Genomic DNA, 57671 nt, shown 5'->3' with positions numbered 1-57671 from the left:
CGTGCGGATCGATCCGGGCGACGCGTCGGGCGACCCGTACGCCGACCTGTCCGCGCAGGACGCGGGCGGCACCGGCAGCTCGTCGACCGCGAGTTACCCCGGCTACCAGCGGGTCCGCCTCGACTCCACGACGTTCCGCGGAAACCCGGCGGTGCTCTGGGAGTTCACCTGGTCCGACGGCGGGACGCAGCGCCGGTCGATCAACATGCGCTACACCGCGGGCGGTCACACGTACGACTTCTGGGTCTCCGGCCCGGACGGCGCGTCGACCGCCCTGCGCGCGGCCTTCGACGAAGCGAAGTCGACCTTCACCACCAGCCGTTGAGTCTGTCCCTGTTCCGTCACGGTGCGGTCCTCAAGCGGTTCTGAACGGATTTCCCGGCTATCGAACCAACGGCGTTCTCTCTACGTTGTCCCCAGGGGGTAGCAGCCACGGTCCAATGGGGAGGGACCCGTGACGGAGGGCAGCGGCGAAAGCCGCCTCGTCAGCGGCAGGTACCGGCTCGGCGAAGCGCTGGGCCGGGGCGGAATGGGCACGGTGTGGCGGGCGGTCGACGAACTGCTGCGCCGCGAGGTCGCGGTCAAGGAAGTCCGTATCCCGGACGACCTGGACGCGAGCGAGCAGGAAGTCCGGCGGGAACGCGCGATGCGCGAAGCCCGCGCGGCGGCCCGGGTGACCCACCCGAACGTCGTCACCATTTACGACGTCGTCGAGGACGACGGGCGTCCGTGGATCGTCATGGAACTGGTCCGCGCCCGCTCCCTCGACGAAGTGATCGAGCACGAAGGGCGGCTCGGCCCGAGCGAAGCCGCCGAGGTGGGCCTGAAGGTGCTCGCCGCGCTGCGCGCCGCGCGCGCCGCGGACGTGCTGCACCGCGACGTCAAGCCGAGCAACATCCTGCTCGGCGCGGACGGCCGGGTCATCCTCACCGACTTCGGCATCGCGACGGTCCTCGGCTCGGCGACGCTCACCGCGACCGGCATGCTCATCGGCTCGCCGGAGTACCTGGCGCCGGAGCGCGTCCTGGGACGGCGGCCGGGACCGGCCTCGGACCTGTGGTCGCTGGGCGTGACGCTGTATCAGGCGATGGAAGGGCGTTCGCCGTTCCAGCGGACGTCGGCGATCGAAACGCTCACCGCGGTGCTCCAGGACGAGGCCGCGGCGCCGCGGTACGCAGGAGCGCTCGGCCCCGCGCTGGACGCGCTGCTGCGCAAGGACCCGGACGAGCGGCCGGACGAGGACGCCGTCGAAGGGCTGCTCACCGCGGCACTCAAGGGCAAGTCGGAGCACGGCACCGGCGCGGTCGCGGGGGCCGCCGCTGTGGCGGCGGGTGCGACGGCCGGGGCGACGGCGGTTCCGCCGCCGATTCCGGCACCGCCGCGGCCGTCCGACGCGTTCGCGTCGGCCGCGACGGTCGAGGACCCGCACGGGCCGCTCGGCGCGACCCTCGGCCCTGGCCCCGGGGCGCGGTCGGGGCCGGGTTCCGGTTCGGGTTCCGGACCGGGTTCCGGTTCGGGCAGGGGCGCGGCGGTCCTCGGCGGCGCGGGGGTGGGCGCGGCGGCCGGTGCGGCCGCGGTCGGGGGTACGGCCTATCCGCCCGACGGGTGGCCGACCGGGCAGCAGGCACCGGCCGGCGGTCACGGCGGATCGGACGCGTGGCCGACGGCGGCGCACGGGCAGGCGGCGGACTCCGGACCCGGCGGGGTCGGGCATCCGCGGTCGGGGGACACGCCCCAGCCGTTCCCGATCGGCGGGTTCCACGGGACGACGCGGCCGATCGAGGAGGACGGCCGGCCGGGCGGCGCGTATCCGCAGCGGCGACGGCCGCGCGGGGCGTACGCGGTGCTCGCCGGGGTGGCCGCGGCGCTCGTCGCGGCGGCGTTCTGGATCGTGCCGAGTGCGCTGGGCAGCAACGACAAGGGCGGCGACGGGCGCCCGGGGATGGGGCCGTCCGCCGGTGCGGGCACGGTGTCGTCGCCGGCCGCGCCGTCCGACAACGCGGTCGCCGGCGGCGTCACCGTGACGCCGACGACCGAGCAGGCCACCTACGAGCCGACCGGTGGCCAGGCCGACTCGGACTACACCGAACCGACGAAGTCGGCGCCGAAGACGACCAAGCCGAAGCCGACCACCAGCAGGCCGACAACCTCGACCACGTGGCCGACCACCAGCAAGTCGCCGACCACGACACCGACGGGCAGCACGACGTCGGCCGGCTCCGGCAGCTCGTCCGGTTCCGGCGGGGCCACGAAGTCCGGTGCGGGAAGCGGTTCCACGGCGGGCGCGGGGGCGGGAACGAAGGCCGACGCGACCGGGTGAGAGGCCGGGGGCGAGGACCGGAGCCGGGACGTCGGGAGCGCGTGATGGCGCGCCCCTGACGCTCACCGGGACCGGGGCATCCGCCGCTGTTCAGACCTGTGGTCGCCGGGTCCGACCGGGCCGCCCGACGGGTCTGGTGCCGTCCCTCTCCCCTCGGCGGGGGCTCGAAGGCGGTCCGGTGGCGCGGGTGCGCCGCTCAGGCCCCCGCGGTCGGGCGCGTGCCCACGACGACCGTGGCGTACAAGTCCTCGTCCTCGACCACGCGCGCGGTCAGGCCGCTCGTGGTGAACACCGCGACGGCCTCGGCCGCTTGTTCCTCGCTGGTTTCCACCAGCAGATGGCCGCCGGGGGCGAGCCACGCGGCGGCCTCGGCGGCGATCCGGCGCTGCAGGTCCAGGCCGTCCGAGCCGCCGTCGAGGGCGACGAGCGGCTCGTGGTCGCGGGCTTCGGACGGCAGCAGGCCGATCTCGGCGGTCGGCACATATGGCGTGTTCGCGGTCAGCACCGCCACCCGGCCGCGCACGTCCGCGGGCAGCGGCGCGAACAGATCGCCCTCGAACACCCGGGCGCCGTACGCGGCGAGGTTGCCGCGGGCACAGCGAACCGCGGCAGGGTGGATGTCGGCCGCGTACAACTCGACGCCCGGCACCGCGGATGCCACCGCGGCGCCGATCGCGCCGGCGCCGCAGCACAGGTCGACGACGACCGCGCCGGGCGCGGCAAGCGCCGCCGCGTGCCGGGCCAAGAACTGGGTGCGCCGCCGCGGGACGAACACGTCTTCGTCCACCGCGATCCGCAGCCCGCAGAACTCCGCCCAGCCGACCACGTGTTCGAGCGGAAGCCCGGCGGCCCGGCGGGCGGTGAGGGTGTCGAGATGCACGGTGTCGTGCGCGGCTTCGGCGAGCAACGCGGCTTCGTCCTCGGCGAACACGCAGCCGGCGGCGCGAAGCCGGGTCACGGTCGCGGCCACGATCGCGGCGGAAAAACCGGGGTCCGGGCGGGGTACGGACGTGGCGTCCGGTGGCGGGAGCGTCATGAGCGGCACCGAGCGTACCGGCGATTTCCCGGTGCCGGATCGGCGGGTTGCCGGGGTCGGTGCGGGCCCGGGCGAGGGCCGCCACGCAACCGGAGTGGTGCGTAGGCCGTAGTCTGACCGGGCGACACAGGGAACCCGGTGGCGCCGTTCGGGGGAGGTCGGCCCACCGAGGAGCGGGGAGGAACGATGGCGGACGTTGCGTCGCCCGGTCAGGCGCGCATCGTGGCGGGGCGGTACCGGCTGACGAGCGTGGTCGGACGCGGCGGCATGGGCACGGTCTGGCGGGCGGTCGACGAGATGCTGCACCGCGAGGTCGCGGTGAAGGAACTCCGGCTGCCCGACCACCTCGACGACGAAGAGCGCGACATCCAGCAGCAGCGCACGCTGCGCGAGGCGCGCACCGCGGCCCGGATCGGCCACGAGAACGTCATCACGATCTACGACGTCGTCGAGGACGGCGGCATCCCGTGGATCGTCATGGAGCTCGTCGAGGCGGAGTCCCTCGCGGACATCCTCAAGACCCGCGGCACGCTCTCCCCGGCCGAAGCCGCCGAAGTCGGCCTCAAGGTCCTCAACGCGCTGCTCGCCGCCGAGGCCAAGGGCGTGCTGCACCGCGACGTGAAGCCCGCGAACATCCTGGTCACGGTGTCCGGCCGGGTGGTGCTGACCGACTTCGGCATCGCCACCGAGGCCGGTTCGGCGACGCTGACCGCGACCGGCATGCTCGTCGGGTCCCCGAACTTCCTCGCCCCGGAACGCGCGCAGGGGCTGCGGCCCAACCTGTCCGCCGACCTGTGGTCGCTCGGTGTCGTGCTCTACATGGCAGTCGAAGGACGCAACCCGTTCGACCGGCCGACGATGATCAGCACGCTCAACTCGATCCTGACCGAGGAGCCCGACCCGCCGCGCCGCGCGGGCCTGCTGCTGCCGGTCATCGAGGGACTGCTGCAGAAGGACCCGGACCGGCGGCTGCCGGCCAAGGACGTGGACCGGATGCTGTCCGGCGTCGTCCGCGGCGACCTCACGCAGTCCCACCCCCGTGCGGTGCCGTCGGGTGTGCCGAACATCGGGCTGGGCGCGGTCGCGGGGCTGGGTGCCGAGGCCGGGCCGGACTCCGACCCGGCGTCGGCGCAGTCCGGTCGGCAGTCGGCTCCGCAGTCCGGTCCGCCGTCGGGCGCGCCGTCCGGGCCCCACTCGGGCCCGCATTCGGGTCCCCACTCGGGTCACCCCGGTCCGTACTCGGGTCCGCCGTCGGGTCCGCCGTCGGGGTCGCCTTCGGGGCCGCAGGGCTACGCCGGGTCGCCGACGCTGACCGCCGGGGCCATGGGCATGCCGCCCGCGTCGGGCGGATACGGGCCGCCGCACGGCACGTACCCGGGGGCCGGCAGCGGCTACCCGGGCGTGCCGCAGCAGCCGACCGGGTCGTACGGCGCCGGACCGTACGGTGCCGGCGGGCCGCACCCGGACAGCGGGCCCGGCGTCGCCTGGCCGTCCGCCGAGTACGTGTCCGGGAACAGCGCGCCCGACACCCGGGCGAACCCGTCCGGCCCGCCCGCGCGGCCGTCCCGCAAGCCGCTCGTGCTGGGCGTCACCGCCCTGGTCATCGCCGTCATCGCGGCGGGCGTCGTGGCGGTCGTCGTATTCAAGGGCAAGGACGACAAGTCGGACAACGCGAGCGGCCCCGGCGTGTCCACCGCGCCCCCCACCGCAACGGCGTCGCCCGGCGCGCAGCCGGGCCCCGGCGGCCAGACCGGACCGACCGCGAGCACGCAGCCGACGCTCACGCCGCCGTCGGGCGCGAGCCGCCCGCCGATCGTGCCGCCCACCGGGGCGAGCCAGGGCGCCGGCAACGACCCCGCGCCGATCGCCGGCTACACCTGGACGCACGACCCGGCCGGTTTCTCGCTGTTCGTCCCCAACGGATGGACGCGCAGCGCCAACGGCAACCAGATCGACTACACCGACCCGAACAAGCGCACCCTGCTGCGGATCGGCACCGACACGGTCGGCAAGGCGCCGCTGGACAACTTCAACGAGATCGACGCCAACTTCGCGAAGATCAAGCAGAACTACCAGCGGCTCCAGCTCGGCCCGCACCCGATCGGCGTCCCCGGCTGGGACGCCGCGGTGTGGGAGTTCACCTGGAAGGGCAATCCCTTCAACCCGCAGAGCGGCGACCTGCGGCCGAGCCACGCGATGGACCTCGGGATCCGCACCGACCGCGGTTCGGACTACGCCATCTACGTCGCCTCGTTCGAGGACAACTGGGCGCCGTCGCAGAAGGTCTTCAACAACGTGGTGGCGAACTTCCGGCAGGACTGAGCGCGACCGGCGCGGGCTCGGACCACGGGCCCGCGCCGGACGCGACTCCCTGCCCCGGGCTCTTGTTACCGGAAAGTAGCCCCGCTTAGGCTTGATCGCATGACGGACACTGCCCGCGACGCGGCCTCTGCGATCCACCCCGTGCTCCCGGTCGACCGCCTCGTGCGGCGCGTCGTCACCGGCCCGATGCCGACCCGCGTCACCACGCGCGCCCCGTTCACCGGCGCGCCGATCGCGGAACTCCCGGAGTCCACCGACGAGGACGTGGTGACCGCCTACGAGCGGGCCCGCGCCGCGCAGGCCCGTTGGGCGGAACGCCCGGTCGCCGACCGCGCCGCCGTGTTCCTCCGCTTCCACGACCGGCTCCTCGCCCGCCAGGACGAGATCCTCGACATCATCCAGACGGAGACCGGCAAGGTCCGCAAGCACGCGTTCGAGGAAGTCCTGGACGTCGCGCTCACCTGCCGCCACTACGGCCGCCGGGCCCGCGGCTACCTGCGCTCCCGGCGCCGCGCGGGCGCGCTGCCGGTGCTCACCAAGGCCGTCGAGGTACGCCATCCCAAGGGCGTCGTCGGCCTCGTCTCGCCGTGGAACTACCCGCTGTCGCTGTCCATCGGCGACGCCATCCCGGCGATGATCGCGGGCAACGCCGTCGTCATGAAGCCCGACACGCAGACCGCGCTCACCGCGCTGTGGGCGCTCGACGTCCTCACCGAATGCGGGCTCCCCGAAGACCTGTGGCAGATCGTCGTCGGCGACGGCCCGGTCATCGGCCCCGCCGTCATCGGCCGCGCCGACTACGTGTGCTTCACCGGCTCGACCCGCACCGGGCGCCAGGTCGCCCAGCAGGCCGCCGCCCGCCTGGTCGGCGCGTCCCTCGAACTCGGCGGCAAGAACGCCATGGTCGTGCTGCCCGACGCGGACCTCGAACGCGCCGCCGAAGGCGCCGTCCGCGCGTGCTTCTCGTCCGCCGGGCAGCTGTGCGTGTCGATCGAGCGCATGTACGTGCACGCCGACATCCGCGACCCGTTCCTCGAACGCTTCCTCGCCCGCGTCGAAGGCATGCGCCTCGCCGCCGGCTACGGCTGGGACGCCGACATGGGCTCGCTCGTCTCCCGCCGCCAGCTCGACACCGTCACGCGGCACGTCGACCAGGCCCGCGAACTCGGCGCTACCGTCCTCACCGGTGGCCGCGCCCGGCCCGACCTCGGACCGCTGTTCTACGAGCCGACCGTGCTGGACGGGGTCGACCCGGACATGGCGGTGTGCGCCGAGGAGACGTTCGGGCCGGTGGTGTCCGTCTACACGTTCACCGATACGGACGACGCGGTCGCCCGCGCGAACGGGACCGCGTACGGCCTGAACGCCAGCGTGTGGACCCGCAACACCCGCCGCGGCGAGGAGGTCGCGCGCCGCCTGCACGCCGGAACCGTCAACGTCAACGAGGGCTACGCGGCCGCCTACGGCAGCGCGGGCGCCCCGATGGGCGGCATGGGCGACTCCGGACTCGGCCGCCGGCACGGCGTCGACGGGATCATGAAGTTCACCGAAGCGCAGACCGTCGCCACCCAGCGGCTCATCCCGATCGCGGCCCCGTTCGGCATGACCGACGAGCAGTGGTCGCGTTCGCTGACGCTGTCGCTGCGGATCATGAAAACGCTCGGCGTGCGCTGATCCGGCGCTGATCCGGCGCTGATCCGGGAGGTCCGGGATGCCGCGCCGCGGGCGCGGTGTCCCGGAATGTGCGCCGTCTCTCCCACGGCCGCCCCAACTACAGATAGTGTGGAGGCTCTCGGCGGAGCGTCACGTATGTGGTGGCTTCCGCCTGGGCTCGGCGGCCGATGTCGGGCGTCCCCGACACCGGCCGCCGGCGGGGTCGTGACCGGATTGCTGTCCCCTGCGTCCCGGTCACGGCGCCGACGCGAGGTCCCACGGCAGCCTCCTCGGGCATGCCTCATCGCGCCGACGGTCTTGCACCAGGGCCGCCTGCAGGCGGGCTGGCTCAGCAGGCACAACGACCGGCGGCGCGGGGAGGTTACGCGGTCGGGTCAGCGGACGTCCTCTTTCAGGTGACGTCCGCTCCGTATCCCGGCAGTTCCCCGGCCTGAACGGATGTCAGATCCCGGGGTTGCGGGCGGAACCTGTCGGTCCCGCCGCGGAAAATCGGCAGATCGGGTGGTGCCCGCTCCGGGTCAGATCCGGCCGCGGCACAGTTCGAGCAGCGCCATCGCGACCTCGGTGCCCGGCTTGTCGAGCGCCTCGCGGTAGCGCGCGATGACCTCCATCTCGCGCGACAGCTGCACGCGGCGGCCGCCCGCGGCGATCCGGGTGCGCTGCACTTCCTGCGAGGCGGCGACGCGCTCGGCGATCAGGTCGATGATGCGGCGGTCGAGTCCGTCGATGCGGGTCCGGGCGTCGGCGATGACCTGGTCGGGCGTCCGGTCGTCCGCCTTGGTCCCGGTGGTGTCGGCCGGGCCGGCGGCGTCGGCGGTCGGTGTGGGGGTCTGCGGCGCGGTCATGGGCGTTCTCCTGTCGGTGGTGCCCGGTCCCGGTACCCGACGGCGCACGCGAAAACGCCCCGGGTTCCAGGAACCCGGGGCGTCGTCGAAGCCTGTTGCTCAGGCGGCAGCGATGGCGCCGGGGTGCCCGGAACCATAGGTAAAGATGTGCGCGGCCGTGAACATGCCCGCCAGTATGCCGTGCCGTCACGCAGCGCTGCCAGCGCCATCCGGATACCGAGACCGGAACGGTTGGCGCGGGCCCGCGGCGGCCGGTTCCCGGGTGGGCCCGGGGGCCTCCCGGGCGGGCCGTAGAATTGGGGTCGACCCCCCGCACCATCGCCGGAAGGCCCTTCGTGACCTCGACCAGTCCGGACGCGAGCGGAACGGAAACCGTTCTCGTCGTCGACTTCGGTGCCCAGTACGCGCAGCTCATCGCCCGCCGCGTGCGCGAGGCCCGGGTGTACAGCGAGATCGTCCCGCACACCATGCCGGTTGACGAGATCCTCGCGAAGAAGCCCGCCGCCATCATCCTGTCCGGCGGCCCGTCGTCGGTGTACGCGGACGGCGCCCCGAGCGTCGACCGCGCGCTGTTCGAGGCCGGCGTCCCGGTCCTGGGCATCTGCTACGGCTTCCAGGCGATGGCCCGCGCGCTCGGCGGCGACGTCGCCAAGACCGGCCTCGCCGAGTTCGGCGCGACCGACCTGACCGTCACCGACACCGCGTCCACGCTCTTCGACGGCCAGCCGGCCGCGCAGTCCGTGTGGATGTCGCACGGCGACTCGGTCGCCGCCGCCCCGGCCGGCTTCGCGGTCACCGCGACCACCGACGGCGCGCCCGTCGCGGCGTTCGAGGACGACGAGCGCAAGCTCTACGGCGTCCAGTACCACCCCGAGGTGCTGCACTCGAAGTACGGCCAGCAGGTCATGGAGCGCTTCCTGCACGTCGGCGCCGGACTGCACGCCGACTGGACGATGAGCAACGTCATCGACGAGCAGGTCGACGAGATCCAGGCCCGGGTCGGCGACAAGCACGTCATCTGCGGCCTGTCCGGCGGCGTCGACTCCGCGGTCGCCGCAGCCCTCGTGCAGCGCGCCGTCGGCGACAAGCTCACCTGCGTGTTCGTCGACCACGGCCTGCTCCGCAAGGGCGAGGCCGACCAGGTCGAGCGCGACTACGTGGCGTCCACCGGCGTCTCGCTCAAGGTCGTCGACGCCCGCGAACGGTTCCTCGACGCGCTCGCCGGGGTCACCGACCCCGAGGAGAAGCGCAAGATCATCGGCCGCGAGTTCATCCGGGTCTTCGAGCAGGCCGCGGCCGAGGTCGTCGCCGAGGCGGGCGCGCACGGCGAGCAGGTCGAGTTCCTGGTGCAGGGCACCCTCTACCCGGACGTCGTCGAGTCCGGCGGCGGCACCGGCACCGCGAACATCAAGTCGCACCACAACGTCGGCGGGCTGCCGGAAGACCTGCAGTTCCAGCTCATCGAGCCGCTGCGCAAGCTGTTCAAGGACGAGGTCCGCGCGGTCGGCGAGGCCCTCGGCCTGCCGAGCGAGATCGTGTGGCGCCAGCCGTTCCCCGGCCCCGGCCTCGGCATCCGCATCATCGGCGAGGTGACCGCCGACCGCCTGGAAACCCTCCGCGACGCCGACGCGATCGCCCGCGAGGAACTGTCGAAGGCGGGCCTGGACCGCGACATTTGGCAGTGCCCGGTGGTGCTGCTGGCCGATGTCCGCTCGGTGGGCGTGCAGGGCGACGGCCGGACCTACGGTCACCCGATCGTGCTGCGCCCGGTGTCCTCCGAGGACGCCATGACCGCGGACTGGTCGCGCCTGCCCTACGACCTGCTGGCCCGCATCTCGAACCGGATCACCAACGAGGTCCGGGAGATCAACCGCGTGGTCCTCGACGTGACGAGCAAGCCGCCGGGGACGATCGAGTGGGAGTGACCCCTGCGCCCGCATAAGACGTGAAAACGGCCTGCCGTACCCGGAAGTTCCGGGGACGGCGGGCCGTTTCGGCTTATTGCCAGGTGGTGCTGTCGAGGGTCGGGTAGCCGTCGGGCATCGGGACCGGGTCGCCGAACTTGACGGTGTGCTTGGTGCCGTAGGCGGGCACGTCCACGTCGCCGGTGGGGTCGGAGTAGAGGGTGACGGTGTGCTCGGTGCGGTCGATGAGGAGGTAGTGGGGGATGGACATGCGGGAGTAGGCGGTGAGTTTGTCGCGGGTGTCGGCGCGGCGGTGGGTGCTGGTGACCTCGCCGACGAGGTCGAGAGCATCGGCGGAGATCCAGTTCCTGTGGAGTTCGGAAGCCGTGATCTCCTGCTCGGTAAAGTCGCGCCGGGCCGCCCAGAAATCGGGGATGACGTGGTTGCCTTTGGCGGTATCCCCGCAGTTGGCCGTTTTGCAGAACCCCCGCGCGCCGATCCCGGAATTCATCATGTTGGCCTGCCACAGCTGCCACAGCACGTTGTGCGTGATGTGTTCGTGGTAATGCGCCGGCGACGGCGTCACCGTGATCCTCCCCTCGACGTACTCGACGCGGAAGAACTCCGTGTCGAAGTCATCGAGGAGATCGGGGATGTGGTTGTCCGGTTTTGCTTCGACCATGACGGTCATGTGCCCTCCTCCATCGAGACATACCCATCACAGGGCGTACTGGCGCCGTTGCGCAGGGAATCACCCATGGATCACTCGTTCGAATGAGTCGGTTGGTTGGATGGATGGGTGGAGTGTGTGAGCAAAGTGACGAAGGCCGGAGGAGCTGGTGGCGTGGATGACGCGCGGCGGATCCGTCGCGCGCGGTGGGCGATTGCTGCCGTGTTCTGTGTGCACGGAGCCGTGACCGGCAACTTCGCCACGCGCGTGCCGTGGATCCAGGACCACGTCGGGGTCGGGGCCGGGCTGTTGGGCTTGGCGCTGGTGTTTCCGGCGCTGGGGGCCTCGCTGGCCATGCCGTTGGCGGGGACGGTCAGCCACCGGTTCGGGGGGAGGGCCGCGCTGCGGGGGCTGTTGTCGCTGTGGTGCCTGGCGCTCGTGCTGCCGTCGCTGGCGCCGAATCTCGTGGTGCTGTGCGCCGCGCTGTTCGTGTACGGGGCGGCGGCCGGGATGCCGGATGTCGCGATGAACGCGATCGGGGTGGAGACCGAGAGCCGGCTCGGCCGGTCGATCATGTCGAGTCTGCACGGCATGTGGAGTGTCGGGGTGCTGGTGGGCTCCGGCGTCGGGACGCTGGCGGCGCACCTCGGTGTCGATGCGCGGCTGCACCATGTGCTGGCGGCGCTCGTGCTGACCGGCCTGGGGCTGATCGCCTGTCAGGGCGTGCTCGACGTGCGGGCGGAGCCCGAGGAGGACCCGCCGCCGCGGTTCGCGCTGCCGCCGAAGTCGGCGCTGCTGATCGGCGGGGTCGCGTTCTGCGCGGTGTTCGCGGAGGGCGCGAGTCTGGACTGGTCGGCGGTGTACCTGCGGGACGTCCTGGACTCGTCGGCGGGATTGGCGGCCGCGTCGACCACGGGGTTCGCGTTCACGATGGCCGTAGCGCGGCTGGTCGGGGACCGGGTGGTGGACCGGTTCGGAGCGGTGCGGACCGTGCGGGCGAGCGGGTTGCTCGCCGCCGTGGGCGGGCTGCTGGTGGTGGCGGCGCCGCATCCGGCCGTGGCGATGACCGGGTTCGCCTTCCTGGGGCTGGGGGTCGCCGTGGTGGTGCCGCTGGCTTTCGCGGCGGCCGGGCGCAGTGGGCCGAACACCAGCCAGGCGATCGCGGGTGTCGCGACGGTGACGTACACGTCGGGTCTGGTGGCGCCGTCGCTGATCGGCGGTATCGCGCACGCGACGTCGCTGGCCGTGTCGTTCGGTGTCGTGACGGCGCTGACCGTGGGCTTTGCCGCGGGGGCGGGCGTGATGCGGACGGGGACGCGGCCGGTCGCGGGCGGGGGTGAGCCCGCGGTGCCGGCCGCGGCGTCCGAGTCGGCGTAGCGGCCGCTACACGTTCCGCCGGTACTGGCCTCCGACCTCGAAGAACGCGTTGGTGATCTGCTCCAGCGTGCACACCCGCGCGGCGTCCATCAGGACCGCGAAGACGTTCTCGTCGTGCGTGGCCGCGTGCTTGAGCGCGGCCAGGGCGCGGGCCGCGTCGGACTGGTGGGCGGCGCGGAAGTCGCGGACCCGGGTGAGCTGGGACTCCTTCTCGGCTTCGGTGGCCCGGGCGAGTTCGAGGGGGCCGTGCGGGGCGTCGTCGGCGTCGGGCTTGCGGAAGGTGTTGACGCCGACGATCGGCAGGGTGCCGTCGTGCTTGCGCTGCTCGTACAGCATCGACTCGTCCTGGATGCGGCCGCGCTGGTAGCCGGTCTCCATCGCGCCGAGGACGCCGCCGCGTTCGCTGATGCGGTCGAACTCGGCGAGGACGGCGGCTTCGACGAGGTCGGTGAGTTCGTCGATGATGTAGGCGCCCTGCAGGGGGTTCTCGTTCATCGCGAGGCCCCACTCGCGGTTGATGATCAGCTGGATGGCCAGCGCGCGGCGGACCGAGTCCTCGGTGGGGGTGGTGACCGCTTCGTCGAACGCGTTGGTGTGCAGCGAGTTGCAGTTGTCGTAGATGGCGATCAGGGCCTGCAGCGTGGTGCGGATGTCGTTGAAGTCCATTTCCTGCGCGTGCAGCGACCGGCCGGACGTCTGGACGTGGTACTTCAGCTTCTGCGAGCGCTCGTTGGCGCCGTAGCGGTCCCGCATGGCGATGGCCCAGATCCGGCGGGCGACCCGGCCGAGGACCGAGTACTCCGGGTCCATGCCGTTGCTGAAGAAGAACGACAGGTTCGGCGCGAAGTCGTCGATGTCCATGCCGCGCGCCAGGTACGACTCGACGTAGGTGAAGCCGTTGGCGAGGGTGAACGCGAGCTGCGAGATCGGGTTCGCGCCCGCTTCGGCGATGTGGTAGCCGGAGATCGAGACGGAGTAGAAGTTCCGCACCTTGTTGCGGATGAACCACTCCTGGATGTCGGCCATCATGCGCAGGCTGAACTCGGTGGAGAACAGGCAGGTGTTCTGGCCCTGGTCCTCCTTGAGGATGTCCGCCTGCACGGTGCCGCGGACCGTGGCCAGCGCGGTCGCGCGGATCGACTCGGCCTCGGGGACGGTGGGTTCGCGGCCCTCGGACGCGCGGAACTTGTCGAGTTCGGCGTCGACGACGGTGTTGAGGAAGAACGCCAGGATCGTCGGGGCCGGACCGTTGATGGTCATCGACACCGAGGTGGACGGCGCGGTCAGGTCGAAGCCGTCGTACAGCGCCTTCATGTCGTCGAGGGTGGCCACCGAGACGCCCGAGGTGCCGACCTTGCCGTAGATGTCCGGGCGCTCGTCGGGGTCGCGGCCGTACAGGGTGACCGAGTCGAACGCCGTCGACAGGCGCGTGGCCTCGTTCCCGTGCGACAGCAGCTTGAAGCGGCGGTTGGTGCGGAACGGGTCGCCCTCGCCGGCGAACATGCGCGCCGGGTCCTCGCCGTCCCGTTTGAACGGGAAGACCCCGGCGGTGAACGGGAAGTAGCCCGGCAGGTTCTCTTCGCGCAGGAAGCGCAGCAGCGCGCCGTGGTCGGTGTGCCGGGGCAGCGCCACCCGGCGGATCTTGCTGCCGGACAGCGACTCGCGGGTCAGCGCGGTGTGCAGTTCGCGGTCGCGGATACGCACCACCTGCTCGTCGCCCGAGTACGCCTCGACGGTGGCCGGCCAGGCGTCCAGCAGCGCCTGGTCCGCGGGGGAGAGGGCGGCTTCGGCGTCCTTGTGCAGGGCCTCGACGGACGGGACGGCTTCGGGGAGTTCGGCGCGCACCAAGGACACCCGCTGGAGGCGGGCGGCGGCCTCGGACTGCGTCGCGGTGTCGGCGTGGTAGGTGCGGACGGTGTCGGCGACCTCGGCCAGGTAGCGGACCCGCGAGCCGGGCACGATGTGCGCGGCGCCGGTCGAGGTGCGGCCTTCGACGTGCGGCAGGACGCCCGGCACGAGCGGGAGGCCGTGGTCGGTGAGCCGGCCGGCCAGGTGCTGGTACAGCGCGGTCACGCCGTCGTCGTTGAACGTCGCCGCGCTCGTCCCGAACACCGGCATGTCCTCCGGGCGGGAGCCGAAGGCCTCGCGGTTGCGGACGAGTTGGCGGGACACGTCGCGCAGCGCGTCCTCCGCGCCGCGGCGTTCGAACTTGTTGATCGCGACCACGTCGGCGAAGTCGAGCATGTCGATCTTCTCGAGCTGCGAGGCGGCGCCGAACTCGGGCGTCATCACGTACAGCGAGGTGTCGGCGTGCTGGGTGACCGCGGCGTCGCCCTGGCCGATGCCGGGGGTCTCCAGGATCACCAGGTCGTAGCCGGCCGCCTTGCAGGCGAGCAGCAGGTCGTCGATGCGCTCGGGGAGTTCGGCGCCGGCCTTGCGGGTGGCGAGGGAGCGGAAGAACGTGCGTTCGCCGTCCAGCGCGTTCATCCGGATGCGGTCGCCGAGCAGGGCGCCGCCGCCGCGCCGCCGGGTCGGGTCGACGGCCAGTACCGCGATGCGGAGCTTGTCCTGCTGGTCGGTGCGGAACCGGCGGACGAGTTCGTCGGTGAGCGACGATTTGCCGGAGCCGCCGGTGCCGGTGATGCCGAGCACCGGGACGGGGCGGGCGCCCGCGGCCTCGGCGACGGCCTGCCGGGTGGCGTTGTCCAGCCCGCGGTTCTCGACGACGGTCAGGGTGCGGGCGAGGGCCGCGCGGTCGCCGGCGAGCAGCGCGTCGAGCGGGGCCGGCCGCTCGGCGAGGTCGACGTCGCACGCCTCGATCAGCGTGTTGATCATGCCGGCGAGGCCGAGCCGCTGGCCGTCCTCGGGGGAGAACACGGTGACGCCGGACGCCTTGAGCCGGGTGATCTCCTCGGGGATGATGACGCCGCCCCCGCCGCCGAACACCTTGACGTGCCCGGCGCCGCGCTCGCGCAGGCGCTCCACGAGGTACTCGAAGTACTCCACGTGGCCGCCCTGGTACGAGCTGATGGCGACGCCCTGCACGTCCTCTTCGAGGGCCGCGTCGACGACCTCGCTCACCGATCTGTTGTGGCCCAGATGGATCACCTCGGCGCCCTGCGCCTGGAGGATCCGCCGCATGATGTTGATCGCCGCGTCGTGCCCGTCGAAGAGCGCGGACGCGGTGACGAACCGCACGGGCCGAACCGGGACGTACAGGGGCACCTGAGCCTCCGAGGACACACGTAATGGCGCGGAAAGGAGCCGTAGGGCTCTCCCCTCAAGATACTAGGAAGTCCAACTATTTCCCACGGTAAGAAAGCTGTGGCGAGAGTGAATTCCTGGGGCTGATGAATACGGCAGAATGCCCCCTGGCAGGTGCGATTCCCGTACGTCCGGCGCCCTCCGGCAGCACGACGCCCACGTGCGCGTCCGGTGCGCGGCGGCGTGCATCCGACGGCCGCGCCGCCGTTCCCAGGGGAGGGTTCCTGATGGCGCACGGCCTGAGCGTGCACGGACCGGACTGCCACTGCGTGGTCCGCGAGGAGTACCGGCGCGCCCAAGAGGGCTTCGACGAGCACCGGCGTGCCCTCGCCCGCGGCGAAGGCGTCCCCGCCGTGGTCGCGCCCTCGGAGTTCGCCACCCGGCAGTGGATCGACGACGAACTGCGCGGCCTCTCCCAGGATGTCGCCGCCCGGCGCCGCGCCCACGGACGCGCCGCGCTGCGCCTCCTCGGCACCCGAACCCTCGCCGGGCTGTGGGCCGCCGTGGTCGTGCTGGTGCTGGTGCAGGCCCTCACCGCGATAGGCCCCGGCTGGACGGTGGCCCGCACCGCGGCGCTCACCGCCGCGGCGGTCACCGTCGCCGTGCTGTCCGGTGTCGCGATCTGGACCCGCGAGGGCGCCGGGCTCTACGCGCCGGTGCGCGGGCTCGACGGGCGGCTGTCCACCTCGAAGGCCGTCGCCGCCCTGTGGGCCGTCGTGCTCACCTACGTGTTCGTCTTCTTCGCCGTCCGGCTTGCCGCCGCCTCCCGCCCCGGCGACCGGTCCGAGCTGCTGCACCACCTCGGCGAGGTCGCGGCCGACCAGATCGTCCTGGTCGCCGTACCGCTGTTCGTCGCGGTGCTGGTCCGACGGCTGGTCGGCGACAAGGTCAACCGCCGGGTGCTGCAGAAGCCCTACGCCGACCGGGCGTTCCTGCGCGACCTGGTCACCGACGACACCGGCCGCAGTGCCCTCGCCGATGCGCAGTACATCCTGGTGAACCTGGTCGCCGCCGGCTTCCTGCTGGTCGGCCTGGCTCGCGATCCGGAGGAACTCCCGGACGCCCCCGCCACGTTGGTGGTGCTCGCCGGGATCTCCGCGGTGGTGTACCTGGCCGCCAAGCTCACCGAGAACAACCGCCCGGTCATCCTCTCGGTGGTGCGCGTGCACGTGCCCGGCAGCCTCGACAACGCGCTGCGGCAGGGCGACGACATCGAGATCCGCGGCACCAACCTGGTCGGCGCGGGAGTCCGCGAACCCGACCAACTCGCCCGCGTGGTGGTGCGGTTCGGTGCGATGCACCAGTACGCCCCGCTGGTCCCCACGGAGACCGGCTTCGCCAACCCGTGCGATGCGGTGGTCGTGGTGCCGATCCCGCTGGACGTGGAGCCCGGCCGGGTGGAACTGTGCGTCGTCTCGGCCTCGGGAGTGGAGTCCAACCCGTACGAGATCGAGATCGCCGACTGAGCCGTACGCCGGGCCCCTCGGCTGCGTCCGCCGGTGCATGGTCGTCCCCCGATTTCCGTCGTGTGCGGCTGCTACTTGCTGAGGTCGACGGGCGCGGACGGGGCGTCGGCCGCGGCAAATTCGCGGGTGTGGCGCTTCCGCCGGGACACCATCGCCCACACCGCGCCGGCCAGGCCGGAAGCGCCGACGCCGATCACCGCGAGCGCGAGGGTGACCCCGGGACGGGCGTCGACCGAACCGTGCGCGTCCAGCAGATACATGACGGCGATCGCCATGAAGATGGCGCCCGCGATCAGGGCCATCGGGTCGAAGTCGTGGCGTTCCACGGAAACCCTCCTGGGGGAATCGGCCTGCGGGGGAGCGGTAGGCGGGCGGTGGTGGTGACCACCGGGTTCGGGCGTGTCGGTGGTGGTCATCCGGCGGACACCGTCGCGTGGGGAGCGACGTCCGCAGGGGCGCCGGGCACCGAGGGCGCCTCAGGCGCAGTGGGCAGTGCCGGCACGGCAGGTACGGCGGGTGTCGTGGGCGCGGCCGGCGGTGTCGGCGGGAGATACCTGATCGGCGCGCCCTCCTGGTAGACCACCACTTCACCGATTCCGACCCGGAGATCCAGCGTGACGGTGCCGCGTAGGGTGCCCCGGACCGGCTCGACGACCTCCTGGCGCGAGACCTTCAGACCGTTGTTGTCGCGGCCGACCACCTGCACCATTCCGATGTCGCTCTTCGCGGTGATGACCGCACGCACGTCGTCGGGCAGCGACACCCGGAGGCTCCCGACACCGACACTCGCGGTGATCCGCGTGCCGTCGACCGGGTCGAGCTGCCTCAGGTCGAGGCGGAGGTCGCCGAACTTCATGCGGTACGGCGATTGCACGGCCGCGGGCGTCGCCGGGGTGTGCGTCTCCTGCCCGGTGCTGCCGGTGAACGGCACGGTGAGGTACGCCAGCATGCTGAGCACGCCCGCCAGGACCACGGCCGGAAGGATCAGCCACCGGGCACGCCCGAAGAAGGCTCCGAGCAGGAGGCCGCCGGCGAGGATCGCGAGCATCACGGCGATCCCGACCTCAAGTTGCACGTGGAACTCGGTGGTGGAGTCGAGCCACCACATCAGCCCCCCGGCGAACGCCGCGGCCGAGACGACAGCCGGCGCGAGGAAGGACGCGGGCTTGCGCGGTCGGGCCGGCGGCTTGGGCTCGGGTGCCCCGCCGCGTGCCCCACTGCGCTGCCACCACGGCGCCGGTCCGGGCGCCACCGGCGGACCGCCGCCCGCCTCCGCGGCTTCGGGCGCGGTCGGGGCGGTGGGGGCGGCGGCGAACTCGGCGGCGTCGCCTTCCGGCCGCCGCGAGGCCGCCGCGACCGCGTCCGCGAGGCTCTTCTTGCGGGATGCGGCGAGCACGATGCCGGCGACGATCAGCAGCGGCCAGGTGCCCATGAAGCCGTCGTCGAAGTAGGAGAAGAAGGTGCCGATGCCGACCGCGGTCAGCACGATGGCGGGCACGGCTTCCTTCACCTTGTGCCCGTTGAGCACGTCGCGGGCCATCGGCACCGGACGGTCGTCGGACGGCATGAGGAGCCACCCCAGGCCGTACAACAGGACGCCGAGGCCGCCGAACAGCGCGATCACGGCGAGCACGACGCGGAAGATCACCGGATCGACGCCGAAGTGGCGTCCCAGGCCCCCGGCGACGCCGGCGACCACACGGTCGTGGGTGTCGCGGGTCAGCGGCGGGCTGCCGCCGTCCGCACCCGGCGGGGGCGGGGTCTGCGTGGATGTCGAGGTGGGGTCGCTCATGGGATCCATCGTGTCGGCCTCGCGCGGGCGCGCCTATCAGGAAGGCCCCGGGTCGTACCCGGAGCCGACCCCGAGACGGAATCAGGGTCGGACCCTGATGTCCCCGGGGCCCGCCGCGTGTGACGATCGGTCGCGTGATTACGGCACCGCCCCCCGCGCAGCCCGCGCGCCCAGCCAACCCCGCCGAGCCCCCCACCCCGGCGCCCCGGGCCGCGCCCACGCTCTACCGGAACCCCTCGCGGCGCATCGTCGCCGGGGTCGCCCGCGGGCTGGCCGACCAGTTCGCGATCGACGTCGTGTGGATACGCGTCGGGTTCGCCGTGCTGACCGGCACCGGCATCGGCGTCGCGGTGTACGGGCTGCTGTGGCTCAACGTCCCGGAGGGTGGCCCGGCCGAACCACCCGTCCCCACCGCGAGCGAACGCCGCCGCCGGCACGCCGCGCTCGCCATCGTCACGCTGCTGCTCGCGTTCACGATGCTGATGATGATCGGCGGCACCTCGGCGAGCGGAAAGGCGGTCATCTGGCCGCTCCTGGTCGCCGCCGCGGGCGTCGCCCTGGTGTGGCGGCAGGCCGACGACGCGCAGCGGACCCGCTGGCTGTCCCTGGACGGCCGCCGGCGCACCCTGGGCATCGTCCGCACCGCCATCGGCGTCGCCGTCTTCTCGACCGGCATCGGCTTCTTCGTCGCCTACCGCGGCGGCCTCGGCGACGTGTTCGCGGCCTTCCGCGGCGCGCTGCTGTTGCTCTTCGGGCTCCTCGTCATCTTCGGCCCCTATCTGCTGCGCCAGACCCGCGAGCTGAGCGCCGAGCGCCGCGCCCGCATCCGCGCGCAGGAACGCGCCGAGGTCGCCGCCCACGTGCACGACTCCGTGCTGCACACCCTGACCCTGATCCAGCGCCACGTGGACGACCCGCGCGAGGTCGCCCGGCTCGCCCGCGCCCAGGAGCGCGAACTGCGCGCCTGGCTGTACCGGCCGGACGGCGAGGAGCCCGACCGGACCTTCGCCACGGCGCTGCGCCAAGAGGCCGCCGAGGTCGAGGACATGCACGGCGTCGCCATCGAGATCGTGCCGGTCGGCGACTGCGCCGTCGACGAGCGCCTGGCCGCCCAACTCGCGGCAGCGCGCGAAGCGATGGTGAATGCCGCGAAGTACGCGTCGGCCGCGCCGATCCAGGTGTTCGCCGAGGTGGAGGACACCGTCGTGACGGTGTTCGTGCGCGACAGCGGGCCCGGCTTCGACCCCGACACGCTGCCCGAGGACCGGATGGGTGTGCGAGAGTCGATCCTCGGGCGGATGCGCCGCAACGGCGGCACCGCGGTGATCCGCAGCGAACCCGGCGAGGGCACCGAGGTCGAGCTGGAGATGGCTCGCAGCGAGGCGAACAGGAGCAAGTCGTGAGTGAAGCCGCGAGCGAATCCACACCGGGAGGCCGGGTCCGGGTCGTGCTGGTCGACGACCACCGGATGTTCCGCACCGGAGTGCGCGCCGAGATCGGCGAAGCCGTCGAGGTGGTCGGCGAGGCCGAGGACGTCGCGTCGGCGGTCGCGGTGGTGCGCGAGCAGCTTCCCGACGTCGTCCTGCTGGACGTGCACCTGCCCGGCGGCGGCGGTGTCGAGGTGCTCAAGCAGTGCGCCGACGTGCAGGCCCGGGTGCGGTTCCTCGCGCTGTCGGTTTCCGACGCCGCCGACGACGTGATCGGGGTGATCCGCGGCGGGGCGCGCGGCTACGTCACCAAGTCCATCACCGGCGACGAACTCGTCCGCGCGGTCGGCCGGGTCGCGGAAGGCGACGCGGTGTTCTCGCCGCGGCTCGCCGGGTTCGTGCTGGACGCGTTCGCGGCCACCGACGTGCCGCCGATCGACGAGGACCTCGACCGGCTGACCCAGCGCGAGCGCGAGGTGCTGCGGCTGATCGCGCGCGGGTACGCGTACAAGGAGATCGCGCGGCGGCTGGTGATCTCGGTCAAGACCGTCGAGACGCACGTGTCGGCGGTGCTGCGCAAGCTCCAGCTGTCCAACCGGCACGAGCTGACCCGCTGGGCCACCGACCGGCGCCTGGTCTAGTCCCGGGCCGCCCGGCGGTCAGGCGACGCCGGAGGAGGCCCGGGAAACGCGACGGTGCCCCGTCCCCCCAATACGGGGGACGGGGCACCGTGGGCTGTTGCGGGCGCGATCGGCTTAACCCGGGCGCATGGCCGCGTAGAACGGCATCTCGCTGATCGGTGCGATCTTGATGACCGTGCCGGTGTGCGGCGCGTGGATCATCATGCCGTCGCCGATGTAGAGGCCGACGTGGCTGTTGTCGCTGTTGAAGAACACCAGGTCGCCCGGCTGGAGCTGGGACTTGGCGACCCGCGGGCCGTCGTTGACCTGGTCCCACGTGGTGCGCGACAGCTTCACGCCGGCCGCGGCCCACGCCTGCTGGGTGAGGCCCGAGCAGTCGAACGAGGACGGTCCGGCCTTGCCCCAGCCGTACGGCTTGCCGAGCTGGTTGCGGGCGAACGCGATGGCCTTGGCGGCCCGCTCGGACGCCGGGACGTTCGGCAGGTCGGTGCGCGCGTTGTCGCGCGAGCTGCGGTCGTCCGTCCGCTCGTTCGTGTGGTCGTTGGAGTCCAGGATGGCCTTGCGCTCGGCCGCCGAGACGGTGTTGAGCAGCTGCTGGGCCTTGTTGAGCTTCTCCTGGATGGTGTTCTTGTTCTCGTTGAGGTCCTTGCGGAGCTTCTCCAGCTCGGCGAGCTGCGTCGAGGCCTCGGTGCGGTCCTGCTGCAGCATCCGCGACTGGGCGGCGAGCTGCTGGAGCCGGGTGGCCTGCTGCGAGTCGAGCTGGTCGAGCATCGACGCGCGCTTGAGGTAGTCCGCCGGGTCGCCGCTCAGCGCGAGCTGCAGCTCGGGCGGCAGGCCCCCGTTGCGGTAGTGGTCCGCGGCGATCAGGCCGATCTGGTCGCGGAGCGCGTTCATGGACGCTTGTTCCTCGGCCACCCGGTCCTGCGTGGCGTTGGATTCCTTCTGGAGCTTCTCGATCTTCTCCTGGACGCCGTTGTAGACGTCCGTCGCCTTGCCTACCTCGCGGTTCAGCTGGTTGACCTGCTCCTGCACCTGGGCCGAGGTGGGAGTGGGGTCGGCGCTGGCCGGTCCGGCGAACGCGATGACACCGGTCATGGTGGCCGCGGCGGTGGCCAAGGTGGCAGCGCCGCGGGAGGCGGTGAGCGCCTTCGACCGGCGGTTCTGCGCAGGACGACGATGAGACGCCACGCGAGCGTCACTCCTTCCTCGGCCGCCTACCGGGTTAGCTGACAGGCTCGGGCGGAAGAAGACGCCCTACGGCACGCCAGGTGGCCCTGGCAGCCGATTCGCCTCGGGTGACACGTGGGTCCCCGGCTCCGGTGCGTGCCGGGCGCCTACGGGGGGCGGGCGCACGGCCGATACCGAACTCGGCGGTGGCGGGCGTGCGCTCCGGGTGGAGCACGGGGGTACGTCCGCCTGGCCGAGAACAATAGTCACAGGGGTGTCACGGCCCCCATGCGGGTCGCGGATTTCGCGCGGACGTTACCAATTCTTTACTTTGGGACCCGTTTCGATGTCCGGATTGTGATTTTTGTAGGCTCAATCGGAAACCGAGCCTGAGGAGCACTCTGTGGACGTCGTCCGGCAACTCCTGGTCGTTCTGCACATCGTCGGGATCGGTGCGCTGCTGGGCGGATTCCTCACCCAGATGAAGGGGATGAAGACCGGCGACGTCCGGATCACCCCCGCCGTGACGCACGGAGCACTCACGATGTTCGTCACCGGCCTGGCCCTCGTCGCGGTCCGCAAGAGCAGCGCCCTCGACCTGCCCGTCGACAACGCCAAGATCGGCACCAAGATGGCCGTCCTCGTGGTCATCCTGCTGCTGGCCTGGGCCAACCGCGGCAAGGACAAGGTCGACACCCGCGTCTTCGGCGCCATCGGCCTGCTCACGATCGCGAACATCGCGATCGCCGTCATGTGGACCTGAGTTCGCCCCGAACCGGCCCCGACGCCGTCGCCGCCGCCGCGGCCGCCCCGGGATCCCCCGGTCGCGCGCCGCGGCACCCCGCGCGGCTCGTAGACTCGGCAGACGATGAGCAACCTCTTCGACGACATGCCGCTGCCCGGGTTCGACGCCGACATCCCGCTGCCCCCCGAACCCGCGCACGACGACGTCCCCCCGCCGCCGCCCGAGTACGACCCCGTACCCGACGACCTCTTCGACGGCGCCTACGACCCGCCCGCCGAGCCGCGCGAGCAGTACTACCGCAACGGCGCCCCCAAGCCCGCCGTGGACCCCAGCCGCCTCCTCGACGGCATGAACCCGCAGCAGCGCGCCGCGGTCGTCCACGAAGGCTCCCCGCTGCTCATCGTCGCGGGCGCCGGCTCCGGCAAGACCCGGGTGCTGACCCACCGCATCGCGTACCTGCTCGGCGCCCGCAACGTGCACCCCGGGCAGATCCTCGCCATCACCTTCACCAACAAGGCCGCCGGCGAGATGAAGGAGCGCGTCGAAGCCCTCGTCGGGCCGCGCGCGAAGGCCATGTGGGTGTCGACGTTCCACTCGTCCTGCGTCCGCATCCTGCGCCAGCAGTACAAGAAGCTCGGCCTCAGCTCCACCTTCTCCATCTACGACGCCGCCGACTCGCAGCGCCTGATGGCCATGGTGTGCCGCGACCTGGACCTGGACGCCAAGCAGTACCCGCCGCGCAAGTTCAACGCGCAGGTGTCCAACCTGAAGAACGAGCTGATCGACCCCGAGACGTTCGCCGCCCAGGCGCAGAACGACACCGAGCGCCGCCTCGCCGAGGCCTACACGCTCTACCAGTCGCGCCTGCGCCAGGCCAACGCGCTCGACTTCGACGACCTCATCATGACCACGGTGCACCTGCTCCAGGCGTTCCCCGACGTCGCCGAGCACTACCGGCGCCGCTTCCGGCACGTCCTCGTCGACGAGTACCAGGACACCAACCACGCCCAGTACGCGCTCGTCCGCGAGCTGGTCGGCGGCGCCGCCGGACAGGCCCCCAAGCGCACCGTCGACGGCGACCTCGTCAACCCCGACGCGGAAGGCCTCGCCGAGGTGCCGCCCGCCGAGCTGTGCGTGGTGGGTGACGCCGACCAGTCCATCTACGCCTTCCGCGGCGCGACCATCCGGAACATCCTCGACTTCGAGGAGGACTACCCGGACGCGACGACGATCCTGCTGGAGCAGAACTACCGCTCCACGCAGACCATCCTCGCCGCCGCCAACGCGGTCATCGAACGCAACACCAACCGCCGCGCCAAGAACCTGTGGACGGACTCCGGCCAAGGCGCCACGATCACCGGCTACGAAGCCGACGACGAGCACGCCGAAGCCCAGTTCGTCGCCGACGAGATCGACCGGCTCACGGACACCGGCGACATCACACCCAGCCAGGTCGCGGTCTTCTACCGCACCAACGCGCAGTCCCGCGTCTTCGAAGAGGTCTTCATCCGCGTCGGCCTGCCCTACAAGGTCGTCGGCGGAGTCCGCTTCTACGAGCGCAAGGAAGTCCGCGACGCCCTCGCCTACCTGCGGCTGCTCGCCAACCCCGACGACGTCGTCTCGCTGCGGCGCATCCTCAACGTGCCCAAGCGCGGCATCGGCGAACGCGCCGAAGCCTGCGTCGAGGTCCTCGCGTCCCGGGAGCGCATCGCCTTCGCCGACGCCCTGCGCCGCGCCAAGGAAGCCCCCGGCCTGGCAACCCGCTCGCTCAACGCCGTCAACGGCTTCGTCGAGCTGATCGACAACCTGCGCGCGGTCGTCGACGGCGGCGCCGGACCCGCCACGGTCCTGGAAGCCGTCCTCGAACAGAGCGGCTACCTGGCCGAACTCCACGCGTCGACCGATCCACAGGACGAGACCCGCGTCGAGAACCTCCAGGAACTCGCCGCGGTCGCCCTGGAGTTCGAGCAGGCCAACCCGGAGGGCACGCTCGCCGACTTCCTCGAGCAGGTCGCCCTCGTCGCCGACTCCGACCAGATCCCCGACGACGACGGCGGCGTGGTCACCCTGATGACCCTGCACACCGCCAAGGGCCTGGAATTCCCCGTCGTGTTCCTCACCGGGCTGGAGGACGGTGTCTTCCCGCACATGCGGGCGCTCGGCGACACCAAGGAGCTCGAAGAGGAACGGCGGCTCGCGTACGTGGGCATCACGCGTGCCCGGGAACGCCTGTACGTCACTCTCGCGCGCATCCGCAGCGCCTGGGGTGCCCCCGCCTACAACCCGCAGTCGCGGTTCCTGGAGGAACTCCCGGCGCAGCTCGTCGAGTGGCGTGGGAAGCCGCCGTCCGCCGCCAAGACGCTGTCCGCGACGCGTTCGGCGGTGTCCGCGCCGCGGTCCGCGGGAGCGAACGGCCGGCTCAGCGGGCCGAGTCGCATCGTGGACCGCCCGGTGATCGTCCTCAAGGCCGGCGACCGGGTCACGCACGACAAGTTCGGGCTCGGCACTGTCGTCGCCACCCAAGGCGAGGGTGACAAGGCTCAGGCGAGCATCGACTTCGGCGCGTCCGGCACCAAGCAACTGCTGCTGCGGTATGCGCCGGTGGAGAAGCTGTAGTGCCGGGTAGGCCCTTGTAGCCCCTGTGGGCACATGACGATGGGCGGCGCTCCCTCGCGGGAGCGCCGCCCATCGTGTGTCTGTCGGAGATGCCGTGTCGGTCCGGCCTGATTGACTGACGTCAGGTCAGCCCGTCGGGTCGAGACCGCGGGCACGCAGCCACGGTATGGGGTTTATAGGTGCGCCTCCGCCCGGGCGTACTTCGAGGTGGAGGTGGGGGCCGGTGCTGTTGCCCGAGTTGCCGGAGTAGGCGATGACGTCGCCCGCCTTCACCTGCCCGGAAGCGATCTTGGCCCGCGTCAGGTGGCAGTACCAGGTCTCGGTGCCGTCCGGCGCGGTCAGGATGACCATGTTGCCGTAGGCGGAGTTCACCTCGGTCCGCACGACGCCGTCGGTGACCGCGCGGACGGGTGTGCCCCGGTCCACCGGGAAGTCGATGCCCGTGTGCAGATGGGACCAGCGCCCGCCTGCCTGGCCGAAGTACGCCGACAGGCCCGGCTGCACCGGCAGCACGAACTTGGGCCGCATCGCCTCGCGCTTCTTGCGGTCCTCTTCCTGCTGCCTGGCGAGGTCTTCCTGCCGCTCCTGGAGCGCGATGCGGGTCTGCTCGCGGCTCGCCCGGCCGGCGAAGTCCTCGGCGCCGTCCCGGAGGTCGGCGAACTGCTGGTCGAGCGGCGACGCGGCCAGCGGCACGTCGGCACCGGCGGCGACCGGGCTGTCGGCCTGGTCCTGCTTGTCGGCGGCCTGGATGCCGCCGGCGGCCGCCACGGCGACCGCCGCGACGCCCACGAGCGCGAGAGAGCCGCCGGCGACCCGGGCCAGGGGCCGGGAGCGGCGCGTCGTCTTGCGGCGCTCGGCACGGCTGTTGGCCGCGTCGGCGGTCAGGACGGCGGCACGGGTCTCCGCCTTCTCTGCCTTGCCGCTCTTGGCTTCCTTGTTCGCGTTCGAAGTGCCGGACTTGTCGTCCTTGCCGGCCGCAGTGTCGTCGTCGAGGTAGATCGCGGCGAAGGCGACGGTGCCTTCTTCGTCGGGCGTCGACGGAGTGCGCGCGTCGTTGTCGGGGTCGATTTGGACCATCGGCGACACGCTGTCGACCGCGGTGACGAACTGCGTCGCACCCGGGTCGTCTTCGTGGTCCGTGCGGGGGGCCGACCAGGCCGGGTAGTCCGCGGGCTCTTGCAGCGCGGTGGGCTGGTCGTACCAGTCGGCGGTCTGCGCGCCGTTGCGGGAGTCGGTGAACGCGTCGGCGCTGCGGCGGTTGTCGCCGTGCCACATGTCGGGCGCGGGCGCCGACCAGGCGGTGCCGGTCGACTCGGCGGTCCACGGGTCGTCGGACCAGGTGGCGGGCTGCGCGTCCGGCGCGGCCGTCATGGTGTCGGTGGACCAGGCGGCGGTCTCGTAGGAGGCCTGCTGCGGAACGCTCGCTTGCCCGTAGGCGCCGGTGTCGTACGACGCGTAGGCGGTGGTGTCGTAGGCGCCGCTGTTGTAGGGGGGGTGGCCACCGCTGTCGTAGGAGGCGTCGTAGGCGGGAGTGGCGTAGGCGCCGCTCGAACCGTCGTAGGCCACCGCGGCGTAGCCGCCGGATGCGTCGTAGCCGGACTGCGTGCCGGCGTAGGCGTCCTGGGTGCCGGCGTAGGCGTCCTGGGTGTAGGCCGATGCCTCGTAGCCGCCCGTCGCCCACGCGCCGCTGTCGTAGCCGTTGGCCGCGTAGGTGCCGGAGCCGTAGGTGCCTTCATAGGCCGGGACCGCGTACCCGCCACTGCCGTAAGAGGCGTCGTAAGCGGGGTAGTCGCCGCTGCCGTACGTGGCGGTTCCGTAGGCCGTGCCGTTGTCCGGGGCGCCGGGACTGGAGGGGACTCCGTCCGGATAGCGGCCGTCGGTCACGTGAGTCGCCTTCGTGTCGGGGGTACTAGCGATGTGCGATCAAACCGGGACTCTAGCCCTCGATATGCGGCGCGGACAATCCGACTCGACTCACCCGTGGGGCTACACCTCGTTCACCCGAACGGATGAAAGGTGGGCAATCGGCGCAACGCGATGGCGTGTTGGGCGCGTCTTCATCAGGTATTGACGATTGCGGCCGTGTCTTCTGACGCGTCATTGATGATGCGCAGTGGTGTTTCCTTCGCGCGTCCCGAGCGTGTCGCACGCTCCACGAGGCACCGCGGTCAGGCGGCGAGCGGCGTGGCGGCGGCGGCGTCGAGGGCCTCGCGGTGGTCGGCACTGTGCGTGCCGGTCAGCAGTGTGCAGAGGTCGAGGACGATGGAGCGGCAGGCGGGCAGCGTCAGGTGGCCGGCGCCGGAGACCCGGATGTTCGCGGCATCGAGGTCCGGGTGGTCGATTGCCCCGGATGTCAGGGGAATGACGAACGGGTCGAGATCGCCCCAATAGGCCAGGAATCGGGTGGTGCAGTCCGGTGCGGGCAGGGCCAGCTCGGCGACGACGGCGCTGTCCGGGCACAGTTCGCGGACCAAGGGGTGCGCGCGGAGGAGATGGGCGGCCAGTGTCCCGCGGTGGGGGGTGCCGAGCGTGACGACGGTGCGGACGTGTGCGCCGCCGTCGATCCGCTGGGCGTGATAGCGCGCGACCAGGCCGCCGAGGCTGTGTCCGACGACGTTGAGATACGGCGCGCCGGTCCGCGCACACACCCGCGCGATGTGGTGGTCGAGCAGTTCGGCCTTGCTGCGGATGTCGCCGCCGAGCGGGTTGTGGTCGAAGGGGTGGATGTCGGTGAAGCCCCTCCGGTGCAGGGCCCGCCGCAGTACGGCGAAGATCGAGCGGTTGTCCGCCAGGCCGTGGACGAGGACGACCGGGGCGGTGGTGCGGCCGTCGCCGGCGGAGGCTTCGCGTGCCGGCTCCCGTGCCGGGGGCGGGGTGAAGAGGCCTGTCGGGTAGAGGGCCAGGTGGCCGACGAGCCAGGCGAGTTCGCGGACCGCGCCCAGCACGGGGCCAGGGCATGCGGGCATGACGTACCTCCGTGCGGGGTCGGCTGGATGGGCGCGGGGGCGGCGTCGCCGCGGGCGCCGGGCTCCGGAAGGGGGAGCGCGAACGCGGTCCTACTCGTCGGTATCCCCGGGGGGAATGGGATGAAACATGTTGTTAACACCCGGGTATTCGCGGATTGCCGCACGGGACAAGCGATTTCGTGAACGTCTGACCCTGCTCCGCGGTCGGCGGCGGGGTTGACCGCGGGGTTGACCGCGGCCCATCTGCGCCAAGGAGTGGCGTGTTCGCCACCCTTGAGCGGTCGTCCCTCGGCGCACGTCGGGCGGTTTCCTGAGGTCAGCGTCACGCAGGTTGTTTCCGGACCGGCGATACAGCTGTCGGTCCCACGCCGTACCGTGACCGTCATGCTGGAACGCTGGACCGCGGATCAGGTGCTCCGACTCGCACCCGACGCCGCGTCGCAGAAGGCCGGATCGAAACTGGCGGCCCCCGGGCCGTGGACCGGACTGGGGGCAGGGGAGATATGCCTCCAGGACGCTGGGGATGAGGGTGGTAAGGCCGCCAAAAGCAGTGTGTGGGGGCTGTGTAAGGGGAGCGGCGCGAAGGCGTACCGCACGGTGGTGGACCTGGAAGGACCGGCGTGGTCCTGCACGTGTCCGAGCCGCAAGCTGCCGTGCAAGCACACGCTGGGCCTGCTGCTGCTCTGGTCCGCCGACGGCGTCGCCGAGACCACCGACGCGCCGGACTGGGCCGCCACCTGGCTGATGGGTCGTCAAGAGCGCGCGAAGCAGCGGGAAACCCGCCAGGCGAACGGGCCTGCGGACCCGGTCGCCGCGCAGCGGCGTGCCGACGAACACGCGGCCAAGGTCGCCGACGGCGTCGACAAGCTGGGCCGGTGGCTCGCCGACCAGGTCTCCACCGGGCTCGCGGGCGCCGACCGCACCGGCTACGCGCCGTTCGAGGCGATGGCGGCGGCGATGGTCGACGCGCAGGCGAAGGGCCTCGCACGGCAGCTTCGCCATGCGGCGACCCGGCCAGGCTCGGGCGAAGGCTGGCCGGGACATTTGCTGGAGGACTACGCGGCCATGTGGCTGCTGTTGCGTGCTCACGATCGGCTTGGGGCGCTGGACGAGAACGACGCCGCTTTGGCCGCGACCGTGCGTACGCGGCTGGGCTGGGATCAGAAGACCGCGGACCTTGTGCGCCGCGCCGCCGAAGAAGGCTCCGCGGTGCGGGACCACTGGACGGTGCTGGGGAGCCGGGACAGCGACGACGACAAGCTGACGCGGCGGGAGATCTGGCTGCGCGGGGAGAAGTCCGGCCGTACCGCGGTGGTGATGGCGTTCGGCAGCTCGGGACAGGCGCCGCCGCTCGCGCTGCCGGTCGGGGCCCGTCTGGAAGCCGACTTGGTGTTCCACGACGCGGCGGCGCCGCTGCGCGCCCACCTTGCCGAGCGGCACGGGCCGCCGGAGCCGGCCGAAGTGCCGGCGGGCTGCGGAGCGGAGGCGGCCGCGTTGGCGTACGCGGAGGCGCTGCGTGCCGAACCGTGGCTGGAGACGTGGCCGGTGGTCTTGTCCGATATAGCCGCGGTGCCCGATGTGCTCGGGTGGCGGGTCGTGTCGAGCGACGGGTTCTGGCTGCCGGTCGACCGGGGGCGTGCCCAGGACGACGCGTTGTGGCGTCTCGCGGCGATGTCCGGAGGGGCGGGGATGACGGTCTTCGGCGAGTACGGGGCGCGGGGGTTCGCGCCGGTGACGGCGTGGCACGAGGGACGGGCCGTGCCGCTGTAAGGCCCGTCCGCGGGCTGGTGACCGGGCGTTCGTGTGGTTGTCGTGCTGCCTTGATGTGGGCTGTTTGTCCCCAGGCGGGTGGATATCCACAGGCTTGGTCGCGGATGTCGGAGCTTCTTGATTTCCTATCGGTCAGGTGATTTGCCCGGGCTCGGGCAGGCAACGAACGGGGGAAACCATGACCGCGGACACCGAAGTCCTGTGGCGCGACCTGGTCTCGACGGCACTCGTCGGCACCGCGAAGCGAGGCGTGCCGGAGATCGAGCCGGGCAGTGCGCTGGGCGCCGCGGCGGCCGCGGTCGGGCACACGGATCCGGCCGAACGGCTGCTCGACCTCGCGGCGCTGCTCGTCGTCCACCGCCGCGCCGGCCGGTTGCCGGGCACCGGGGCCGGACTCCCGCCGCGCAGCGCTGCGGACCCCCGGCCGGGTGTGCCCGACCGGGCCCGCGCCCGGCTGCGGGTGCTGCTCGGCTCGGGCACGGGCGAGCGCCGGACGGCCATTGCGGAACTGCTGCCCGAGTGGCTCGCCGAGGCGCGGGCCCGCGGTTGCCGTGCCCCCGAGCCGGAAGTCCCCGCGCTGCTCGACCTGGCTCGCGCGCATACCGAACTCCGCGAGGACGTGGCGGCATTGGCCGGCCCCCGCGGGCGGTGGCTGGCCCAGCTCAACCCGGACTGGACGTGGCTGACGCGGATATCCGCCGCCGATCTCGCCCCCGACGGCGGGGTATGGGAACACGGGCTTTTCGGGGAGCGGCTCGCGTACGTGACCGCGCTTCGGGAGCGGGATGCCGACGCGGCGCGGGAACTGCTGGCCACCACGTGGCGGGGCGAACCTGCGGAGGACCGGGCGCAGTTCCTTGCGGTGCTGCGGGTGGGGCTGTCCACCGCGGACGAGCCGTTTTTGGAAGCGGCGTTGGACGACCGCGGCAAGGCGGTGCGGGCCGGGGCCGCGGCGTTGCTGTCGGCGCTGCCCGAGTCGGCATTCGCCCGGCGGATGGCCGACCGGGCACGGGCGTGCGTGCGCGTGCACCCGGCGATGGGGGTGAGTGTGGTGCCGCCGGAGACCTGCGACGAGGCGATGCGGCGCGACGGCATAGCGGAGAAGTCCCCGACCGGCCGCGAGGAACGGGCATGGTGGCTCGGCGAGATCGTGGCCGCGACCCCGCTGGCGGTGTGGACGGAGATCTTCGGCGAGACACCCGCGGAGATTCTGCGGCGCCCGCTGCCCCGGCGCACCGCGGGGGACATACGCGACGGCTGGGCCCGCGCCGCCGTGACCCAAGGCGACGTGGCCTGGGCCCGAGCCCAGGTCGGCCGCGGCGCCCCGACCCGGCTGCTGTCGGTACTCCCGGTGACCGAACGCGCGGTGCACGTCGCCGACCACGTCCGCGAGCACGGCCTGTCGGAGGCCTTTCAACTGCTCGCCGGCTGCCCGGCGGTATGGCCGGAGCCGCTCGGACGCGCGGTCGCCGACGCGCTGTCCCAGGCCGCGCGGGAGTCGGCGTACCCGTGGAGCTTCAGCGGGGTGACGGGGTTGGCGGCCCGGTCCCTGGACCCGGCGATGGCGGAGGAGTTCGCGGAGCTGGCGGCGAAGGCGGGGGAGGACGGGTACTGGGGGAGGGCGTTCGGCGAACTGGCGGGCACGCTGCGGGAGCGCGCGGTGATGCGGGGGGAGTTCGGGGGTGGGGGCGTGCCCTAGCCCGCCGTCCCCAACCCGGCATCGCGTGCAATGGCCACCGCCTCCGCGCGGCTCCTCGCCCGGAGCTTCGCCAGGACGTCGCTCACCCGGTTCCGTACCGTCTTCTCCGACAGCACCAACCGCCGGGCGATCGACGGGTTGTCCAGCCCCTGGGCCAGCAGGTCGAGGACTTCGCGCTCGCGGTCGGTGAGCTGCGGGAAAGGTACCGCTCCGCGGGTGTGTGCCGGGGCGCCCGCGAAGAACGCCAGGACCCGCTGGGCGATGCGCGGGCCGAACACCGCCTCGCCGCGGGCCACGCCGAGGATCGCGCGGCGGATGTCGTCGCCGTCGTCCTCCTTCAGCAGGTAGCCGCGAGCGCCGGCCCGCAGCGCGGCGAACACGGAGTCGTCGTCCTCGTCCATCGTCAGGACGATCACCGCGGTCGCCGGGTGCGTGGTGCCGATGCGGGCGGTGGCCTCCAGGCCGCCCATGCCGGGCATGCGCAGGTCCATGAGGACCACGTCGGGTGCCAAGCGTTCGACTTCCGCCAGGGCCTCGGCGCCGTCCGCGGCTTGGCCGACGACGTCAAGGTCGTCGAGGTCCTCCAGCACCGTGACCATGCCCGCGCGGAACACCGGGTGATCGTCGACCACCAGCACTCGGACCGTGTTGCTCACTGTTCCTGTCCTCCCGGGAGGCTCGCTCGGATGATGGTGCCGCCGCCGGGTGTCGGCAGGACGTCGACGCGGCCGCCGACTTCGCCCGCGCGTTCGCCCATGCTGTGCAGGCCGACGCCGGCGTGCGGATGGACGGGCATACCGCAGCCGTTGTCGGCTACCTCGACGACGAGCGTCCCGGCGCGGACGGCGGCGGACAGCCGCAGCTCCCCGGCCGCGCTGTGCCGGACGGCGTTGTTGACGGCCTCCGCGGCGATCGCGTACGCGGCGACTTCGACCGCGGCGGGCAGGGTGTCCAGCCCGGGGCCGAGGTCGACGGTGCAGTGCGGCGTCTCGTACCCCGCGACCAGGTCGCGCAGCGCACCGGCGACCCCCAGCTGGTCGAGGATCGGCGGCCGCAACCCGTGCACCACCGACCGCAGGTCGGTGACGGTCTGCCGGAGCCGGTCGCGGATGCCGCGGGCGCGGTCGGCCAGGTCGGGGTGGCCGGCGGCGTCGATGCGGCGGGCGAGGGAGTCGAGTTGGTGGGCGGTGCCGGCGAGGGCCGGGCCGACGCCGTCGTGGAGGTCGGCGCGCAGGCGGCGGCGTTCCTCCTCGCGCGCCACGACGATGCGGGCGCGGCTGCGGGCGACGTCGGCAACGAGGCCTGCCGCATAGGCGAGGGTCGCGGCGCGGGCGGCGACTTCCTCGACGGCGGCCTGTTCCTCCGGGGTCCAGCGTTCGTTGCCGGGCCGCAGACCGACGTGGAGTTCGCCGATGTCCTGGCCCAGTGCGGGCGCGGGGACGACCCGCCAGCCCGCCACCGGGTCGCCGCTGACCGCCTGCACACCGCCGTGCCCGTGGAACGCGACGTACGGCAGCCGCAGCGCTTTCCGCAGCGCGTCGACGAGCCGCTGCAGTGCCTCGGTGGGTTCGGACGCGGGCGCGACATGCCGTCCGACGCGGGCGACGACCGCGTACGGGTCGTACCGGTGCCCGAACAGCCACCGGTCGACGCCCTTCTGCACCGCGTCCCGCCCGAACGCGGCCAGCAGCGCGACCACCGCGACCGCCACGATGCCCACCGTCGACTTCGGCGCGAAGTGGCCGACCCCGAGCACCAGTCCCGCGTACGCGCCGACCATCAGCGCGGTCAGCACGATGAACACGACGGTCCGGTTGAGGACCACGACCACGTCGAACATGCGGTACCGCAGCATGGCGACGGCGATGCCGACCGGCGGGCACAGCAGCCCGAGCGCGAACAAGCCCTCGGTGAGCTGCCACCCGGTGAGGATGAACGACACCGCCCAGAAGAGCATCATGCCGATGCCGCCGAGGGCCAGCCAATGCAACTGCGCCCGCTGCACGCCCACGGCGCGCTTGGTCCGCACGATCACCGACCCGGCGGCTAGCAAAGTGCCCGGAAACAGCGTCGTGAACGCGATGACGACGACGATGTAGCGCAGCCAGCCGGTGCCGGGGATGCCGAGCGGATTGGCGGCCTCCTCCGTGACGTCGACCGATCCCTCGTGCAGCATCGCGGCCAGCGCCGCGATCCCGGCCAGCGCGAAGATCCCGTACGCGGCGAACCGCCAGCGCGGGCCCGGCAGATGCCCGTCCGGGAACAGCAGGAGCAGCATCGGCACGACGACGAAGTACTGCGTGAACCCCCATGTCCCCAGCCACAGCGCGGCACTGCCGCCGGGCAGCGGCGCGTCCGCTATGCGCGCGGAGGTCACGCCGTACAGCGATATCAGCAGGTAGGGGCCGTACGACGCGGGCACCATCAGCAGCCAGCCCACCGGATTCCGCGGCCGCCCCCGCACCACGAACGCCCCGATCACCGGCCACGCCGACCCCAGCACCACGTCGCCGTACGACAACGGCATCAGGTCGACGCGCCGCCCCACCCACGCATGGCACAGCGGATACACGGCCATCGACACGACCGACACCACGGCCAGCACCGCCGCTACCCGCACCAGCACCCGCTCGGGAACCCGCCGGACAGCGGCCCGCATGCGGCCGACGGGCGGATCGGCGGAGAGGGGCTCGATCGCTGTTCGGGCGAGTACCGGGGCCGGATCGGCGAGCCGGGAGTGGCCGGCGGCACCGTTCGCCCGGGTGGGAAGGGCCGACGATTCCGCGCCCGCAGCCGCCCGCGCCGCCGACCCCGCGCCCACGGCGGCATCGTCGGGCGCTCGGTGCGGGAGTGGGCTGGTCACACGGTCATGCTGCCGCAGTGCCGCGGCGCTCGACAGACGGCCTGGGGGGAATCCCGGGGATCGGGGGCGGATGTCCCTGGTGCCCGGGACGCCGTCCCTCGGACAGTGGGAACGTCACCGGGCAAGGCGTCCGGTACGAAGCCGCCAGGGGGGACGCAAGTCCGGCGGTGGACATGTGTGGGGGGAGAAACCACATGACGTACACGGAATCCGCGCCCGTCGGCGGGCGTGCCGGGGCGGGGGAGGCCCCGGCACGCCGGATCCTGTGGCCGCTGACGGGGGCGGCCGCCGGGCTTCTCGGTCTGGTGTCGACGGTCTTCTTGGACGTCCGCGCCGGGCAGAGCGGCGACCTCGACGAGATGACGATCGCCAAGGTCGACGACATCGACGTGCTGTACTCGCGCCTCGGCTTCCTCGGCGGCTTCATGACCGTCGCGCTGCTGCTGGTGACCGCCGCGGCGTGGCGCCGGCACGTGGAGCCGCGGGTGCCGGGCAGCACGGCGGCACGTGTGGTGGCGAGCGGGCTCAACGCCGCGGCCGGGGCCCTGACGCTCGGCTACGGCTGGAAGGGCGCCATGGCCATCTACGGCAAGGGCGGGCCCGAGGACGACGCCTTCGACCAGCAGGGCCGCTACGTCTACTACATGCTCAACGACTTCGGCGCCTGGATCGGCTGGTTCGCGGTGCTGGTGGCGGCCGGGGGCATCGCGTGGATGGCGCTGCGCGAGCGCACCGTGTCGCGGTGGATCGGCTGGTTCACCGTCGCCGCCATGCTGCCGCCGGTGGTCGGCTTCGTGGTCATGTCGGTGCCGGGGCTCGGCGCCATCACGATGCCGATCTGGATGGCGGTCGCCTTCACGGGACTCGCACTGGGGAAGAGCACCATCACGCGCTGACCGGCGGCCGCGGTCCGAGAACGTGCCGGGGAGGGCACCGGATCGGGAGCGGCGGCCCTACCGGCGGCGAAGCAGCGACACCGCCACGAAAGCCCCGAGCCGCCCGCGCATACCGCGCGGCGGCTCGGGGCTTTTCGGCGTGCGGATGGTCGCCTTGCCGCACACCGCCCGCCCCCGGATGTCAGCCCCGACCGCCATCCTGGAACCCGTCGCCAGGCCTTCCCACCCCTGGCGGCCTCGTCCGTTCCGTCGAATTCGGGGGCTGTCCGTGACCACTTCCGCACCCGCGACTCCGCCCGCCGATGCCGCGCTCCGTCCGCATGCCGAGCAGGCGTTCGCCGCGGAACTCGCCGCGCTCGCGGCCGCCGACGACCGGCCGCGGCCGGCGCGCTGGAACCTGTCGCCGTGGGCGGTCGCCACGTATCTGCTGGGCGGGGTGCTGCCGGACGGGACCGTGATCAGCCCGAAGTACGTCGGCCCGCGCCGCATCGTCGAGGTCGCCGTCACGACCCTGGTCACCGACCGCGCGCTGTTGCTGATCGGCGTCCCGGGCACGGCCAAGACGTGGGTGTCGGAGCACCTCGCGGCGGCGATCTGCGGCGACTCGACGCTGCTCGTGCAGGGCACCGCGGGCACGCCCGAGGAAGCCATCCGCTACGGCTGGAACTACGCGCAGCTCCTCGCGCACGGCCCGAGCCGCGACGCGCTCGTGCCCGGCCCGGTGATGCGCGCCATGGCGGAAGGCCGCATCGCCCGCGTCGAGGAACTCACCCGCATCCCCGCGGACGTGCAGGACACGCTCATCACGATCCTGTCCGAGAAGACCCTGCCGGTCCCCGAACTCTCCGACGAGGTCCAGGCCGTCCGCGGCTTCAACCTCATCGCGACCGCCAACGACCGGGACCGCGGGGTCAACGACCTGTCGAGCGCGCTGCGCCGCCGGTTCAACACCGTCGTACTGCCGCTGCCCGCCACCGCCGACGACGAGATCGACATCGTCGCCCGGCGCGTCGCCCAGCTCGGTGCCTCGCTGGAACTCCCGCAGATCGAGGCCGCGCACGCCGAACTCCGGCGCGTCGTCACGGTTTTCCGCGAGCTGCGGGCGGGCCTGACCGAGGACGGCCGCACCAAGGTCAAGTCGCCGTCCGGGACCTTGTCCACCGCCGAGGCGATCTCCGTGGTGACCGGCGGTCTCGCGCTCGCCGCGCACTTCGGCGACGGGGTGCTGCGGCCGTCCGACACCGCGGCGGGGATCCTCGGCGCGGTCGTCAAGGACCCGTCGGCGGACAGCGTGGTGTGGCGCGAGTACCTGGAGACCGTCGTCCGGTCGCGCGACGGCTGGCAGGACTTCTACCGGGCGTGCCGCGAAGCGGGTGCCGCCTGATGCCGAAGCCGGCGAAGGCGAAGGCGCCCCGGCGTCCGCACCTGCTCGGGGTCCGCCACCACGGGCCCGGCTCGGCCCGCGCGGTCGCCGCGGCACTCGCCGCCACCGCGCCGGACATCGTCCTGGTCGAGGGTCCGCCCGAGGCCGACCTGCTGCTGTCCTACGCCGCCGACCCGGAGATGGTGCCGCCCGTCGCCCTGCTCGCCCACGCGAAGGACGACCCCGGACAGGCCGGGTTTTGGCCGTATGCCGAGTTCAGCCCCGAATGGGCCGCCATCCGCTACGCCCTCGACCACGGCGTCCCGGTCCGCTTCATCGATCTCCCGGCCGGCTGCGGCTTCGCCCTCGACCGGGCCCGCGCCGCCCGCCGGAACGCCGCACCGGAACCGGATCCCGAGCCGACGCGCATCCCGGACACCCCGGACACCCCGGACACCCCGGACACCCTGGGAACCCCGGACACGTCACACCCGCCGATACCCGGTGAGAGCCATCGCACCGACCCCATCGCCGTCCTCGCCCGCGTCGCCGGACACGACGACCCGGAACGCTGGTGGGAGGACGCCGTCGAGCACCAGGCCGGCGGCGCCGACCCGCTCGCACCCTTCGCGCTGCTCGCCGAAGCGATGGGCGCGCTGCGCGAACCGACGTCGGCACCCGGGCCCGCCGACCCCGACGGGCCGGTGGCGACCGCAGAAGACGCCGAGACCGCCGAAACCACGGAGACCGCCGAGACCGCCGAGGATCTCCCCGACCTCGAAGCCGCCCGCGAAGCGCACATGCGCCTCGCGATCGACACCGCCTACCGGCAGGGCTTCCGCGAGGTCGCGGTGGTGTGCGGCGCCTGGCATGTCCCCGCGCTCGCCGCGTCCCGGCCGGTGGCCGAAGACCGCGCCGTGCTGGCGCCGTTCGCCGCGCTCGCGCGCGGCGGGGCGCTGCCGCGCGTCAAGGTCGAGACGACGTGGGTGCCGTGGACGTACCGCCGCCTCGGACAGGCCTCCGGCTACGGCGCGGGCGTGCCGTCGCCCGGCTGGTACCACCACCTGTTCGCCACGGACGACCGCGAACGGCTGCTGCCCGCCTGGTTCGTGCGCGTCGCCGAGCTGTTCCGGGCGGCGGGCCGCCCCGTGTCGCCCGCGCACGTCATCGAGGCGGTCCGGCACGCCGAGACGCTCGCCGCGCTGCGCGGCCGTCCGCTCGCCGGGCTCGACGAGACCCTCGAAGCGGTGCGCGCGGTCATGTGCGACGGCGACGACGCCCCGCTCGCGCTCGTCCACGACGACATCGTGGTCGGCGACCGCATCGGCGCCGTCCCCGTGACCGTGCCCGCCGTTCCGCTGCAGCGCGACCTCGACGTGCAGCGCAAACGGCTCTCCCTGACCCTGGCCGACCGCAAGCTCGAACTCGACCTGCGCAAGACCCTCGACGCCGACCGCAGCCGCCTGTTCACGCGGCTCACTCTCCTCGACATCCCGTGGGGCACGCCGACCGCGTCCCGGCGCGGTACCGGCACCTTCCGGGAGACCTGGACGCTCGCCTGGCAGCCCGAACTCGCCATCCGGGTCGCCGAAGCGGGTGTGTGGGGCACCACCGTCCTCGGTGCGGCGACCGCGCACGCCGTCGAACTCGCGGCGTGCGCGGGCTCTCTCGCCGACCTCACCGCGGTCGCCGAGCAGTGCCTGCAGGCCGACCTGCCCGACGCGCTGCCGCTGGTGATGCGCGCCCTCCAGGACAAGGCGGCGCTCGGCACCGACGTCGCGGGCCTGGCCGAAGCCCTCCCCGCACTCGTCCGCGCGCTGCGCTACGGCGACGTCCGCGGCACCGACACCGCCGCCCTGGCGACCGTCGCCGACGGCCTCCTGCTGCGTATCTGCGTCGGCCTGGTCCCCGCGTGCGCGGGGCTCGACGGCGACGGCGCCCGCGACATGCGCCGCCACCTCGACGCCGTCCACGACGCGGTGCAACTCCTCGCCACCACGGACACGGCAGGCCCGGCAGCCACCGCGGACACCGTCGAGACGCACAGTGTGCGGACCGCCGACCCGCGCGACGACTGGTACGCCGCCCTCACCCGCCTCGCCGAGCGCCCCGACCTGCCCGGCCTCCTCACCGGCCGCGCCGTGCGCCTGCTGCTGGACGCCGGCCGCCTCACCGCCGCCGACGCCGCCCCGCGCATGTCCCGGGCGCTGACCCGCGGTACCCCGTTCCGGGACGCCGCCGGGTGGATCGAAGGCTTCCTCGCCGGCGGCGGCCTGGTCCTCGTGCACGACGACGCGCTGCTCGCGCTGATCGACGCGTGGGTCGCGGACATCCCCGGCGACGCGTTCACCGACGTCCTGCCGCTGCTGCGCCGCACGTTCGCCACCTTCGCCGCTCCGGAACGCCGCACGCTCGGCGAACGCCTCCGCGCCCCCGGCACCGCCGCACGCGGCGACGACGGGCCGGCGCTGCCGTTCGACCCCGCCCGCGCGGACGCCGTACTCCCGCTGGCCGCCTACCTGCTCGGAGCCGCCCGATGACCGCCGCACCCGGCACGCGCCCCGCGGGCCTTCCCGACGCCGAGCGCCTGCGCCGCTGGCGCCTGATCCTCGGCGGCGACGCGGACGGCACCGGAACCGCCCTCACCGGCCAGGACCGCCGCATCGACGAGACCCTCGCCGCGCTCTACCGGCCCGCCCCGGCGGAGGGCGGCGGCCGCGGCGGCGGGCAGCGCGCGGCCGGGCTCGGCGCGTCCGCCCCGTCGGTGGCGCGCTGGCTCGGCGACATCCGCGAGTACTTCCCGAGCGGTGTCGTGCAGATCCTCCAGCAGGACGCCATCGAACGCCTCGACCTCACCCGGCTCCTCCTCGAACCGGAGATGCTGGAGGCCGTCGAACCCGACGTCCACCTCGTCGGCACACTCCTCTCGCTCAACCGGCTCATGCCCGAGAACGCCAAGGAAGCCGCCCGCGCCGTGGTCCGCCGCGTCGTCGACGACCTCGAACAGCGCATCGCCCAGCGCACCCGCAGCCTCGTGCAAGGCGCCCTCGACCGGTCCGCGCGGATCCACCGCCCCCGGCACCGCGACATCGACTGGAACGCCACGATCCGCGCCAACCTCAAGCACTACCAAGCCGACCACCGCACCGTCGTCCCGGAACGCCTGGTCGGCTACGGGCGGCAGCGGCACGGCGTGCAGAAAGACGTCGTGCTGTGCATCGACCAGTCCGGGTCGATGGCCGCGTCCGTCGTCTACGCGTCGGTGTTCGGCGCCGTCCTCGCCTCGATGCGGTCGCTGCGCACGTCGCTCGTCGTGTTCGACACGTCCGTCGTCGACCTCACCGAGCAGCTGACCGACCCGGTCGACGTGCTGTTCGGCACCCAGCTCGGCGGCGGCACCGACATCAACCGCGCCCTCGCCTACTGCGAGACCCTGGTGACCCGCCCCGCCGACACGATCGTCGTGCTGGTCAGCGACCTGTACGAGGGCGGCGTCCGGCAGGAGATGCTGCGCCGGGTCGCCGCGATGCAGCGCGCGGGCGTGCAGGTGATCACCCTGCTGGCGCTGTCCGACGAGGGCGCGCCCGCGTACGACCACGAGAACGCGGCGGCGCTCGCCGCGCTCGGCAGCCCCGCGTTCGCGTGCACCCCCGACCTGTTCCCGGAAGTCATGGCCGCCGCCGTGCAGGGCACCCCGCTGCCCGTTCCGGAGGGTTGACCGCGCAATCGGGACGTGGGCTGCGCCACACTGCGGCGGCTTGCCGAGGCCGGAGGGTGCACGCGCGTGCCGGGTACGCAACGATGGATGGGGTGTAAACGGGACGTATCCGGCCCGGTGCGGAGGCCGGTCCCGGACGGCGGCGCGACACGTCGGGCGGTGTGATCAAGCCCCCGGTTCTGACCACGCCCCTGCCCCGGTTACTCTGCAAGGCGGATCAGCCGCGCGTACGGACGCCGTCCACCAGAGGTTCCTGGGGGCGAGCCATCCTGGCCTCCATCGGACCTTCATGGTCGACGAACGTGGCGCGAGATGTCTTCCGACAACAACCGCGATCACAAGGACGGACGCGCGTGGACCTGTTCGAGTACCAGGCGAGGGACCTCTTCGCCAAGCACGGGGTGCCTGTTCTCCCCGGTGAAGTCGTCGACACCCCGGAGGCCGCGCGCGCCGCGACCGAGCGCCTGGGCGGCAAGGCCGTTGTCAAGGCCCAGGTCAAGGTCGGCGGCCGTGGCAAGGCCGGTGGCGTCAAGCTGGCGTTCAGCCCGGACGAGGCGGTCGAGAAGGCCACCGACATCCTCGGCATGGACATCAAGGGCCACACCGTCCACAAGGTGATGCTTGCGGGTCTCGGCGAGATCGCGGAGGAGTACTACGTCTCCTTCCTTCTCGACCGCACCAACCGCACCTTCCTCGCCATGGCGTCCGTCGAGGGCGGCATGGAGATCGAAGAGGTCGCGGCGACCAAGCCCGAGGCGCTCGCCAAGATCCCGGTCGACGCGAACGAGGGCGTGACCGAGGCCAAGGCCCGCGAGATCGTCGAGGCCGCGAAGTTCCCGGCCGAGCTGCACGACCAGATCGTCGAGGTCCTCAAGAGCCTGTGGACCGTCTTCATCAAGGAAGACGCCACGCTGGTCGAGGTCAACCCGCTGATCAAGTCCGGCGAGGGCAAGATCATCGCGCTCGACGGCAAGGTCTCCCTCGACGAGAACGCCGACTTCCGCCAGCCGGAGCACGAGGCGCTCGAGGACAAGGACGCGGCCGACCCGCTCGAGGCGGCGGCCAAGGCCAAGGGCCTCAACTACGTCAAGCTCGACGGCGAGGTCGGCATCATCGGCAACGGCGCGGGTCTCGTCATGAGCACCCTCGACGTGGTCGCGTACGCCGGTGAGAAGCACTCCGGCGTCAAGCCCGCCAACTTCCTCGACATCGGCGGCGGCGCGTCGGCCGAGGTCATGGCGAACGGCCTGGAGATCATCCTCGGCGACCCGGCCGTCCGCTCGGTCTTCGTGAACGTGTTCGGCGGCATCACCGCGTGCGACGCGGTCGCCAACGGCATCGTGCAGGCGCTCGAGCTGCTGAAGAGCAAGGGCGAAGAGGTCAACAAGCCGCTGGTCGTCCGCCTCGACGGCAACAACGCCGAGCTCGGCCGGCAGATCCTGACCGACGCCAACCACCCGCTCGTGCAGCAGGTGGACACCATGGACGGCGCGGCCGACCGTGCCGCCGAGCTCGCGGCTGCGAAGTAAGGGAGCCTGAACTCACATGGCTATCTTCCTGACCAAGGACAGCAAGGTCATCGTCCAGGGCATGACCGGCTCGGAGGGTACGAAGCACACCCGCCGCATGCTGGCGTCCGGCACGAACATCGTCGGCGGCGTGAACCCGCGCAAGGCCGGCGAGAAGGTCGACTTCGACGGCACCGAGGTACCGGTGTTCGGCACCGTCGCCGAGGCCATGGAGGCCACCGGCGCGGACGTCACGGTCATCTTCGTCCCGCCGAAGTTCACCAAGGACGCGGTCGTCGAGGCGATCGAGGCGGAGATCGCCCTCGCGGTCGTCATCACCGAGGGCGTGCCGGTCCACGACACGGCGTCGTTCTGGGCGCTCGCCGGTGCCAAGGGCAACAAGACCCGCATCATCGGCCCGAACTGCCCCGGCCTCATCACGCCGGGCCAGTCGAACGCCGGCATCATCCCGGCCGACATCACCAAGCCGGGCCGCATCGGCCTGGTGTCGAAGTCGGGCACGCTGACGTACCAGATGATGTACGAGCTGCGCGACATCGGCTTCTCGACCGCGGTCGGCATCGGCGGCGACCCGATCATCGGCACCACGCACATCGACTGCCTCCAGGCGTTCCAGGACGACCCGGACACCGACGCGATCGTGATGATCGGCGAGATCGGCGGCGACGCCGAAGAGCGTGCCGCGGCGTACATCAAGGAGCACATCACGAAGCCGGTCGTCGGCTACGTGGCGGGCTTCACCGCGCCCGAGGGCAAGACGATGGGCCACGCCGGCGCCATCGTGTCCGGCTCGGCCGGCACCGCCCAGGCGAAGAAGGACGCGCTCGAAGAGGTCGGCGTCAAGGTCGGCAAGACGCCGTCCGAGACCGCCCGCCTCATGCGCGCGATCATGGAGGGCTGACAAGCCCCCGCAGGCCGGCGTGCACGCGACGGCCGAACGCCCCCGCCGGGATTCCGGCGGGGGCGTTCGCATGCCCGGCTCCGGGGGTGCCGCGGTTCCCGGGGCCGGCCGGTCAGCGGGAGTACTCGGTGATCTTGTCGACCTGGGCGTCGTCGTCGTAGTGCAATTGGAACGTCGCCTTGGCCAGGCCGCCCTGGGCGAGCTTCTCGAGGAACTTCGGCGGGTCGACGAGCATGGGCTCGCGGTTGCCGAAGGACTTCTCGCCGCGGATGGTCACCTGTTCGGCGAGCGGCACTTCGCGGAGCGGCGGCACGCCCGCGGTGCCCTCGCCGACCCGGGCGGTGCCGACGGTCAGGAAGGTGCCGCCGTCGTGGTCGGCGGCGCTCTGGACGGTGACCAGCTCGTACATGCCGTCCGGTACGTCCTGGGCGCGCGCGGTCGTGTGCCCGAAGCGGAAGTCGCGCGGCCGGTCCGTGGCGTCCGCCCGAAGGGGGTCGCCCGCGGCGGCCCGCGCGGCCAGCGACTGCTGGACTTCCGCCCGTTCGTCGGGGAGCTTCCCCGGGCTCGCCATGCTGGCGACCGCGAACCCGCCGAGTGCCAGCACGCCGGCGGACACGACGCCGACCAGCACGCCCGTCCGCACGCGTGCCCCGGTGCGCACCGTGGGGGCGGCGCGCAGCTTCGGCCGGTACCGGCCGGTCAGGTCGGCCATCACGGCGTGCAGCCGCTCGTGGGCTTCCGGCGAGTCCGGGTCGGGCCCGGTCAACTCACCCACGCGCCGGGCGAGTTGGTGGTTGCCACGGGAGATCCGGTCGACCGTGGTCCCGGTCGTCGCCTCGGTTTCGACCGCGACCTGTTCGACGGACATGCCGAGGTGGTGCCGCAGCACCACGGCCCGGCGGCGCCGGGCGGGCAGCCGGCGAAGGGCCCGCAGCAGCGCGACATCGGCCGACCAGGCCCGGTCGGCGGCCGCGGCGGCGTCGGTGTCGCCGGTGAGGTCCGGGACGTCGGGTGCGTCGGGTGCGGTCCCGTCGGACGCGGGCGCGGGGGGCCCGTCCGCGGGCTGCTCGGGTGCCCCGCGGCGGACCCTGCGGGCGATGCCGTCCGCGCGCGGTATCCACGCCCCGATCCGGTGCCCGCCGCGGTGCAGGTGGTCCAAGGCCATGTCGGAGGCGAGCATGCGGACCCAGGCGTCGGGGTCGGGCAGCGTCTCGACGGTGTCCCATTCGGCGAAGGCGCGGGCGTAGGCGCGGTACGTCACGTGTTCGGCGCGGTGCGGGCTCGCGGTGAGCAGGTAGACGTGGCGGGCGACATCCGCGGCGGTCCGGTCGTAGAACGCGTCGAAGCCCGCGGTGTCCATGCCTGCCGTGCTCCTGTCGCCGGGACGCGCGTTGGTGCGCGCAGGATCGTCGGAAGGCTGCGGTTACCCCGACGGGTGAATTGTCATGCAATATGCCTGATGATTCCGGAGAGAATCCGCCGATAAGCGGTCGGAATCGGCCGACACGGGCGGAGCGAACGTCATATACCGGGCGGATCGCCCTCGCGTTGGCAGCATGAGTTCTCGTGAGCGACACCCCTGTACCCGCCGCACAGGACCCCGCCGCCCAGGACCTTGCGGACGCGCCGGAGAGGCCGGAAACGCCGGAGACCCGGGAGACCTCGGAGACCTCGGAGACCGAGGGTTTGCGGGATCTCTCCGACGGCGCCGAGCCTTTCGACGACGCCGCGCGCGGCGTCCACACCCAGGCCGCCTTCGACGGCGCGCTCGCCGGACTCGCCGCGGCCGGCCTCGGCGTCGGTATCGCGGTGGCGCCGGTGCTCGCCGCCGTGGTCGCGGACGCCCTCGCCGGAGGCTTCGGCGATCCGGGCGGGATCCTGCGCACCGCAGGCCAGATCTGGCTCGCCGCGCACCGCGTCGGTCTCGACGTGGCGGGCGACGGGCCGGACGGCTCGGTGCGCCTCGGCATCGTCCCGCTCGGCGTGACCGTGCCCGTGCTGGTCGTGCTGGTCAGGGCCGGCCGCCGGTGCGCGGGGCCGCCCGGCGGCGAACCGCGCGAACCGAAGGCGGCGCTCGTCGCGCTCGGCGCGTGCACGGCGGTGTACGCCGCGCTCGCCTATCTCGCCGCCGTGGTCGCCGCGACCCCCGCGATCCAGCCGGTGCGCGAACGCGCCCCCGTCGCCGCCGCCACGGCCGTGGCCGTGGCGGGGGCGTACGGCCTTCTCCGGGCCGGCGCCTTCCGGACCCTCCCGGACCGGCTGCCGCCGTCGGCCGCCGACCGCCTGCGCCCGTATGCCGTACCGGCCCGCGCCGCCCTCCGCGCCGGAACCGCCGCGGCGTGCGCGCTGGCATGCGGCGGCGCGCTCATCGTGGTCGCCTCGTTGCTGCGGCACGGCGGCGACGTGACCCGGCTGGCCGACCGCGTCGCGCAAGGGGCGCCGGACATGTTCGCGCTGGCGCTGCTGTGCGTCGCGCTGCTGCCGAACGCCGTGGTGTGCGCGGTCGCCTACGCGTCCGGCGCGGGCTTCGCGGTCGGCGTCGGCACCACCGTCGCGCCCACGGCGGTCAGCCTCGGCGCGGTGCCCGCGCTGCCGCTGCTGGGCACGCTGCCGACCGGCACGTCGACGCTGGGCTGGTGCACCACGGCGGTCCCGGCCGCCGCGGGGATCGTCGCCGGGCTCGTCGCGGCCCGCGGCGTCCCCGCGGGACGGCTCGGCACCGCGGTCGGTGCCGCCGCCCTGTCCGGGCCGGTGGCCGGGCTGTTCGCCGCCGCGGCGGCGTGGCTCGCGACCGGCGCGGCGGGCGCGCACCGGCTGACCCGGGTCGGCCCGCACGTGTGGACGACCGCCGGCCTGGTGGCCGCCGAAATCGCGGTCGTCGCGACGGTGGTCGCGCTCGCGGCGGCCTGGCAGCGGTGGCGCACGGTCCGTGCCGCGGCGCAGGTGACCACGGCCGTGGTGACGGTGCCGGGCCAGGGCGCGCACCCGACGGTGTGACGGGCAGCCCCCGGGGCAGCCTCCCCGACTGTCCGCAGAGACGGTCCGCAGAGACGGTCCTCAGAACAGCGTCTGGTCCACGTCGTTGATGTTGTCCCGCAGGTAGCTCGGCAGTTCCTGCTTGCACGACTGCTCGGCGGTCTTGGTCAGCGCCGCGTCCATGCAGTCGTAGTAGTCCTGGTGCGACCACCGGAAGCTCCACACGCTGAGCACCCACACGATCGCCATGAGCCCGGTGACCAGGCCCACCATCGCCCCCGGCGGGCGCGTGACGGTGCCGCGCGCGGCCTGCGGCGCCACCACGGCGGGGCGGTCGACGCGGCGCGCCGGACCCGGGTGGTGCGCGGTGCCGCCGGGGCCCTGCTCGACCCGCGGGCCGACCCGCGGCGCGGACGTGCCGCGCAGCGTCCGCACGCCCAGCACCACCGCGGCGACGCCCATGACGATGCCGATCTCCTGGGACACCATCAGCCCGAAGAGCAGCGCCCACAGACCGAGCCACATCGCGATCCGGGCGTTCCGGCGGCGCGGGTCGGCGGGCTTCTGCTCGTCGCGGTCGCGGTCGCGGTCCGGACGCTGCTCCTGGCGCGGCCGGCCCCACGGGTCGCGCTGCTCCGGCTCCGGGTTCGGCCCCTGGCCGCCCGAGCCGCCCGAGCCGCCCGCGCTCGGGACGTTCCACGGCGCGGCGGGCGGACGGTCGGGTGCGCCCTCCGGCGGCGGGGCGTAAGGGTCCCGTTCGTCGGTGTCGTTGCCGGTATTCATCAGCGTGCCCGCCCTCGTCGTGCCGGATCCCCAAGGGGCACCCGCCTGCCTTGCCTCACGCGCGTACATCCCACGCCTGGCGCCGTCCAGCAGAGTGCCCTACCTCCGTGCCGCAGGCCTGGCTGTGTCGAGCCGGCCGAAGTGAACGTTTACCCCGGGATGGTACGTGTGCGCGCCACCCGCGGATCGCGCGCGGGCGGCAATCCGCGGACGCGGTCCCCGGCCGCCGCCGGGCGGCCCGCCCGGACCCGCCGCGACCCGTCGGCGGGCGTGCGGCGCCTCCCGGGTTCGGTACCCCGTACCCCGTGACGCTATCGTTGCTGACGATCGGGCACCGCCCGCGTGTTCCCGGACCCCCGTACCGCCTTCGTGCGGGACCGCGGGGCAGGCGCCGCGCCGGCGGGCCGCGCGGCCGCCGCGCCGCCGATCGCCACCGTTCGCCCCCCTGGTCGGAGAGAGCCCCGCAGTGGCCGTACACGCCCCGCGCACCCCCGGGCCCGCGCGGCTCGTCGTCCTGGTTTCCGGCTCCGGCTCCAACCTGCAGGCGCTCCTCGACGCCGCCGCAGACCCCGCCTACGGGGCCGAGATCGTCGCCGTCGGCGCGGACCGCGCGGACATCCTCGGGCTGGCCCGGGCGGAGAAGGCCGGGGTTCCCACGTTCGTCGTCAAGGTCGCGGACTTCGCGGACCGCGCCGCTTGGGACCGCGCGCTCGCCGACGCGGTCGCGGCGTACACCCCCGACCTGGTCGTGTCGGCCGGCTTCATGAAGATCCTCGGGCCCGAGTTCCTGCGCCGCTACGAAGAGCGCACCCTCAACACCCACCCCGCGCTGCTGCCGTCGTTCCCGGGCGCGCACGGCGTCCGCGACGCGCTGGCGTACGGCGCGAAGGTCACCGGCTGCACCGTCCACTTCGTCGACGCCGGCGTCGACACCGGCCCGATCGTCGCCCAAGGCGTCGTCGCGGTCGAACCGGACGACGACGCGGACGGCGGCGAAGCCCTGCACGAGCGCATCAAGACAGTCGAGCGCTCCCTGCTCGTCGACATCGTGGGCCGCCTCGCCCGCGAGGGTTACCGCATCGAAGCTCGAAAGGTCAGATTCGGATCATGAGCACCCCTGACAGCTCCCCGAACAAGCGTCCGATCCGCCGCGCGCTGGTCAGCGTGTACGACAAGACCGGGCTTGAGGGGCTCGCCCAGGGGCTGCATGCCGCCGGGGTCGAACTCGTCTCGACGGGCTCCACGGCCGCCAAGATCGCCGCGGCCGGCGTCCCGGTCACCAAGGTCGAGGAGCTGACCGGCTTCCCCGAGTGCCTCGACGGCCGGGTCAAGACCCTGCACCCGCGCGTGCACGCGGGCATCCTCGCGGACCTGCGCCTGGAGTCGCACCGCGCGCAGCTCGACGAGCTCGGCGTCGCGCCGTTCGACCTCGTGGTGGTCAACCTCTACCCGTTCGAGGCGACCGTCGCGTCGGGCGCCACCCCGGACGAGTGCGTCGAGCAGATCGACATCGGCGGCCCGTCGATGGTGCGTGCCGCAGCCAAGAACCACCCGTCCGTCGCGGTCGTCACCAGCCCGGACCGGTACGCTGACGTGCTCGCCGCGGCCGCCGACGGCGGTTTCGACCTGGCGACCCGCAAGCGCCTCGCGGGCGAGGCGTTCGCGCACACCGCCGCCTACGACGTCGCCGTCGCGTCCTGGTTCTCCGGCGTGTACGCGCCGGTCGACGACCAGCAGTTCCCGGCCTTCGTCGGCTCCGCCGAGCAGCGCCGCGCGGTCCTGCGGTACGGCGAGAACCCGCACCAGGCCGCCGCCCTGTACAGCAGCGGCAGCGGCGGGCTCGCGGGCGCCGAGCAGCTGCACGGCAAGGAGATGTCCTACAACAACTACGTCGACACCGACGCCGCGCGCCGCGCCGCCTACGACCACGACGCCCCGTGCGTCGCGATCATCAAGCACGCGAACCCGTGCGGCATCGCGATCGGCGCCGACGTGGCCGAGGCGCACCGCCTCGCGCACGAGTGCGACCCGGTCTCGGCGTTCGGCGGCGTGATCGCGGTCAACCGCCCGGTATCGCTGGCGATGGCCGAGCAGGTCGCGGAGATCTTCACCGAGGTCATCGTGGCCCCGGACTACGAGGAAGGCGCCGTCGAGGCGCTGGCCCGGAAGAAGAACATCCGGGTGCTGCGTGCTCCCGAAGCCCCGGTCTCCCCGGTCGAGTTCCGGCAGATCGACGGCGGGCTGCTGCTCCAGGAGACGGACCGCTTCCAGGCCGCGGGCGACGACCCGGCCACCTGGACCCTGGCCACCGGCGAGGCCGCGGACGAGGCGACGCTGCGCGACCTGGCGTTCGCGTGGCGCTCGGTGCGCGCGGTGAAGTCGAACGCGATCCTGCTGGCGTCCGGCGGCGCCACGGTCGGCGTGGGAATGGGCCAGGTCAACCGGGTCGACTCGGCGCGCCTGTCGGTGCAGCGGGCGGGGGAGCGGGCGCTCGGCGCGGTCGCCGCGTCCGACGCGTTCTTCCCGTTCCCGGACGGCCTTGAGGTGCTGGTCGAGGCCGGCGTGAAGGCCGTGGTGCAGCCGGGTGGTTCGGTGCGCGACGAGCTTGTCGTCGAGGCGGCCCGCAAGGCCGGCATCACGATGTACTTCACCGGCACGCGGCACTTCTTCCACTGAGCCGCCGAATGGCCGCCGAACCGAGCGGCTGATCCGGGGAGTCCTCCCGCAGGATGACGAACGGCGAAGGGCCCGGACACGCACGGCGTGTCCGGGCCCTTCGGTTGTGCGGGTCTCCCGGTACTACCGGGCTGTCACGCGCTTACTGGGCCGTGCGGCGCCGCACGACGAAGAACACCAGGCCGCCGCCGAGCAGCAGCACCGCGCCGCCGGTCATATACAGCGTGGAGTTGGAGCCGTTGCCACCGGTCTGCGCCAGCTCCGGACCGCTCGGCGCGGGAGACGCCGCAGGCGCGGTGGTCGGCGGGGTGCCGCCGCCGCCCGTGGTCGAGGCCGGCTTGCAGTCCACGACGCCGGTGAATTCCTTGAGGACCTTGTTGTCCGGACCGACGATCTTGATGTCGTACTTCTGGTCCTCGGCGATCTTCACCAGCTGCTTGACCGTGCCGCCGTTCTTCGCGACCACGGTCTGCTTGCCGTCGAGCGTGAAGGTGAAGTCCTCGTCACCCTTGTTCGTCGCGGTGATCTCGACACCGCCCTCGTCGCACTTCTCGTCGGCGGTGAACGCCGGGAGGGCCCCGGAGGTCGCCCACTTCGCGGTGCCGTCGGCGGTGGCCTTGACCGGCGTGCTGCCGGCCAGGATCAGGAGCTGCGACGCGACGCTCTGGCCGTTGCGGACGCCCTTGAAGACGCGGCCGACGTCGACGCTGGAGCTGCCGGAGACCTCGAACGTCGCCTCGCCCTTCTTGCTGTCCGCCGGAGGCTTGACGTACAGCTCGTCGCCGTTGCCGACCTTGGCGGTGATCTCCTTGCCGTCCTTGCCGACCAGCTTGGTGCCCGCCGGAGCGTCCTTGATCTTGGCGGTGATGTCCTTGCCGCCGGCGGTGGTCTTGACGGTGAACGGCCCCACGCCCGGGTTGTCGGACGGCTTGCCGGAGAGGTCGTCCTTCTCCAGGCTCAGCGAGAACTTGGTGCCCTCGCCCTGCTCGACCTTGGCGTTCTGGACCAGCCAGTCGTAGACCTTCTTGACGTCGGGGTCGTTCTTGCCGGCCCCCGGGTCGAGGTCCGCGTGGTCGCTGAAGTGCCAGATCGCGGCCTGCGTGGCGGCGCCCGCCTCGCTCTCGTTGAGGCCCGACGCGCCGGTGGCGGCCTTGAGCTGGTCGACCGTCTTGGTCGGGTACGAGTTCAGCAGGATCCACTTGACCTTGCCGCCGTCGTCGGCGCGCTTGCCGAGCCAGGTGTCGTCCCACTTGCCTTCGGCGTAGTTGTCGCCTTGGCCGACCGGGTTCTCCAGGTCGATGCAGTAGACCGAGAGCGTCGGCGCCCCCGAACCCTTGACCTGGAGGTTCATGAGCCCGGCCGGAATGTCCTTCTCGCCGTGGCCGGTGAGCTTGACCTTGTTGGTCTGCCCGGAGGCCAAGCCCTTGTAGGTGGCCTGCACGCCGTCGTCGGCCATGGCGGGCGCGGCCGCTGCGAGAGCGGCCACGGTCGCCAGAGCCGACGCTGCGGTGATTGCGGACAGCCGGGCCGCCGTCCTGCGTTCTTGGATGCGGATCATCTGGCGCTTCCCCTCGAATTCACGCCCGAAACGACGCGTTGCAGCTTAGGGGCGGATCGCTACACGTCCGGAGAATTGTCACAGCCTTGTTCCAAGGGCTTTACCTTCTTAAGGCGGCGGGTATTGAATTTCCACCGGCCAATCGGTCTGTCGACAAATCTCGAAGTAAATGCGCTCCGGGAATTCCACGGGTGATTCGTCCGGATAGGAACGGGAAAGGGCCCCGCCGACTGGCGGGGCCCTTTCCGGCGGCTAAGCCGGATATCCGTCCGGGTGCGGTCGGATCACCGCAAACCCGGCGGGTGTCACGACTGGTGGCGTCCGCGGCGGCGGCTCAGCACGACCGCACCGCCGCCGGCCAGCAGCAGCGCACCCGCGGCACCGGCGATGAGCGCGGTGTTCGAGTCGTTGCCGCCGGTTTCGGCGAGGTCCTTGCTGTTGGACACGGGCAGCCACGGGACCTCGATCTCCGGGCTGGTGCCGCCGTCGACGATCGGCTTGGCCGGCGGCTTGCTGCCCGACGGCGACGCCTCGGTCGCGGGCGCGGAGGACGTGGTGGCCGGGGCGGCGGACGTGGCGGGTGCCGAGGTGGCCGGGGCCGACGTGGCCGGGGCCGAGGTGGCGGGGGCCGACGTGGTCGCCGGGGCCGTGGTCGGCGGCTCGGAGGTTTCCGGGGCCTTGGTGGTCGGCGCCTCGGTCGGTGGGGCCGTGGTGGCCGGAGCCGTGGTGGCCGGGGCGGTCGTCGCCGGAGCGGTGGTGGCCGGGGCCGTGGTCGGCGGGGTGGTCGGCTCGGTCGGGCCCGGCTCGATGCAGTCGAGCGTGTCCGCGAACGTCTCGGAGAAGCCGCCCGGGCCGGTCACCTTGACGTTGTACGCGGTGTCCTCGGCGACCTTGACGAACTCGCGCTTCTCGGAGTCGCCCGGGACGGTGACCTTCTTGCCGTTGACGGTGAAGTCCGCCGGCCCGTCGCCGGTGTTCTTCAGCGTGACCGCCACGCCGCCCTCGACGCAGTCCTCCTTGAAGGCCGCGGACGGGACCGGCACGGCCTGGTGGGTCCACTTGACGGTGGCCGACGCGCTGGTCGAGAACGGCTGCGAGCCGGCCGCGATCAGCGTCTGGGTCTGCTTGCGGCTATCGCCGAGGAACACGCGGCCGATGTTGACGCCGGCCTTGGTGGTGGCGGAGATCTTCGCCTCGCCCGGCTTCTGGCTCTTCGGCACCTTGACGTACAGCTCGGTGCCGTCGGCCGCCGAGTTGACCGGGTTGCCGGACTTGTCGACGAGCTGGACGCCGTCCGCCGGCTTTCCGTCGAGCTTGACCGCGACGGGCTCGGTGCCGGTGGTCTTGACGGTGACCGGGCCGACGCCCGGGGTGTCGCCGTCCTTGCCGGAGACGGTGCCCGGCGTCAGCGACAGTGAGGCGCCGGGCTCGTTGGCGTCACCGGAGTTCGCCTTGCCGGTGAGGTAGTCGTACAGCTTGACGACGTCGTCGTCGTTCCACCAGTCGGACAGGTCGGCGCCGTTGGCGTAGTGCCAGATCGCCGCCTGGGTCGCCTCGACCGCCTCCTCCGCGCTGAGGCCCTTGCTCGGCTTGAAGCCGGCGGACTTGGCGAGCGCGCCGAGGTCGTTGACCTTCGGGTACGAGTGGTTCAGCACCCAGTTGATCTTCGCGACCTTCGCGGTGTCCTTGAGCCAGGACTCCGCCCACGTGCCCTCGCGGTAGTCGGCGTTCCGCTGCAGCTGCGTCTCGAGGTCGATGCAGTAGACCAGCAGCTCGGGGCTCTGCGGGCCGCCGGTGCTGAGCACCATCAGCTCGGTCGAGATGGTGCCGCGGCCCTTGAGGGTCACGTCACCCCTCGTGTTCTTGACCGCACCCTGGAACCGCATCCCGCCCTGGTCGGCGTACGCGGCGGGCGACATGCCGATCACGGCGACGGCCGCCAGGCCCGTCGCGGCGCATGCCGAACCCGCGCGGGATATGCCCCGCATCGTCCGAAACATGAAAAAGAGATCTCCTCGCGAAAGAACGCGGCCAACAGCTGCCCGGGCTCGTCACCGGGCGCGCGGCCCCCCAGCCGTCGATTCTCAAAGAATCAAGGTCGCGACAGGTTTAGTCAATTCGCGCGGGGGTGAATTTCCGGGATGGTTTTCGCGAACGCCGCGGAAAAATACCATCGGCGGTGATCCGTGCGGATCACCGCCGATAGCTGAGGCAAAGCGATTCTTTGTCCGATTTGCCGAAACGGCCGAAGGCGTCGGCCCGGGTCAGCCGGCTTTGACCACCACAGTGCTGCACACCTTGTCGGCGAACGTCTGCTTCTTCGCGTCCCACAGCGGCCACAGGTAGCCGATCATGCAGATGCCGTCGAGGAAGTGCGCCAACTGACGGACGAAGGCCATGCCGAAACCCTGGGGCGAGCCGTCCGCTTCGCGCAGCACACGGATGCCGACCGCCTTCTTGCCGATGGTCTGGCCCGTGGTGCCCTGCTTGTAGAGCTGCCACAGCATGAAGCCGAGCACGATCAGGCCGCCTATGGCCACCAGCGCGATCGGGCCCGGGCCACCCTCGTACGACATGGTCTCGTTGCCGTTGATGTCGACTTCCCCGGTCTTCTCCATCTTGGAGAACATCCAGATGTAGCCGGCGATCATCGGTATGCCGACGAGGGCGCCGCACAAGCCGTCCAGGAGCGTTGCCCCGACGCGGGTTCCCCAGCCGGCGAGCAGCTCGGGCGGGGGCCCGTAGCCGTAGCCGGGCGCACCGTAGCCGGGCGCACCGTACCCCGGTGCGGGGGCGCCGTAGCCGGGGGCGCCGTAACCGGGCTGGTCGTATCCGGGCTGGCCGTACCCCGGGGCGCCGTAGGCAGGGGCGCCGTAGCCGGGCGGGGGAGGGGGCTGCTGGCCGTACGGCTGCTGCCCGTAGTTGTCCGGTCCCGGGGGCATGCCCATGGGTCCCTCCGATCGGTTCGTCCGCGCGCGGCGGTGCGGCCCGCGGTCGGGCACGCCGTGGCTCGGCAAGGTAGCGGTCCCCGGTGCCGGACGGCAGTGTCTTGGCCGACCGTGATGTCACAGCTACGCACAAGGAACGTATCGGCGGAAGATTCACTACGATTTGCTGTGCTTTGTTGTGAATCGTTCCGGGGGCCGCATGACCGAGGACACCAGGCCGCAGCTCGGCGCCGCGTCCGAGCCGCCGCGCGCTTTGCCGCCCGGTCCGTCGTCCGCCGCTGCCCCTTCCCACGCCCTCCCGGCGGCGCCCCCGCCTGAGGCGGCCGACGTGCAGCCACGGTCGGAGGAGCCGTCCGAAGCGCCGCCGGGGGGATCGTCGACGGTCCCGCCCGCGAGCACGCTGCCGCCCTTCCCGCACGCCCACCCGCCGGGCCTCGCCCCCGATCCGCGCAGCACCCTGCGGCCGATCGTGACGCTGGCCGGCGACAAGTTCGCGTGGGCCAACGGGGCCCGCGCGATGTTCGCGGTCGGCATCCCGTTCGCGCTCGTCACCGCCGTCGGCGGGGTCGCCAACGGCGCGTCCGCCGCGGTCGGCGGCTACGCGGTGCTCTACGCGACCCGCGACCCCTACGCCCGCCGCGCCCGCGTGCTGGCCGCCGTCGGCCTCGGCCTCGCCGTTGCCTACGCCCTCGGCGCGCTGGCCGCCGGCCACGCCTGGCCGGGCGTGTGCACGCTCACCGTGGTCGCCGCCGCCGCGACGTTCCTGTGCAGCGCGCTGCGCGTCGGCCGCCCCGGCGGCTACATGTTCACGCTGGTGTGCGCGATGGGCACGTTCCTGCCCCCGGACCCGGCGGGCATCCCCGTCGACGTCGGGCTGCTCCTCCTCGGCACCGCGAGCGCCTGGCTGGTGTCCATGTCCGGCCGGCTCGTGCGCCCGCACCATCCCGAACACGTGGCCATCGCCGACGCGTTCCGCGCCGTCGCCGGATTCCTCGACGCGATCGGCGGCGAACAGCTCGACGCCCAACGGCACAAGGCCTCCGGCGCGCTCTACGACGCATGGGTCGCCCTCATCGGCGCGGACAGCAAGCACGCCCGCCGGTCCGGCGAAGTCCGCCGCCTCCACGTGCTCGTGCGGCGCGTCTTCGACATCTTCCACGCCGGCGAAGTCCTCGCCGAGGAACGCTCCCGGCCGCTACCGCCCCAGATCGGCGACCTCGTGCGCGGCCTGGCGGACGCCGTCGGGCAGCCGGAACGCACCCCGGAACTCCCCGCGTTCCTCGACGACGCGGAAACCGACGGGCAGCGCGAATTGCGCGCCGCGCTGCGCAAAGCGGCCAAAGCCTCCGCCCAAGGCGCGATCCCCGGCGCATCCCCGCTCCAGGGCGAACGCCCCGGCGCGCTCGAACTCGTGCGCGCCGCCGCCGGACCCGCGTCGCTCATCGTCCCGGTGTCCGTCCGCACCGGCCTGGCCGTCGGCGCCGCGACCGCGCTGGCGGCGCTCCTGCCGATCGTGCACCCGTCGTGGGTGGCCATCGGCGCGGCGGCCGCCCTGCAGGGCGGCAACGCCGTCCTCGACCTGGAGAAGGCCCTGCAGCGCGCCATCGGCACGTTCCTCGGCGTCGCGATCGTCGTGCTGTTCCTGCACGACCTGTCGCCGGGCCCGTGGGCCATCGTCGTCCTGGTGTCGCTGCTGTACGGCGCCGCGCAGACCGTCATGCGCCGCAACCTCGTGGTCGGCGTCGCCTGCATCACCCCGGTGCCGCTGCTCCTCGTCGGCGCCGGGCTGCACGGCAGCCACGTCGGCGACCTCGCCCCGACCCGGCTGCTCGACATGCTGCTCGGCCTCGGCGTCGGCCTCTTCACCAGCTTCGTGCTGTGGCGCCGCGCCTCGACCGGGCGGCTGCCCGCCGCACTCGGCCGGGCCATCCGCGCCGAAGCCCTGCTGCTCAAAGCCGCGGTGACCGGCAACGCGGAGGAGAACGCCCGGTGGCTGCGGCTGCGCACCGCGGTCCGCCGCGAACTCGTGGACGCATGGAACGCCTACGAATCCGCACTCGGCGAACTCGCCGGCCGCCGCGCCTCGGCGGAACGTGCCTGGCCGGTGCTCATCGTCGTCCAGCGCCTCGGCTTCCGGCTCATGACCGCGCCGCTCAAGCCGTCGGTGCCCGCCGAGGAGGCCCTGCCCGGCGACGACGCGGCCGCCCTCGACCGCTACCTCCAGGAGCTGGCCTCCGCCGCGGAGGAACGCCGTGCCCCGGTGCCGCCCGAACTCCCGGAACTGTGGGGGCACCCGGTGCTCCGCCAGCACCTCAAGCGCCTCGCGCGGGCGCTCACCGAAGCCGCGCAACCGCCCGCACCGGGTTTCGCGTCGCACTTCCTGGCAGGGTTGTCGGAGCCGCCGCGCAGGGTGCGTGAAGCCGAGATGCCGAGTACGGGACAATTGCGGTGACTCAACCGGCGACCCAGTCCAGTCCCGGCCTGCCGTGCCCCGGCGGGCCCCGGGCGGCACCCCCGCGGATCAGGAGAACCTCGATGGCGCACCAGGCCCAGAAGCTCGACGGCAAGGCGACCGCAGCACAGATCAAGGCCGAGCTGGCCGTCCGGGTCGACGCGCTGAAGCAGGCCGGCATCCAGCCCGGCCTCGGCACCGTGCTGGTCGGCGAGGACCCGGGCAGCAAGTCCTACGTCGCGGGCAAGCACCGCGACTGCGCGCAGGTCGGCATTGCCAGCATCCAGCGGCAGCTGCCCGAGACCGCGACGCAGGAAGAGGTCGAGGCGGTCGTCCGCGAGCTGAACGAGGACCCGACCTGCACCGGCTACATCGTCCAGCTGCCGCTGCCGCGCGGCCTCGACGCCAACCGCGTCCTCGAACTCATGGACCCGGACAAGGACGCCGACGGCCTGCACCCGATGAACCTCGGCCGTCTCGTGCTCGGCCAGGACGCGCCGCTCCCGTGCACCCCGCGCGGCATCGTCGAACTGCTGCACCGCTACGACATCCCGCTCAACGGCGCGGACGTGTGCGTCATCGGCCGCGGCGTCACCGTCGGCCGCCCGATCGGCCTGCTGCTGACCCGCCGCACCGAGAACGCCACCGTGACCCTGTGCCACACCGGCACCAAGGACCTGACCCGGCACGCCCTGGAGGCCGACATCATCGTCGCCGCCGCGGGCGTCGCGGGCCTGGTGAGCGCGGACATCGTCAAGCCCGGCGCGGTCGTCCTCGACGTCGGCATCACCCGCACCGAGCAGGGCCTGGTCGGCGACGTGCACCCCGAGGTGTTCGAGAAGGCCGCATGGGTCGCGCCGATGCCCGGCGGCGTCGGCCCGATGACCCGCGCGATGCTGCTCACCAACGTGGTCGAGGCCGCCGAGCGCCAGTTGGCCGCACGCGGGTGACGGCGATGGAACCGGAGGTGCCGGGACGTGCCGCCCGCCGGGCCGCGGCGCGCGGCCGCGAGGACGGAAAGCGCGGCGCGGGCGGCACGTTCGTCCCCGAAGGCGGCACGTCGCCGAGCGGACCCGCGGGCCTGCGCGAATGGCCCGCGGTGCTGGTCCTCGCGCTGCTCGCCGTGTCGCTGGTGGTCGGCGCGCTGTTCGGCTTCCGGTCGGCCACCGTCATGATCGGCGTGACCCTCGCGGCCGCCGCGGTCCTGCGGCTGTGCGTCCGCGAGGTGGGCATCCTCGCGGTCCGCAGCCGGTTCACCGACGTCATGGTGATGCTCGTGCTCGGCACCGCGGTGGTGATGCTGGGCC

At 72.7% G+C, this 57671-nt stretch carries 41 protein-coding genes and 1 riboswitch (2 of these 42 running past the window's edge); of the genes, 25 read left to right on the top strand and 16 right to left on the bottom strand.

From position 1 onward, the window contains the following. Together ACPA54_RS10350 and ACPA54_RS10345 are read left to right on the top strand one after the other, a co-directional pair. Nucleotides 1-325: the end of a serine/threonine-protein kinase gene (locus ACPA54_RS10350; protein ID WP_423528394.1), read on the top strand. Its footprint begins 1736 nt before the window's first position; 325 of the gene's 2061 nt are visible here — the last part of the coding sequence; its start codon lies off the left edge, out of view; its stop codon occupies nucleotides 323-325. Between the two features lie 129 nt (nucleotides 326-454). After that, complete coding sequence (locus ACPA54_RS10345; protein WP_423528393.1) at nucleotides 455-2320, top strand: serine/threonine-protein kinase; 1866 nt, start codon at nucleotides 455-457, stop codon at nucleotides 2318-2320. Between the two features lie 196 nt (nucleotides 2321-2516). Here ACPA54_RS10345 and ACPA54_RS10340 read toward each other — a convergent pair whose 3' ends face one another. Further along, complete coding sequence (locus ACPA54_RS10340; RefSeq protein WP_423528392.1) at nucleotides 2517-3356, bottom strand: putative protein N(5)-glutamine methyltransferase; 840 nt, start codon at nucleotides 3354-3356, stop codon at nucleotides 2517-2519. A gap of 186 nt (nucleotides 3357-3542) precedes the next feature. Between ACPA54_RS10340 and ACPA54_RS10335 the strand changes: the two genes are divergently transcribed. Both ACPA54_RS10335 and ACPA54_RS10330 read left to right on the top strand, forming a co-directional pair. Beyond that, complete coding sequence (locus ACPA54_RS10335) at nucleotides 3543-5678, top strand: serine/threonine-protein kinase (protein WP_423528391.1); 2136 nt, start codon at nucleotides 3543-3545, stop codon at nucleotides 5676-5678. 99 nt (nucleotides 5679-5777) lie between these two features. Further along, entirely contained in the window at nucleotides 5778-7352 is a 1575-nt protein-coding gene (locus ACPA54_RS10330; RefSeq protein WP_423528390.1) for a succinic semialdehyde dehydrogenase, read from the top strand. Between the two features lie 518 nt (nucleotides 7353-7870). On the opposite strand, the gene ACPA54_RS10325 is transcribed toward ACPA54_RS10330, so the two are convergent. After that, entirely contained in the window at nucleotides 7871-8197 is a 327-nt protein-coding gene (locus ACPA54_RS10325) for a chorismate mutase (protein WP_423528389.1), read from the bottom strand. Between the two features lie 335 nt (nucleotides 8198-8532). Here ACPA54_RS10325 and guaA point away from each other — a divergent pair, with 335 nt between their 5' ends. Then, the gene (gene guaA, locus ACPA54_RS10320) at nucleotides 8533-10122 is read left to right on the top strand and encodes a glutamine-hydrolyzing GMP synthase (RefSeq protein ID WP_345673664.1); all 1590 of its coding nucleotides are present in this window, start codon (nucleotides 8533-8535) and stop codon (nucleotides 10120-10122) included. Between the two features lie 73 nt (nucleotides 10123-10195). Here guaA and ACPA54_RS10315 read toward each other — a convergent pair whose 3' ends face one another. Then, complete coding sequence (locus ACPA54_RS10315) at nucleotides 10196-10792, bottom strand: Uma2 family endonuclease (RefSeq protein WP_423528388.1); 597 nt, start codon at nucleotides 10790-10792, stop codon at nucleotides 10196-10198. Between the two features lie 222 nt (nucleotides 10793-11014). Here ACPA54_RS10315 and ACPA54_RS10310 point away from each other — a divergent pair, with 222 nt between their 5' ends. Then, nucleotides 11015-12148, top strand: a complete 1134-nt coding sequence (locus ACPA54_RS10310; protein WP_423528387.1) for an MFS transporter — start codon at nucleotides 11015-11017, stop codon at nucleotides 12146-12148. Between the two features lie 6 nt (nucleotides 12149-12154). Here the strand turns inward: ACPA54_RS10310 and icmF are convergent, their stop codons facing one another. Further along, a complete protein-coding gene (icmF, locus tag ACPA54_RS10305) occupies nucleotides 12155-15373 on the bottom strand; it encodes a fused isobutyryl-CoA mutase/GTPase IcmF (protein ID WP_423528386.1) in 3219 nt (1072 codons plus the stop codon). 266 nt (nucleotides 15374-15639) lie between these two features. On the opposite strand from icmF, the gene ACPA54_RS10300 reads away from it, so the two are divergent. Continuing rightward, entirely contained in the window at nucleotides 15640-16878 is a 1239-nt protein-coding gene (locus tag ACPA54_RS10300; protein WP_423528385.1) for a hypothetical protein, read from the top strand. Between the two features lie 71 nt (nucleotides 16879-16949). Here the strand turns inward: ACPA54_RS10300 and ACPA54_RS10295 are convergent, their stop codons facing one another. Continuing rightward, on the bottom strand, nucleotides 16950-17204 hold the full coding sequence (locus tag ACPA54_RS10295) for a hypothetical protein (protein ID WP_423528384.1): 255 nt from the start codon (nucleotides 17202-17204) through the stop codon (nucleotides 16950-16952). Nucleotides 17205-17290: 86 nt separating this feature from the next. Then, nucleotides 17291-18670, bottom strand: coding sequence for a PspC domain-containing protein (locus tag ACPA54_RS10290; RefSeq protein WP_423528383.1), 1380 nt, complete (start codon nucleotides 18668-18670; stop codon nucleotides 17291-17293). Between the two features lie 134 nt (nucleotides 18671-18804). Between ACPA54_RS10290 and ACPA54_RS10285 the strand changes: the two genes are divergently transcribed. Both ACPA54_RS10285 and ACPA54_RS10280 read left to right on the top strand, forming a co-directional pair. Continuing rightward, nucleotides 18805-20073: an ATP-binding protein gene (locus ACPA54_RS10285; RefSeq protein ID WP_423528382.1), complete on the top strand. Its 1269-nt coding sequence runs from the start codon at nucleotides 18805-18807 to the stop codon at nucleotides 20071-20073. Continuing rightward, nucleotides 20070-20738 carry a response regulator gene (locus ACPA54_RS10280; RefSeq protein WP_423528381.1) on the top strand — a complete coding sequence of 223 codons (669 nt, stop codon included), beginning with the start codon at nucleotides 20070-20072 and terminating at the stop codon, nucleotides 20736-20738. Before ACPA54_RS10285 ends, ACPA54_RS10280 begins: the two co-directional genes overlap by 4 nt. A 114-nt stretch (nucleotides 20739-20852) precedes the next feature. On the opposite strand, the gene ACPA54_RS10275 is transcribed toward ACPA54_RS10280, so the two are convergent. Continuing rightward, on the bottom strand, nucleotides 20853-21926 hold the full coding sequence (locus ACPA54_RS10275) for a C40 family peptidase (protein WP_423528380.1): 1074 nt from the start codon (nucleotides 21924-21926) through the stop codon (nucleotides 20853-20855). Nucleotides 21927-21934: 8 nt separating this feature from the next. Then, nucleotides 21935-22081: riboswitch (cyclic di-AMP (ydaO/yuaA leader) on the bottom strand. 227 nt (nucleotides 22082-22308) lie between these two features. Here ACPA54_RS10275 and ACPA54_RS10270 point away from each other — a divergent pair. Continuing rightward, nucleotides 22309-22668, top strand: a complete 360-nt coding sequence (locus tag ACPA54_RS10270) for a hypothetical protein (RefSeq protein WP_345673674.1) — start codon at nucleotides 22309-22311, stop codon at nucleotides 22666-22668. A gap of 105 nt (nucleotides 22669-22773) precedes the next feature. Further along, nucleotides 22774-25266 carry a DNA helicase PcrA gene (pcrA, locus tag ACPA54_RS10265; protein WP_423528379.1) on the top strand — a complete coding sequence of 831 codons (2493 nt, stop codon included), beginning with the start codon at nucleotides 22774-22776 and terminating at the stop codon, nucleotides 25264-25266. A gap of 126 nt (nucleotides 25267-25392) precedes the next feature. Here pcrA and ACPA54_RS10260 read toward each other — a convergent pair whose 3' ends face one another. Beyond that, nucleotides 25393-27150 carry a M23 family metallopeptidase gene (locus tag ACPA54_RS10260; protein WP_423528378.1) on the bottom strand — a complete coding sequence of 586 codons (1758 nt, stop codon included), beginning with the start codon at nucleotides 27148-27150 and terminating at the stop codon, nucleotides 25393-25395. A 284-nt stretch (nucleotides 27151-27434) separates the two neighbouring features. Then, a complete protein-coding gene (locus ACPA54_RS10255; protein ID WP_423528377.1) occupies nucleotides 27435-28232 on the bottom strand; it encodes an esterase/lipase family protein in 798 nt (265 codons plus the stop codon). A gap of 384 nt (nucleotides 28233-28616) precedes the next feature. On the opposite strand from ACPA54_RS10255, the gene ACPA54_RS10250 reads away from it, so the two are divergent. After that, nucleotides 28617-30002, top strand: coding sequence for an SWIM zinc finger family protein (locus ACPA54_RS10250; protein ID WP_423528376.1), 1386 nt, complete (start codon nucleotides 28617-28619; stop codon nucleotides 30000-30002). 178 nt (nucleotides 30003-30180) lie between these two features. Continuing rightward, nucleotides 30181-31701: a DUF5691 domain-containing protein gene (locus ACPA54_RS10245; RefSeq protein WP_423528375.1), complete on the top strand. Its 1521-nt coding sequence runs from the start codon at nucleotides 30181-30183 to the stop codon at nucleotides 31699-31701. Here the strand turns inward: ACPA54_RS10245 and ACPA54_RS10240 are convergent. Beyond that, nucleotides 31698-32357 (bottom strand): response regulator, encoded by a 660-nt coding sequence (locus tag ACPA54_RS10240; RefSeq protein ID WP_423528374.1) that lies wholly within the window; start codon nucleotides 32355-32357, stop codon nucleotides 31698-31700. The two genes, ACPA54_RS10245 and ACPA54_RS10240, sit on opposite strands and share 4 nt — an antisense overlap. Then, nucleotides 32354-34564 carry a sensor histidine kinase gene (locus ACPA54_RS10235; RefSeq protein WP_423528373.1) on the bottom strand — a complete coding sequence of 737 codons (2211 nt, stop codon included), beginning with the start codon at nucleotides 34562-34564 and terminating at the stop codon, nucleotides 32354-32356. Before ACPA54_RS10235 ends, ACPA54_RS10240 begins: the two co-directional genes overlap by 4 nt. Before the next feature lie 194 nt (nucleotides 34565-34758). Between ACPA54_RS10235 and ACPA54_RS10230 the strand changes: the two genes are divergently transcribed. The 6 genes from ACPA54_RS10230 (at nucleotide 34759) to sucD (ending at nucleotide 42971) form a co-directional block, all read left to right on the top strand. Continuing rightward, nucleotides 34759-35460: a hypothetical protein gene (locus ACPA54_RS10230; protein ID WP_423528372.1), complete on the top strand. Its 702-nt coding sequence runs from the start codon at nucleotides 34759-34761 to the stop codon at nucleotides 35458-35460. A 262-nt stretch (nucleotides 35461-35722) separates the two neighbouring features. Next, the gene (locus ACPA54_RS10225) at nucleotides 35723-36844 is read left to right on the top strand and encodes an ATP-binding protein (protein WP_423528966.1); all 1122 of its coding nucleotides are present in this window, start codon (nucleotides 35723-35725) and stop codon (nucleotides 36842-36844) included. Next, nucleotides 36844-39363, top strand: coding sequence for a DUF5682 family protein (locus tag ACPA54_RS10220; protein ID WP_423528371.1), 2520 nt, complete (start codon nucleotides 36844-36846; stop codon nucleotides 39361-39363). Before ACPA54_RS10225 ends, ACPA54_RS10220 begins: the two co-directional genes overlap by 1 nt. Further along, nucleotides 39360-40541 (top strand): VWA domain-containing protein, encoded by a 1182-nt coding sequence (locus ACPA54_RS10215; protein ID WP_423528370.1) that lies wholly within the window; start codon nucleotides 39360-39362, stop codon nucleotides 40539-40541. The genes ACPA54_RS10220 and ACPA54_RS10215 overlap by 4 nt, the downstream gene beginning before the upstream one ends. A gap of 353 nt (nucleotides 40542-40894) precedes the next feature. Further along, complete coding sequence (gene sucC, locus ACPA54_RS10210) at nucleotides 40895-42070, top strand: ADP-forming succinate--CoA ligase subunit beta (protein WP_423528369.1); 1176 nt, start codon at nucleotides 40895-40897, stop codon at nucleotides 42068-42070. Between the two features lie 16 nt (nucleotides 42071-42086). Then, complete coding sequence (gene sucD, locus ACPA54_RS10205; RefSeq protein WP_345673686.1) at nucleotides 42087-42971, top strand: succinate--CoA ligase subunit alpha; 885 nt, start codon at nucleotides 42087-42089, stop codon at nucleotides 42969-42971. Between the two features lie 112 nt (nucleotides 42972-43083). Here the strand turns inward: sucD and ACPA54_RS10200 are convergent, their stop codons facing one another. Further along, nucleotides 43084-44331, bottom strand: coding sequence for a sigma factor-like helix-turn-helix DNA-binding protein (locus ACPA54_RS10200; RefSeq protein ID WP_423528368.1), 1248 nt, complete (start codon nucleotides 44329-44331; stop codon nucleotides 43084-43086). A gap of 206 nt (nucleotides 44332-44537) precedes the next feature. Between ACPA54_RS10200 and ACPA54_RS10195 the strand changes: the two genes are divergently transcribed. Then, entirely contained in the window at nucleotides 44538-45968 is a 1431-nt protein-coding gene (locus ACPA54_RS10195; RefSeq protein ID WP_423528367.1) for a cell division protein PerM, read from the top strand. 60 nt (nucleotides 45969-46028) lie between these two features. On the opposite strand, the gene ACPA54_RS10190 is transcribed toward ACPA54_RS10195, so the two are convergent. Further along, nucleotides 46029-46730, bottom strand: coding sequence for a hypothetical protein (locus tag ACPA54_RS10190; protein ID WP_423528366.1), 702 nt, complete (start codon nucleotides 46728-46730; stop codon nucleotides 46029-46031). Nucleotides 46731-47196: 466 nt separating this feature from the next. On the opposite strand from ACPA54_RS10190, the gene purN reads away from it, so the two are divergent. Together purN and purH are read left to right on the top strand one after the other, a co-directional pair. Continuing rightward, complete coding sequence (gene purN / locus ACPA54_RS10185; protein WP_423528365.1) at nucleotides 47197-47841, top strand: phosphoribosylglycinamide formyltransferase; 645 nt, start codon at nucleotides 47197-47199, stop codon at nucleotides 47839-47841. Continuing rightward, entirely contained in the window at nucleotides 47838-49406 is a 1569-nt protein-coding gene (purH, locus tag ACPA54_RS10180) for a bifunctional phosphoribosylaminoimidazolecarboxamide formyltransferase/IMP cyclohydrolase (protein WP_423528364.1), read from the top strand. Before purN ends, purH begins: the two co-directional genes overlap by 4 nt. A 142-nt stretch (nucleotides 49407-49548) precedes the next feature. Here purH and ACPA54_RS10175 read toward each other — a convergent pair whose 3' ends face one another. The 3 genes from ACPA54_RS10175 to ACPA54_RS10165 all read right to left on the bottom strand — a co-directional run bounded on the left by ACPA54_RS10175 (nucleotide 49549) and on the right by ACPA54_RS10165 (nucleotide 53912). Next, nucleotides 49549-50964, bottom strand: a complete 1416-nt coding sequence (locus tag ACPA54_RS10175) for a thioester domain-containing protein (protein WP_423528363.1) — start codon at nucleotides 50962-50964, stop codon at nucleotides 49549-49551. A 305-nt stretch (nucleotides 50965-51269) separates the two neighbouring features. Continuing rightward, nucleotides 51270-52952, bottom strand: a complete 1683-nt coding sequence (locus ACPA54_RS10170; RefSeq protein ID WP_423528362.1) for a Cys-Gln thioester bond-forming surface protein — start codon at nucleotides 52950-52952, stop codon at nucleotides 51270-51272. Between the two features lie 276 nt (nucleotides 52953-53228). Beyond that, nucleotides 53229-53912, bottom strand: coding sequence for an RDD family protein (locus ACPA54_RS10165; RefSeq protein WP_423528361.1), 684 nt, complete (start codon nucleotides 53910-53912; stop codon nucleotides 53229-53231). A 328-nt stretch (nucleotides 53913-54240) separates the two neighbouring features. Between ACPA54_RS10165 and ACPA54_RS10160 the strand changes: the two genes are divergently transcribed. From ACPA54_RS10160 to ACPA54_RS10150, 3 genes are all read left to right on the top strand, one after another. Further along, entirely contained in the window at nucleotides 54241-56364 is a 2124-nt protein-coding gene (locus ACPA54_RS10160) for an FUSC family protein (protein ID WP_423528360.1), read from the top strand. Between the two features lie 83 nt (nucleotides 56365-56447). Continuing rightward, nucleotides 56448-57314: a bifunctional methylenetetrahydrofolate dehydrogenase/methenyltetrahydrofolate cyclohydrolase gene (locus ACPA54_RS10155; RefSeq protein WP_345673696.1), complete on the top strand. Its 867-nt coding sequence runs from the start codon at nucleotides 56448-56450 to the stop codon at nucleotides 57312-57314. 5 nt (nucleotides 57315-57319) lie between these two features. After that, nucleotides 57320-57671, top strand: partial view of a DUF3017 domain-containing protein gene (locus tag ACPA54_RS10150; protein ID WP_423528359.1) — the 5' portion only. 56 nt of this gene lie beyond the right edge of the window; only the first 352 of its 408 coding nucleotides appear in the window; it begins with the start codon at nucleotides 57320-57322; the stop codon falls past the right edge of the window.

This window comes from Uniformispora flossi, from assembly GCF_049534875.1.
Taxonomy (GTDB): Bacteria; Actinomycetota; Actinomycetes; order Streptomycetales; family Streptomycetaceae; genus Yinghuangia; species Yinghuangia aomiensis.
This window is presented reverse-complemented; position numbering and strand designations above follow the sequence as displayed.

Excerpts from the sequence above, each read along its gene's own strand:
- ACPA54_RS10165 (WP_423528361.1), bottom strand. The coding sequence starts at position 53,912 with ATGGGCATGCCCCCGGGACCGGACAACTACGGGCAGCAGCCGTACGGC.
- pcrA (WP_423528379.1), top strand. The coding sequence starts at position 22,774 with ATGAGCAACCTCTTCGACGACATGCCGCTGCCCGGGTTCGACGCCGAC.
- ACPA54_RS10335 (WP_423528391.1), top strand. The coding sequence starts at position 3,543 with ATGGCGGACGTTGCGTCGCCCGGTCAGGCGCGCATCGTGGCGGGGCGG.
- ACPA54_RS10255 (WP_423528377.1), bottom strand. The coding sequence starts at position 28,232 with ATGCCCGCATGCCCTGGCCCCGTGCTGGGCGCGGTCCGCGAACTCGCC.
- ACPA54_RS10175 (WP_423528363.1), bottom strand. The coding sequence starts at position 50,964 with ATGATCCGCATCCAAGAACGCAGGACGGCGGCCCGGCTGTCCGCAATC.
- ACPA54_RS10170 (WP_423528362.1), bottom strand. The coding sequence starts at position 52,952 with ATGCGGGGCATATCCCGCGCGGGTTCGGCATGCGCCGCGACGGGCCTG.
- purH (WP_423528364.1), top strand. The coding sequence starts at position 47,838 with ATGAGCACCCCTGACAGCTCCCCGAACAAGCGTCCGATCCGCCGCGCG.
- ACPA54_RS10155 (WP_345673696.1), top strand. The coding sequence starts at position 56,448 with ATGGCGCACCAGGCCCAGAAGCTCGACGGCAAGGCGACCGCAGCACAG.
- ACPA54_RS10330 (WP_423528390.1), top strand. The coding sequence starts at position 5,778 with ATGACGGACACTGCCCGCGACGCGGCCTCTGCGATCCACCCCGTGCTC.
- ACPA54_RS10300 (WP_423528385.1), top strand. The coding sequence starts at position 15,640 with ATGGCGCACGGCCTGAGCGTGCACGGACCGGACTGCCACTGCGTGGTC.
- ACPA54_RS10290 (WP_423528383.1), bottom strand. The coding sequence starts at position 18,670 with ATGAGCGACCCCACCTCGACATCCACGCAGACCCCGCCCCCGCCGGGT.
- ACPA54_RS10245 (WP_423528375.1), top strand. The coding sequence starts at position 30,181 with ATGACCGCGGACACCGAAGTCCTGTGGCGCGACCTGGTCTCGACGGCA.
- ACPA54_RS10315 (WP_423528388.1), bottom strand. The coding sequence starts at position 10,792 with ATGACCGTCATGGTCGAAGCAAAACCGGACAACCACATCCCCGATCTC.
- sucD (WP_345673686.1), top strand. The coding sequence starts at position 42,087 with ATGGCTATCTTCCTGACCAAGGACAGCAAGGTCATCGTCCAGGGCATG.
- ACPA54_RS10190 (WP_423528366.1), bottom strand. The coding sequence starts at position 46,730 with ATGAATACCGGCAACGACACCGACGAACGGGACCCTTACGCCCCGCCG.
- ACPA54_RS10250 (WP_423528376.1), top strand. The coding sequence starts at position 28,617 with ATGCTGGAACGCTGGACCGCGGATCAGGTGCTCCGACTCGCACCCGAC.
- ACPA54_RS10325 (WP_423528389.1), bottom strand. The coding sequence starts at position 8,197 with ATGACCGCGCCGCAGACCCCCACACCGACCGCCGACGCCGCCGGCCCG.
- ACPA54_RS10200 (WP_423528368.1), bottom strand. The coding sequence starts at position 44,331 with ATGGACACCGCGGGCTTCGACGCGTTCTACGACCGGACCGCCGCGGAT.
- ACPA54_RS10220 (WP_423528371.1), top strand. The coding sequence starts at position 36,844 with ATGCCGAAGCCGGCGAAGGCGAAGGCGCCCCGGCGTCCGCACCTGCTC.
- ACPA54_RS10215 (WP_423528370.1), top strand. The coding sequence starts at position 39,360 with ATGACCGCCGCACCCGGCACGCGCCCCGCGGGCCTTCCCGACGCCGAG.
- ACPA54_RS10230 (WP_423528372.1), top strand. The coding sequence starts at position 34,759 with ATGACGTACACGGAATCCGCGCCCGTCGGCGGGCGTGCCGGGGCGGGG.
- ACPA54_RS10340 (WP_423528392.1), bottom strand. The coding sequence starts at position 3,356 with ATGACGCTCCCGCCACCGGACGCCACGTCCGTACCCCGCCCGGACCCC.